49 protein-coding genes, 1 pseudogene and 1 riboswitch (1 of these 51 running past the window's edge) are annotated in these 57,671 nt (G+C 63.1%); of the genes and pseudogenes, 26 read left to right on the top strand and 24 right to left on the bottom strand.

The genetic code is table 11. The annotated features are described in order from the left end of the window. Window positions 1-872 carry the 5' portion of a gamma-aminobutyraldehyde dehydrogenase gene (locus tag B4394_RS11795; RefSeq protein ID WP_078307636.1) on the bottom strand. 565 nt of this gene lie to the left of the window's left edge, so 872 of the gene's 1,437 nt are visible here — the first part of the coding sequence; it begins with the start codon at window positions 870-872; its stop codon lies off the left edge, out of view. Between the two features lie 158 nt (window positions 873-1,030). On the opposite strand from B4394_RS11795, the gene B4394_RS11790 reads away from it, so the two are divergent. Next, window positions 1,031-2,548, top strand: coding sequence for a PucR family transcriptional regulator (locus B4394_RS11790; RefSeq protein WP_078315187.1), 1,518 nt, complete (start codon window positions 1,031-1,033; stop codon window positions 2,546-2,548). 106 nt (window positions 2,549-2,654) lie between these two features. Then, complete coding sequence (locus tag B4394_RS11785; RefSeq protein WP_078315143.1) at window positions 2,655-3,272, top strand: TetR/AcrR family transcriptional regulator; 618 nt, start codon at window positions 2,655-2,657, stop codon at window positions 3,270-3,272. Here B4394_RS11785 and B4394_RS11780 read toward each other — a convergent pair. The 3 genes from B4394_RS11780 to thiC all read right to left on the bottom strand — a co-directional run bounded on the left by B4394_RS11780 (window position 3,269) and on the right by thiC (window position 6,400). Then, the gene (locus B4394_RS11780; protein WP_078315142.1) at window positions 3,269-3,904 is read right to left on the bottom strand and encodes an alpha/beta hydrolase family protein; all 636 of its coding nucleotides are present in this window, start codon (window positions 3,902-3,904) and stop codon (window positions 3,269-3,271) included. The two genes, B4394_RS11785 and B4394_RS11780, sit on opposite strands and share 4 nt — an antisense overlap. Before the next feature lie 31 nt (window positions 3,905-3,935). Continuing rightward, entirely contained in the window at window positions 3,936-4,766 is an 831-nt protein-coding gene (gene thiD, locus B4394_RS11775) for a bifunctional hydroxymethylpyrimidine kinase/phosphomethylpyrimidine kinase (protein ID WP_139360133.1), read from the bottom strand. 2 nt (window positions 4,767-4,768) lie between these two features. Then, window positions 4,769-6,400, bottom strand: coding sequence for a phosphomethylpyrimidine synthase ThiC (thiC, locus tag B4394_RS11770; RefSeq protein WP_078315141.1), 1,632 nt, complete (start codon window positions 6,398-6,400; stop codon window positions 4,769-4,771). Next, window positions 6,393-6,501: riboswitch (TPP riboswitch) on the bottom strand. It overlaps the preceding gene by 8 nt. Before the next feature lie 279 nt (window positions 6,502-6,780). Here thiC and B4394_RS11765 point away from each other — a divergent pair. After that, complete coding sequence (locus B4394_RS11765) at window positions 6,781-8,517, top strand: MFS transporter (RefSeq protein ID WP_078315186.1); 1,737 nt, start codon at window positions 6,781-6,783, stop codon at window positions 8,515-8,517. Between the two features lie 45 nt (window positions 8,518-8,562). Next, entirely contained in the window at window positions 8,563-9,861 is a 1,299-nt protein-coding gene (locus B4394_RS11760) for a hypothetical protein (RefSeq protein WP_286142046.1), read from the top strand. Here the strand turns inward: B4394_RS11760 and B4394_RS11755 are convergent. The 3 genes from B4394_RS11755 to B4394_RS11745 are packed head-to-tail and all read right to left on the bottom strand — an operon-like array spanning window position 9,824 to window position 11,630. Beyond that, window positions 9,824-10,372 carry a hypothetical protein gene (locus tag B4394_RS11755; RefSeq protein ID WP_078315139.1) on the bottom strand — a complete coding sequence of 183 codons (549 nt, stop codon included), beginning with the start codon at window positions 10,370-10,372 and terminating at the stop codon, window positions 9,824-9,826. The genes B4394_RS11760 and B4394_RS11755 overlap by 38 nt on opposite strands. After that, window positions 10,369-10,953, bottom strand: a complete 585-nt coding sequence (locus B4394_RS11750) for a hypothetical protein (RefSeq protein ID WP_078315138.1) — start codon at window positions 10,951-10,953, stop codon at window positions 10,369-10,371. Before B4394_RS11750 ends, B4394_RS11755 begins: the two co-directional genes overlap by 4 nt. Next, on the bottom strand, window positions 10,950-11,630 hold the full coding sequence (locus B4394_RS11745; RefSeq protein WP_078315137.1) for a hypothetical protein: 681 nt from the start codon (window positions 11,628-11,630) through the stop codon (window positions 10,950-10,952). The genes B4394_RS11750 and B4394_RS11745 overlap by 4 nt, the downstream gene beginning before the upstream one ends. A gap of 188 nt (window positions 11,631-11,818) precedes the next feature. Between B4394_RS11745 and B4394_RS11740 the strand changes: the two genes are divergently transcribed. Together B4394_RS11740 and B4394_RS11735 are read left to right on the top strand one after the other, a co-directional pair. Beyond that, window positions 11,819-12,562 (top strand): 2OG-Fe(II) oxygenase, encoded by a 744-nt coding sequence (locus B4394_RS11740; protein WP_078315136.1) that lies wholly within the window; start codon window positions 11,819-11,821, stop codon window positions 12,560-12,562. Beyond that, window positions 12,549-13,268, top strand: a complete 720-nt coding sequence (locus B4394_RS11735; RefSeq protein ID WP_286142045.1) for an SDR family NAD(P)-dependent oxidoreductase — start codon at window positions 12,549-12,551, stop codon at window positions 13,266-13,268. Before B4394_RS11740 ends, B4394_RS11735 begins: the two co-directional genes overlap by 14 nt. A gap of 166 nt (window positions 13,269-13,434) precedes the next feature. Here the strand turns inward: B4394_RS11735 and mycP are convergent, their stop codons facing one another. From mycP to eccCa, 3 genes are read right to left on the bottom strand one after another with little or no spacing between them, the layout of a single operon-like run. Further along, a complete protein-coding gene (mycP, locus tag B4394_RS11730) occupies window positions 13,435-14,880 on the bottom strand; it encodes a type VII secretion-associated serine protease mycosin (RefSeq protein WP_078315185.1) in 1,446 nt (481 codons plus the stop codon). Next, complete coding sequence (gene eccD / locus B4394_RS11725) at window positions 14,877-16,376, bottom strand: type VII secretion integral membrane protein EccD (protein WP_078315134.1); 1,500 nt, start codon at window positions 16,374-16,376, stop codon at window positions 14,877-14,879. Before eccD (B4394_RS11725) ends, mycP begins: the two co-directional genes overlap by 4 nt. Further along, the gene (gene eccCa / locus B4394_RS11720; protein ID WP_176138306.1) at window positions 16,373-20,407 is read right to left on the bottom strand and encodes a type VII secretion protein EccCa; all 4,035 of its coding nucleotides are present in this window, start codon (window positions 20,405-20,407) and stop codon (window positions 16,373-16,375) included. Before eccCa ends, eccD (B4394_RS11725) begins: the two co-directional genes overlap by 4 nt. Window positions 20,408-20,523: 116 nt before the next feature. Here eccCa and eccD (B4394_RS11715) point away from each other — a divergent pair, with 116 nt between their 5' ends. Further along, window positions 20,524-22,017, top strand: coding sequence for a type VII secretion integral membrane protein EccD (gene eccD, locus B4394_RS11715; RefSeq protein WP_078315132.1), 1,494 nt, complete (start codon window positions 20,524-20,526; stop codon window positions 22,015-22,017). A 3-nt stretch (window positions 22,018-22,020) separates the two neighbouring features. On the opposite strand, the gene eccB is transcribed toward eccD (B4394_RS11715), so the two are convergent. Beyond that, entirely contained in the window at window positions 22,021-23,526 is a 1,506-nt protein-coding gene (eccB, locus tag B4394_RS11710) for a type VII secretion protein EccB (protein WP_078315184.1), read from the bottom strand. A gap of 189 nt (window positions 23,527-23,715) precedes the next feature. Here eccB and eccE point away from each other — a divergent pair, with 189 nt between their 5' ends. Beyond that, window positions 23,716-25,365 carry a type VII secretion protein EccE gene (gene eccE / locus B4394_RS11705; protein ID WP_078315131.1) on the top strand — a complete coding sequence of 550 codons (1,650 nt, stop codon included), beginning with the start codon at window positions 23,716-23,718 and terminating at the stop codon, window positions 25,363-25,365. 5 nt (window positions 25,366-25,370) lie between these two features. Here eccE and B4394_RS11700 read toward each other — a convergent pair whose 3' ends face one another. Genes B4394_RS11700 through eccA form a run of 4 tightly spaced genes read right to left on the bottom strand, consistent with a single transcriptional unit; the run spans window position 25,371 to window position 29,259 of the window. Further along, window positions 25,371-25,610, bottom strand: coding sequence for a DUF7161 family protein (locus B4394_RS11700; protein ID WP_078315130.1), 240 nt, complete (start codon window positions 25,608-25,610; stop codon window positions 25,371-25,373). Window positions 25,611-25,662: 52 nt separating this feature from the next. After that, window positions 25,663-26,226 (bottom strand): hypothetical protein, encoded by a 564-nt coding sequence (locus B4394_RS11695; RefSeq protein WP_078315183.1) that lies wholly within the window; start codon window positions 26,224-26,226, stop codon window positions 25,663-25,665. Then, window positions 26,223-27,428, bottom strand: coding sequence for a MinD/ParA family ATP-binding protein (locus tag B4394_RS11690; RefSeq protein ID WP_286142044.1), 1,206 nt, complete (start codon window positions 27,426-27,428; stop codon window positions 26,223-26,225). The genes B4394_RS11695 and B4394_RS11690 overlap by 4 nt, the downstream gene beginning before the upstream one ends. A 16-nt stretch (window positions 27,429-27,444) precedes the next feature. Further along, on the bottom strand, window positions 27,445-29,259 hold the full coding sequence (gene eccA / locus B4394_RS11685) for a type VII secretion AAA-ATPase EccA (protein WP_078315129.1): 1,815 nt from the start codon (window positions 29,257-29,259) through the stop codon (window positions 27,445-27,447). Window positions 29,260-29,408: 149 nt separating this feature from the next. Between eccA and B4394_RS11680 the strand changes: the two genes are divergently transcribed. The 9 genes from B4394_RS11680 to B4394_RS11640 all read left to right on the top strand — a co-directional run bounded on the left by B4394_RS11680 (window position 29,409) and on the right by B4394_RS11640 (window position 36,531). After that, window positions 29,409-29,786, top strand: coding sequence for a hypothetical protein (locus B4394_RS11680; RefSeq protein ID WP_286142043.1), 378 nt, complete (start codon window positions 29,409-29,411; stop codon window positions 29,784-29,786). Beyond that, window positions 29,783-30,208: a YbaB/EbfC family nucleoid-associated protein gene (locus B4394_RS11675; RefSeq protein ID WP_286142042.1), complete on the top strand. Its 426-nt coding sequence runs from the start codon at window positions 29,783-29,785 to the stop codon at window positions 30,206-30,208. The genes B4394_RS11680 and B4394_RS11675 overlap by 4 nt, the downstream gene beginning before the upstream one ends. Before the next feature lie 131 nt (window positions 30,209-30,339). After that, the gene (locus tag B4394_RS11670) at window positions 30,340-30,621 is read left to right on the top strand and encodes a hypothetical protein (protein ID WP_286142041.1); all 282 of its coding nucleotides are present in this window, start codon (window positions 30,340-30,342) and stop codon (window positions 30,619-30,621) included. Window positions 30,622-30,704: 83 nt separating this feature from the next. Further along, complete coding sequence (locus B4394_RS11665) at window positions 30,705-32,045, top strand: hypothetical protein (RefSeq protein WP_078315180.1); 1,341 nt, start codon at window positions 30,705-30,707, stop codon at window positions 32,043-32,045. 39 nt (window positions 32,046-32,084) lie between these two features. Next, window positions 32,085-32,372, top strand: a complete 288-nt coding sequence (locus B4394_RS11660; protein ID WP_078315126.1) for a PE family protein — start codon at window positions 32,085-32,087, stop codon at window positions 32,370-32,372. A 42-nt stretch (window positions 32,373-32,414) separates the two neighbouring features. Continuing rightward, entirely contained in the window at window positions 32,415-33,500 is a 1,086-nt protein-coding gene (locus B4394_RS11655; RefSeq protein WP_078315125.1) for a PPE domain-containing protein, read from the top strand. Next, complete coding sequence (locus B4394_RS11650) at window positions 33,497-34,309, top strand: ESX secretion-associated protein EspG (RefSeq protein WP_078315124.1); 813 nt, start codon at window positions 33,497-33,499, stop codon at window positions 34,307-34,309. The genes B4394_RS11655 and B4394_RS11650 overlap by 4 nt, the downstream gene beginning before the upstream one ends. Window positions 34,310-34,398: 89 nt before the next feature. Further along, window positions 34,399-35,013: a hypothetical protein gene (locus tag B4394_RS11645; RefSeq protein WP_078315123.1), complete on the top strand. Its 615-nt coding sequence runs from the start codon at window positions 34,399-34,401 to the stop codon at window positions 35,011-35,013. A 357-nt stretch (window positions 35,014-35,370) separates the two neighbouring features. Beyond that, window positions 35,371-36,531: a hypothetical protein gene (locus tag B4394_RS11640; RefSeq protein WP_078315122.1), complete on the top strand. Its 1,161-nt coding sequence runs from the start codon at window positions 35,371-35,373 to the stop codon at window positions 36,529-36,531. 22 nt (window positions 36,532-36,553) lie between these two features. Here the strand turns inward: B4394_RS11640 and B4394_RS11635 are convergent, their stop codons facing one another. Then, window positions 36,554-37,078 carry a YbaB/EbfC family nucleoid-associated protein gene (locus B4394_RS11635; protein WP_078315121.1) on the bottom strand — a complete coding sequence of 175 codons (525 nt, stop codon included), beginning with the start codon at window positions 37,076-37,078 and terminating at the stop codon, window positions 36,554-36,556. 61 nt (window positions 37,079-37,139) lie between these two features. On the opposite strand from B4394_RS11635, the gene B4394_RS11630 reads away from it, so the two are divergent. Next, the gene (locus B4394_RS11630) at window positions 37,140-37,958 is read left to right on the top strand and encodes a hypothetical protein (RefSeq protein WP_139360131.1); all 819 of its coding nucleotides are present in this window, start codon (window positions 37,140-37,142) and stop codon (window positions 37,956-37,958) included. Beyond that, the gene (locus tag B4394_RS11625) at window positions 37,955-38,431 is read left to right on the top strand and encodes a hypothetical protein (RefSeq protein ID WP_139360130.1); all 477 of its coding nucleotides are present in this window, start codon (window positions 37,955-37,957) and stop codon (window positions 38,429-38,431) included. Before B4394_RS11630 ends, B4394_RS11625 begins: the two co-directional genes overlap by 4 nt. A 15-nt stretch (window positions 38,432-38,446) precedes the next feature. Here the strand turns inward: B4394_RS11625 and B4394_RS11620 are convergent, their stop codons facing one another. The 3 genes from B4394_RS11620 to B4394_RS11610 form a co-directional block, all read right to left on the bottom strand. Continuing rightward, on the bottom strand, window positions 38,447-39,250 hold the full coding sequence (locus tag B4394_RS11620) for a hypothetical protein (RefSeq protein WP_078315118.1): 804 nt from the start codon (window positions 39,248-39,250) through the stop codon (window positions 38,447-38,449). A gap of 6 nt (window positions 39,251-39,256) precedes the next feature. Then, the gene (locus B4394_RS11615; protein WP_139360129.1) at window positions 39,257-40,141 is read right to left on the bottom strand and encodes a hypothetical protein; all 885 of its coding nucleotides are present in this window, start codon (window positions 40,139-40,141) and stop codon (window positions 39,257-39,259) included. A 500-nt stretch (window positions 40,142-40,641) separates the two neighbouring features. Next, on the bottom strand, window positions 40,642-41,007 hold the full coding sequence (locus B4394_RS11610; protein ID WP_078315116.1) for a hypothetical protein: 366 nt from the start codon (window positions 41,005-41,007) through the stop codon (window positions 40,642-40,644). A 305-nt stretch (window positions 41,008-41,312) separates the two neighbouring features. Here B4394_RS11610 and B4394_RS11605 point away from each other — a divergent pair, with 305 nt between their 5' ends. Next, window positions 41,313-42,725, top strand: a complete 1,413-nt coding sequence (locus B4394_RS11605) for a 9-bladed beta-propeller domain-containing protein (protein WP_078315115.1) — start codon at window positions 41,313-41,315, stop codon at window positions 42,723-42,725. Between the two features lie 49 nt (window positions 42,726-42,774). After that, window positions 42,775-43,518: a hypothetical protein gene (locus tag B4394_RS11600; RefSeq protein ID WP_078315114.1), complete on the top strand. Its 744-nt coding sequence runs from the start codon at window positions 42,775-42,777 to the stop codon at window positions 43,516-43,518. Window positions 43,519-43,542: 24 nt separating this feature from the next. Here the strand turns inward: B4394_RS11600 and B4394_RS11595 are convergent, their stop codons facing one another. Further along, window positions 43,543-44,499, bottom strand: a complete 957-nt coding sequence (locus B4394_RS11595; protein ID WP_139360127.1) for a reticulon family protein — start codon at window positions 44,497-44,499, stop codon at window positions 43,543-43,545. Between the two features lie 730 nt (window positions 44,500-45,229). Here B4394_RS11595 and B4394_RS11585 point away from each other — a divergent pair. From B4394_RS11585 to B4394_RS11570, 4 genes are read left to right on the top strand one after another with little or no spacing between them, the layout of a single operon-like run. Further along, window positions 45,230-45,541, top strand: coding sequence for a hypothetical protein (locus B4394_RS11585; protein WP_074252729.1), 312 nt, complete (start codon window positions 45,230-45,232; stop codon window positions 45,539-45,541). 54 nt (window positions 45,542-45,595) lie between these two features. Further along, window positions 45,596-52,117, top strand: a complete 6,522-nt coding sequence (locus B4394_RS11580) for a putative adhesin (protein ID WP_078315112.1) — start codon at window positions 45,596-45,598, stop codon at window positions 52,115-52,117. Further along, entirely contained in the window at window positions 52,104-53,309 is a 1,206-nt protein-coding gene (locus B4394_RS11575) for an Imm61 family immunity protein (RefSeq protein WP_078315111.1), read from the top strand. The genes B4394_RS11580 and B4394_RS11575 overlap by 14 nt, the downstream gene beginning before the upstream one ends. Continuing rightward, window positions 53,306-53,656 carry a hypothetical protein gene (locus tag B4394_RS11570; RefSeq protein WP_078315110.1) on the top strand — a complete coding sequence of 117 codons (351 nt, stop codon included), beginning with the start codon at window positions 53,306-53,308 and terminating at the stop codon, window positions 53,654-53,656. Before B4394_RS11575 ends, B4394_RS11570 begins: the two co-directional genes overlap by 4 nt. Before the next feature lie 63 nt (window positions 53,657-53,719). Here B4394_RS11570 and B4394_RS11565 read toward each other — a convergent pair whose 3' ends face one another. The 4 genes from B4394_RS11565 to B4394_RS11550 form a co-directional block, all read right to left on the bottom strand. Continuing rightward, window positions 53,720-55,114, bottom strand: coding sequence for a hypothetical protein (locus tag B4394_RS11565; RefSeq protein ID WP_078315109.1), 1,395 nt, complete (start codon window positions 55,112-55,114; stop codon window positions 53,720-53,722). Window positions 55,115-55,307: 193 nt separating this feature from the next. Then, window positions 55,308-55,622 carry a hypothetical protein gene (locus tag B4394_RS11560; protein ID WP_078315108.1) on the bottom strand — a complete coding sequence of 105 codons (315 nt, stop codon included), beginning with the start codon at window positions 55,620-55,622 and terminating at the stop codon, window positions 55,308-55,310. Between the two features lie 38 nt (window positions 55,623-55,660). Then, complete coding sequence (locus tag B4394_RS11555; RefSeq protein WP_078307817.1) at window positions 55,661-55,960, bottom strand: hypothetical protein; 300 nt, start codon at window positions 55,958-55,960, stop codon at window positions 55,661-55,663. Window positions 55,961-56,126: 166 nt separating this feature from the next. After that, complete coding sequence (locus B4394_RS11550; protein WP_078315107.1) at window positions 56,127-56,888, bottom strand: DUF5336 domain-containing protein; 762 nt, start codon at window positions 56,886-56,888, stop codon at window positions 56,127-56,129. Between the two features lie 166 nt (window positions 56,889-57,054). Between B4394_RS11550 and B4394_RS11545 the strand changes: the two are divergent. Further along, window positions 57,055-57,671: pseudogene (locus tag B4394_RS11545) on the top strand (AAA family ATPase); the annotation flags it as partial.

The following is a 57,671-nucleotide window of genomic DNA, read 5'->3' as shown; positions in this document are numbered from 1 at the left end:
CGGGTAGCAGCCGTGCAGTCCTGGCCGGCGTTGAAGAAGGCGGCTTGCGCGATCCCGGTGGCGGCCTTGTCGATATCAACGTCGCCGAACACCACAACCGGTGCCTTACCGCCGAGTTCGAGGTGGCTGCGTTTGAGCTGTTCGGCCGCCGAGGCGGCGACTGCGATACCGGCCCGCACCGAGCCCGTGATCGACACCAGGCCAATGGCGGGGTGACTCACCAATTCGGAGCCGGTGGCAGCGGTGCCCAGCACGACGTTGAAGACGCCGTCGGGCAGGATGCCCTTCGTCAAACGGGCCAGCACCAGTGTGCTTTCCGGTGTGGTGTCGCTGGGCTTGAGGACGATGGTGTTTCCGGCCGCCAGCGCGGGGCCGATCTTCCAGATCGCCATCATGAACGGGTAGTTCCACGGTGTCACCTGCCCGACGACGCCAATGGGCTCGCGCCGAACGTAGGAGGTGAACCCCTCCATGTACTCGCCGGCCGATTTGCCCTCGACGAGTCGTGCCGCACCGGCGAAGAACCGGAGCTGGTCGGCGCTCACGGTCACCTCTTCGGCGGCGATGACGGCTTTCGGCTGCCCGGTGTTGCGGCACTGGGCGTCGACGATCTCGTCGATGTGTGCCTCAATGGCATCGGCGAGTTTGAGCAGCGCCTGCTGCCGGACGCTCGGCGTGGACTTACCCCAGGAGGCGAAGGCGCGTTCGGCGGCGGCCACCGCCGCATTCACGTCGTCGGCGTTGGACACCGGGGCGCGGCCCACCAACGATTCGTCGACTGGGCTGATCAGGTCGATGGGCTCGGAGGTTTTCAGGGACAAAGAATCGACAAACTGGCCGTCGATGTAGTTCTGGAGTACTGAGTCCGGCATATCGCACGTCCATCCGTCGAGGGAATCCGTCTAAGCACGTCAAGAAAGCACGCAGACAACCAGTGTGCGCTGAGACACATGCCTGATCATCCGACAATTCCGGGAATCTTCGCGGTGTTTTTCACCATTCTGTACAGTCCCGTGAGGTGAGTGTTCCGGTGCGGTGGGTGATGGATCAGCAGGACCTGAAACTCACCCTTAAGGGCGGCGCCGAGGGTCTGGGGCGCGAGATCAATCTGGCGCTCACCACAGAGCTCGCCGACCCCGCGCAGTGGCTATCCGGTGGAGAGTTGGTGCTCACCACAGGGATTGGTCTACCCGCGAGCACCCGCGAGCGGCTGCGCTACCTACGGGCGCTCGACGAGAATGGTGTCGCCGCATTGGGATTCGGTACCGGACTGACGTTCGATGAGGTGCCACCGGAATTGGTGACGGCCGCCGACGAGCTGGGTATGCCGCTGATCGAGGTGCCGCTGCGCACCCCGTTTGCCGCGGTGGTCAAGGCGGTGAGCACCCGCATCGCCGAACTGGAGTACGACGCGGTGCTGCGTGCGTCGCGGGCTCAGCCCCGGATTACCCGAGCGATTGTCAATGGTGGTGTGCAGGCGGTCACCGCGGAACTTGGACGGTCGCTGCGGGCCAGTGTTGTGGTGTTGGACTCGGGCGGCACGGTGATCGCGAGCCATCCGCGCAATCTGGATGTCGCGACGATCAATCTGGTCCGGGGTGCGGTGACGCCGGGCGCGTCGGCCGGTGCGCAACAACTGGATCCGGGAATCGCGGTCGCGCAACAGACGATCGGCGTGGGGGGTACGTCGTACGGGGTGTTGGCTGTTGTCAGCAAGACGCCGTTGAGCTTCGTGGACCAGGTGTTACTGGGGCATGCAAACTCCTTGTTGGCCCTGGATTTTGATAAGCCGTCGCGGCTGCAGGACGCACAGCGCCAGTTGAACGGGCAGGCCTTGGGGCTGCTGCTCGGCGATGCACGGAACCTGGACTCGGTGTGGGCGCAACTCGCACAAGCTGCCGACGGGCGTGGGCGGATCCGGGTGTTGGTGGTGGATGCGGAATCCCCGGTGGCGCTGCGGCGGGTGCAGCCCGTAGTCAACCGGGCCATGGAGTCCGCGGGCCACCCGGTCTTCGCGCATACCTCCGAGTCCCAGCTCACCGTCGTGATTCCGGGGTCGGAAACTGCTGAATTTGCCCGACAGTTGTTCGCGGAGGTGGACGGGCGCACCAGGAAGGGTCTGCGGGCGGGGTTGAGCGGGGCGCATCCGGTGGGGCGGCTCGGCGATGCGGCACAGAATGCGAAGCTCGCAGCGTCGGTGTCCGAACGCGGCGGGGCGCCGCTGGAGTTCACCTCGTTGGCGGGTAGCGCACTGTTGTCCTTCGGTGCGAGTCGTGAGGTACTGGTCGCCGTCGCGAACGCGACCCTGGCGCCCGTCGCCGAGCATGACGTCACCCACAGCACCGAACTGATGGCGTCCTTGCGGGCCTATCTGGAGGCGAACGGCCATTGGGAATCCGCGGCCGCCGCCGTCGGCGTCCACCGCCATACGCTGCGCAAACGCATCGAAACCGTGCAGTCACTGCTGGCCTGCGACCTCGATATCGCGAGGGTGCGCGCTGAACTGCTGCTGGCGATGCTGGCGGGAACGCCGAGCGCCGGGAACTAAACCAGGACCGCGAATTCGCAGTGCGCTGGCTTACGGTAGTGCTACCTTATTTAGAACAGGTTCCAGTTTCGGGGTTATTTATGCAGGTGAATAGATCGTGAGCGCCATGGTTGAAGCGTCACCGGTGCGGCCAGCCGCCGTGCCATCGACCAGGCGCCAACATGAGCAGTACAAGCGCATGCTCGATGCGGCCGAGGAACTCGCCATGACGCGCGAGCTCGATCACGTCCAGATGCACGATGTCGCCAAACACGCCAACGTCGCCATCGGCACGTTGTACCGATATTTCCCGACGAAGCGTCATCTGTTCGTCTCGGCTTTGGTGCGTGAGTCGGAGCGACTTGTGGGCCGCATCCCGTTGTCTCCCGATGGGGAGGAAACCGCGGCCGACCGGGTGGGCGAAGCGCTGGTACGGGCACTGCGCGGATTGACACGGCGCCGCATGCTGGCGATCGCCATGATCAGGTCCTCGAACTCGGCGTCACTGGCCGAGGTGCCCGATCTGATGCAGGTCGAGAAGCGGTTCCATGAGCTAATATCCGAGGTCGCCGGTCTTTCGGACCCGACCGATGAGGACGAGGCCGTGATCCGACTGCTGGTGCACCAGTGGTTTGGCTGTATTCAGGTGTGTCTCAACGGCGGTCTCACCGTGGCGCAGGCGGAGTCCGATCTGCGTCGGGCGGCCCAGTTGTTGATGCGGTGGACGAGCGTTAGGTCCTGTTAGTTCGCTTTCAGGGCCGCCAGCGCGGCGTCGATGGCGAGCTCGGGGACATTGATTGTCTTGGACCCCAGGTCATGACGCGCGCCGGTGATCTCCACGATTGTCGCGCCGCCCGGTATCAGAACCGATGCCTCCGTGAGTTCCGCGATGGTGCCGAACGCATCCGAGGTGCCGTGGGTGAACACCGTGGGAACCTGGATGCCGGGCAGATGCTCCGTGCGCAGCCGGTCGGGCTTGCCGGGTGGATGTAGCGGGTAGGAGAACACGGTGAGAACGTCGATGATCGGCCCCTTTTCCGCCACGAGCATCGAGGTTTGACGTCCGCCGTAGGAATGACCGCCGGCCAACAGCGGGCCATCCACCAGGGTGCGGGCCTTGTTGATCACCTCGGCAATGCCCGCGCGGTCCTTGTCGGCTGACGAGGCCGAGGGGGGACCGCTTGGCCGGTTGCGCCGGAACGGCATGTCGAAACGTATCGCCAGCCAACCGTGTTCGGCCCATGCCGTGCACAGCAGACGCAACATGGGCGAGTGGCAGCTGCCCCCGGTGCCGTGGGTCAGCACTACCGCACCGTGGGGGTGTCCGTCGGGGTGGTGGGCGATTCCGGCGATATCCGGAAGTTCCTCGGTGCTCACGCACTCAGCTTAAGGTTCTTCGCGCAGATGCTCATCGCAGCCTGAACAGGGCCGATACCGGGCCGTGGCCACGGCCAAGGGGGTAGGCCGCTCGCAGACACTCGGTGATCCACCGTTTTCCGAAGGCGACGGCTTCGATCACAGAAAGTCCGTGTGCCAGTGCACAACTGATAGATGCGGCGAGGGTGTCCCCGGCGCCGTGGTCGTGTCCGGTGTCTACCCGTTCGACGGGGAAGTAGTGAAACTCGGTGCCGTCGAAGAGCAGGTCCGTGCTGGTGTCGCTGGATCGAAGGTGCCCGCCCTTTACCAGAGCCCACCGCGGGCCGAGGGCATGGAGTTTTCGCGCGGCTTCCCTTTGGGACTCCTCGTCAACGACGTCGATGTCCACCAACAGCCGTACCTCGTCCAGATTGGGAGTGACGAGCGTTGCCAGCGGAAAGAGTTGTTCACGGATGGCATCCAGTGCGCTCGGGTGCAGCAGCGGGTCGCCGTGCATGGATGCGCACACGGGATCGACGACCAGGGGGACATTTGTCGCCAGCCGCGACCATGTCTCCGCGATGGCCTCGATGATTGGCGCGGAGGCCAGCATCCCGGTCTTGGCGGCCTGGATACCGATATCGGTGATCACCGCGTCCATCTGCGCGGCCACCACGTGTGGTGGGATTTCGTGAAAATCCCTGACACCCACCGAGTTCTGGACGGTTACCGCGGTGACGGCCACGCACCCGTGCACACCGAGCAGCGCCATGGTGCGCATATCGGCTTGGATACCTGCCCCGCCCCCGGAGTCGGACCCGGCGATGGTCATCACTCGCACCGGGGTAGCGCCCGGCTCCGGGATGGGGAGGAAGGCAGCCATGCTCACGCGATCGGCAGATAGACCCGGTTGCCGTGCTCGGCGAACTCCGCGGACTTCTCTTCCATGCCGCGTGCCAGCATCGCGTCGATGTCTTCCTGGGTCTCCAAACCGTTCTGGGCCGCGAACTCCCGGATATCGGCGGTGATGCGCATCGAGCAGAACTTCGGGCCGCACATGGAGCAGAAGTGTGCCGTCTTGGCCGGTTCGGCGGGCAGTGTCTCGTCGTGGAACTCCCGGGCGGTGTCCGGGTCCAGCGAGAGGTTGAACTGGTCATCCCAGCGGAACTCGAAGCGCGCCTTGGACAGTGCGTTGTCGCGCAGCTGGGCGCGCGGGTGCCCCTTGGCGAGGTCGGCGGCGTGCGCGGCGATCTTGTAGGCGATCACCCCGTCCTTGACGTCCTTGCGGTCCGGCAGCCCCAGGTGTTCCTTGGGGGTGACGTAGCAGAGCATCGCGGTGCCGGCCTGGGCGATGATCGCCGCCCCGATGGCCGAGGTGATGTGGTCGTAGGCCGGAGCGATATCGGTGGCGAGCGGGCCCAGCGTATAGAACGGGGCCTCTTCGCAGAGCTCCTCCTCGAGCTTCACGTTCTCGACGATCTTGTGCATCGGCACGTGGCCGGGGCCCTCGATCATCACCTGCACGCCATGGGATTTCGCGATCTTCGTCAGCTCGCCGAGGGTGCGCAGCTCGGCGAACTGGGCCTCGTCGTTGGCATCGGCGATGGACCCTGGACGCAGGCCGTCGCCAAGCGAGAAGGTCACGTCATATCGTGCCAGGATCTCGCACAGCTCCTCGAAGTGCGTGTACAGGAACGACTCCCGGTGATGGGCCAGGCACCATGCGGCCATGATCGAACCGCCGCGCGAGACGATGCCGGTGACGCGCTTGGCGGTCAGTGGCACGTAGCGCAGCAGCACGCCGGCGTGCACGGTCATGTAGTCCACGCCCTGCTCGGCCTGCTCAATCACGGTGTCGCGGTACAGCTCCCAGGTGAGCGCGGCCGGGTCGCCATTGGTCTTCTCCAGCGCTTGATAGATCGGCACCGTACCGACGGGCACGGGGGAGTTGCGCAGAATCCACTCGCGGGTCTGGTGGATGTCCTTACCGGTGGACAGGTCCATGATGTTGTCGGCGCCCCAGCGGATGGCCCACACCATCTTCTCCACTTCCTCGGCGATCGAGGAGGTGACGGCCGAATTGCCGATGTTGGCGTTGATCTTCACGCCAAAGGCCTTGCCGATGATCATCGGCTCGCTCTCGGGGTGTTTGTGGTTGGCGGGGATCACGGCGCGGCCCATCGCGACCTCACTGCGCACCAGTTCGGCGGGGACACCCTCGCGGACGGCGATGAACTCCATCTCGGCGGTGATCTCTCCGGCACGGGCGCGCTGCAGCTGCGTGCCGCGATCGGTGACGATGCCGGCGCGCGGTGGCAGGCCCTTCTGCAGATCGATGGTGGCGCCCGAGTCGGTGTACGGACCAGACGTGTCATACAGGTCCAGGTGCTCACCGTTAGTGAGGTTCACTCGGCGTTGCGGCACGCGCAGGCCACTGTCGAGGTCCTGGTAGATCTTCTCGCTGCCCTGGATGGGGCCCGTGGTGACGGTCTCCGGAGTACGTGACTGATCAGGCATTTTTCTTCCTCCCTACGCCGGCATTACCCGGTCAGGTTCATACGGTCGACGGCCCTAGCCGTCCTCTCAGCGCACTGGTGCGCGCTCCCGTGTTTGTGTATTTGGGGCTGTTCGTTGACGAACACTGGCCACGCTACTCGGTAGGTCACCGATTTCTCCGCTGAGTGCGAGCCTCACGCGGATTTCCGGCCAGATTTACGCGTGAGGCTCGCACTCGAACCGCGTGAGGCATGCAGCCAAGTCCGACCTGACAGACGGGGACCGAAGGTTTTGGGAATATAGTTTCCCTTGCTAAAGTTATGCGCGGTGGTATCCAGCGACGGCCGGGCTGGGGTGCCCTGCTGGCCGCGTCGGTGGAGAAGCGCGCAACAAGGGTGACGATGACTGATTTGATGACACAGACCGACGAAACACCTGCGGATGTCGAGACCGCACGACGTCGGCTGCGGGTGGATCGCGACCATCCGCACTACAAGTGGGTGGCGCTGTCGAACACCACGCTGGGTGTGCTGCTCGCGACCATCAACTCGTCGATCGTCTTAATCTCGCTGCCGGCCATCTTTCGCGGGATCGGTCTGAACCCCCTCGCCGCGGGCAACGTGAGCTATCTGCTGTGGATGCTCATGGGCTACCTGCTGGCTTCCGCGGTTCTCGTCGTGTTGTTCGGCCGCCTCGGCGATATGTATGGGCGGGTCCGCATTTACAACATGGGCTTCGTCGTCTTCACCGTCGCGGCGGTGGTGCTGTCCTTCGACCCGTTCCACTACGGCGGGGGTGCGGTGTGGCTTATCGCGTGGCGAGTGGTGCAGGGGGTGGGCGGTGCCATGCTGATGGCTAACTCGTCGGCCATCCTGACCGACGCCTTCCCGTCCACGCAGCGTGGGTTGGCGCTGGGGATCAACCAGGTGGCCGCGGTGGCAGGGTCCTTCCTTGGGCTGCTGATCGGAGGCGTGCTCTCCGAATGGGATTGGCGCGCCATCTTCTGGGTGGGTGTGCCACTGGGCCTGCTGGGCACCGTGTGGTCATATCGCTCCCTCGTCGAGATCGACCAACCCACACCCGGCAAGCTGGACTGGGCAGGCACCGTAACCGTTGCGCTGGGGCTGACGGTGCTGCTCACCGGAATCACATACGGCATTCAGCCATACGGCAATTCGAGCACCGGATGGGGTAACCCGCTGGTCTATGGATCGCTGATCGCCGGTGTCGCGCTGCTGCTGTTGTTCTGCGTGATCGAGTCCCGGGTGGCCGACCCGATGCTGGACATGCGGCTGTTCAAGAACCGTGCGTTTGGCCTGGGGAACCTGGCCAACCTGCTGGCGTCGGTGGGTCGGGGCGGTCTGCAATTCATGCTCATCATCTGGCTGCAGGGCATCTGGTTGCCGTTGCGCGGATACAGCTATGAGTCGACGCCGTTGTGGGCGGGAATCTTCCTGCTGCCCATGACACTTGGCTTCCTGCTGGCCGGGCCTATCGCCGGTGTGCTGTCGGACCGCTACGGCGCCCGGCCCTTCGCCACGGGCGGCATGGTGCTGTCGGCGGTGACGTTCCTGGCGCTCATCGCCATTCCGGTGAACTTCAATTACTGGGCCTTCGCGGCCCTCATCTTCCTCAACGGACTGGGATCGGCCATCTTCACCGCGCCGAATACCGCGGCGATCATGTCGAGCGTGCCCGCGCATCAGCGCGGCGCGGCCTCGGGAGTGCGTGGCACCTTCTTCAACGCGGGCAGCTCGCTGTCCATCGGAATCTTCTTCTCGCTCATGATCGTCGGGCTCTCCTCCACGATGCCCGCCGCGATGCAATCAGGGCTGACCGCCCAGGGAGTGCCCGCCTCGACCGCAGCCGAGGTGTCCAGCCTGCCGCCGGTGGGCAGCCTGTTCGCGGCGTTCCTCGGTTACAACCCGGTCAGCGAATTGCTTGCTCCGTCAGGTGTTCTGGACCACCCGGGAGTCAACGCGGCCGAGTTGACCGGGCAGTCGTTCTTTCCGAATCTCATCACCGAGCCGTTCCATGCCGGACTAGTGGTGGTGTTCGTGGCCGCCGCACTGATGATGGCGGTCGCCGCTCTGGCCTCGCTGGGTGCCGGTGGCAAGTACGCCCACGCAGACGACTGAGCTAGCTACTATCTGCCCATGGCAACGTGGGGGATATCCGGTCCGGTGGATCTGCTGCGCCGTACGGGGATCTTGTGGTGGCGCTGCTGGCCGTGGCTGGTGGCGATCTATCTGGTCGGCTGGCTGACCCGTTATGGTGCATTGAAGCTAGCCATCTTTGTGTCCGTACATGTCGGAGGCCTGTGGGGTGATCTGGTATTCCCACTGGTTCCGCTGGCCCGGCTGCTTACCTACGTCGCGATGTTCTGGGTGGTGCGTGGCGCAGTGACAAACGCCAGGGCAAGTTGGACAGAAGCGACCACCACCGTTCTCCGGGCCATACTTCCGGTGTTTGTGCTGTTTACGGCATGGAAGCTTCATCTGGAGGACCGTGCCGGGTATCTCAACGTGCGATATCTCGAGTACTACGGCTCGACTATGGACGGTCTTTCATCGGCTAAGACAAGCGAACAGATCGGCCAGTACTTGAGTCCGACGGACTGGCGTATCTACGCCGTCATTGCTATCGCATTCACGATGAGGATGCTGCTGACCCGATTCAGGGACAAATTGCCCACCTGGACACAACTGCTCGCTCTGTACTTGGAGGCGACATGGGTGCTCCTTCTGGTAACGGCTGCGGCCGACAAGCTGTTTGGCACTCCGGAGTGGATCAAAGAGCGCCGTGTTGTCGTGTGGTATTTGGACCACAAGGAGAGTCTGCTCGCGAATCTTGGCCCATTCAGACACCTTTGGGAGTCAGCGACGCAATTCGCCGCTGCCGCGATACCCGCGGTCCTCATACCTTTGACATGGATTGCCATTGCGGCAGCGATTTACGGGATTCAGGCGATGGGTACCTGGTCGACGAGTGGACATGCATTCCTCGGCGAGAAACACGCGACCCGAGTCGCCAACGCAGGTCAGTCGGTGATGGGGCGAGTCCGGCCGCGGTGGTCGCGCGTTCCGTCGGGAATTCAGGCACGAACTACAGAATTCGCACGCGGCTTTCTTGGGATATTGGAGAAGCTGGCGGACTCTATTCGCGTGACCTTGCACGGTGGTCCGCTGATAGTGGCGACTTATGTGTTCGCGTTCATGTTCCTGGTGTTTCTCTACCCGTCAGGTTCCTACTACGAACCGCAGGTCGGGGAGGGTTTCGTCTGGCGCGCAGCGGTCAATCTTCTTGGCCCGCATGAACTCTCATGGTGGTCCGTGTATGGCCAAGTGTTCATCGTCGCGATTGGTTCGTTCATCGAGCCGGTGAAGGTCTGCTTGGTAGCGGCAACATACGGATATTGCCTCGAGCGGTACAGCCTGGCGCACGCTAGCCAGGCGGAGACTCGAAACGCACTACCTCGTTGATATCCGACTTCGACTTACGGATGGTGACTTCCAGGCTCAGATCCGTCGCGTCGGGCGGGACCAGCCCGACCACCATGAACGGACCGGGTTCGGCGCAGAACGTCCGATAGCCCGTCCGCTTCAGGGAATCCTGAATCGAGAACATTGAGACATGGTTCTGTTTAGTCCAGCGACGACCGCGCCGGTCCACGATTGCGACGTCGCAGGAGACCTTCTCGACATCCTCGGAAGACAGCTGGTGGCCGGCTTTAGACCGGTCAAGCACGAGTACCACGGCTTTGGTGCCCTCGGGAATCGGACTGTCGTACTTTCCAGGCTGTGGCGGATCGACCCGCCGGAGCTGCCAGTCGATGCCATCGACCGTTGCGGATTCGCCCGGCCGCACGACGAGAGCAGGCCGCTGGCTGTCGATGTCTCGCTCCCGGCGGGGTTGAACAATGAGGAACCAATACGTGGTGAGGGCTAGTGCGATCACCAGGAACGCCACGCCGTTACGCCTTAGCCAAGTCATTCCGGGAACTTTCCCTCGTAGAGGTCGATGACGTCCCGATGGACAAGCGTGGAGATCGGGATGCCGATGTCCAACTGCGTGTCGATACCCCATCCGCGGGTGGCTCCGATATCGGCGTTTTTGACCCCGGGCAGGCTCCTGACGACAAGAGACATGGACTGCGGAGATTCGGGCACATCGAACACCAGCGCCGTACGCTCAGGAATCCCAGGCTGATTGAAGAGCTTCGCCCTGGACCTGGTGGCCTCGATTCTCAGGTCGTCGGCGTCGAGATACATGATGTGGTTTTGCACTGTCGTCAGGGTTTCGTAGACGACGTCCAGCACGATCCACCGCCCCTGGGTGCGCTGTGTGAAGTTGTCGCGGCGGTCCTTGAATGTGTACCTCACCGCCGATGCCGAGTATGCGCCCCGAACAGAGATCGCATCGTTTCTTCCGCGGGCCTCATCAGACGAGCTGCCATGGACGGTAATGGGGCTGTAAGACTCTTGGAGGGTAGAAACGTTGGTGTACAACGTGATTGCGCCAGCGAGCAGCAGTGCACTCAGAGCGGCCGGTGCGGTCTTACTCGGCATGTTCATGAGTCGCACTCGCGAAGAGTGGTGTGGAGAACGCCGTAAGACGAATTTTTAGGAGTCTTCCAAGACTCGGAGCCCGCTGCGTCAGGTTTCCATTCGAGGTCGTTCAACCGGATGGTGATGTTGTCCCCAGGGCGGATTCCCGGTCGGACGAAGGGGATTCCCCAAATGGCAAGTAGCTCAACTGTTTTTCCTGGAGGAAGTGAATACATTCTTCCGGAACCGGAATCCGAAGCGTATTCACCGTAATATTTGAACTCTGACGGCATGGTGAGAGTGAATACCTCGCGGTACACCGTCGAACTGTTCTTTCGTTCGTCATCCAGGGTGACGTTGATCTTGTCGGTGTTCTTGACCGTCGCGGCCAGTGCGATGATCTGGTAGGTGCTCGCCTCGTACGTGAAGCGCCTCATTATCGTGGGGTCGAGCCTCGAGGCCGGGCAGATCGCAAATACGGCGCGTGGGGTGATCTGCAGCGGCCCGTTGTCGTAGACATTCCCGAGCTCGATCGGGGTCGCAGGATCAGCCTGATCCAGTCCTCCGAATCCTGCGGTCAGGCCCAGCACGCCGACAACGGCCACGCGCCATAGGTTGTTGAGCGAAAAGCGGTCGAGAAAAGACCGCTTCTGCGGTTCATCGGGCTCGTTGTTCAGCCCGGCCGCTGGTCCGTCCCCCGCCATGCGCAAATCATAAAGGGCGCATGCGGCGAGAAGATGGGAAAGTTCAGTCCAGCGCCGCCTGTGGGTCTGGATCGTCAGCCAGCTAACTGGCCCCAGCTTGACTGCAAGTAGGTCAGGCAGACTGCGCTTGGGTAGCGTGTTGCGATGTGACCACTGAGGGGGGATCTGCGCCGACCCAGAGTTGGCCAATGGATGAATTGATCGCGCACCGATACTGGGTACGACGCCTCAAACCGTTCCCGCATGTCACCGTTCAGAATGTATTCAACCAAGCGTTTTACGACACTCTCGAAGACCACTATCGGCACATCGCAGCCGACGGGACCAAGTTCAACACCAACACGCCCGGATACGACGCGTCGATGGCGCTCGTTCGCGACAATCTCGATGGCCCACTCGCGGTGTTCACTTCCCGCGCGTGGCACGACATGATCGCTGGCGTTGCTGGTGTCGCATGCACCGGCGATGTCTCGGCGAGCCTGCATCAGCACCAGCCCGGCGGTAACGCTGGTTGGCCGCACAACGACCTAAATCCTGGTTGGTTCGCCGGGCGCACGCCGAATGACACTGAGACCAGGTGCGAAGGTACCGACGGTGTCGATTACCGCACAGGCAAGCGACCCGGTGGTGTCGAGGCGCGTGAAACTGTTCGCGCGGTAGCGGTGCTGTTCTACCTGGCGAACCCGCGTTGGGAGCCCGAAGACGGCGGCGAGACTGGACTTTTCGCCAGCCTCGCGGCCGCCCAGCGTCGTGACGGTCTGCGGGTTCCACCGCTCAACAATTCGATGGTGATGTTCGAATGCACACCTTTCTCGTGGCACGGCTATGCGGGGGCATCGCGCAACGAGCGCAACTGTGTGGCGATGTGGCTGCACCGACCGAAACAAGACGTCATCGAGACGTTCGGAGAGGCAAGCATTGTCTACTGGTGATCGCCGAGTGTGCCTGCTCACCGGAGCCGGCGGGCTGCTGGGCAACGCATTCTGTAGCGCGTACGCCGGCGAGTACGACATTCTCGCGGTGTGCAAGACGCGCGTTCCCGGGGTTCCGTCTCAATACGAGTCCTACGTCGACCCGCTCGAACCAGATGTGCCGTACGCCGCCGCATCCGTCTATGTCGTCTACGCGGACCTCTGCGACGTCCACGACGTCGAGCGGGTGGTTGATGTCGCACTGGCTCGTTATGGACGAGTCGACCTCTTGGTGAACAACGCGGCATACATGGGCAGATACACAAACACGATGATCGATGGCGATACGGCCCTGCTCGATTTGGTGCAGCACATGCAAACCAATGTCATTGCGCCACTGCGGTTGTCGGTCCTACTGGCGCAGCAGTTCTGGGCCGGCCGGGCATCAGAGAACCGTGCAGCTAACCGCAACATCGTCAACGTCTCAAGCACCGCCGGATCGAAGATGTACCCGTTTCAAGGGCAGGCCGGTTACGCCGCGTCGAAGGCAGCGCTCGACGCATTGAGCGGACACATGGCTGCCGAATTCGACTCTTTCGGGGTGCGTGTGAATGTCATAGCGCCAAACTCTTTCCCCGCCCTCGTGAGCACTGAGAGTGTCGTCGAGGCCGTTGTCGAGCTTGATCGCGGCACTGCGACCGGATCCACCGTGCCGGTCGACATATAGATGTCCACGCTGTGGAGATCGGCCAGTCAGTGGTTCCGCGACGGCGTCATCCGCGTCGAGTACCACCGCCGGCCGCCGTCAACACAATTCGAGCCTGCGACGCCAACCTCGCAGCACTCGGGCTCTCACGAACCCACTCACGTAGCTCGGCGCGTTGCTTACAGCACTAGCCGTCCATCTCCGGATTGTCCGTTTGCTTCCGAGCTCCACCTTCCGCCGGCGACTGTCGGCGCCGAGCACTCCCGAGTGCCCACGCGATTGCCATCAGCACGATGCTGGCGGTAGTCACCGAGTAGACGATCATCCGGGCGTTCCGCCCGCTATCCACATGGGCGGTGCGGCCGGGAATCTGGATGCCGACCTGGCTGTTGGGGAGCTGATCTGGCGGCGGCAGCTCGTAGGTAAGTGCGGCGACAGGATCGATTACGCCCCAACCCGTGGCCAGGTTGGGGCCCGAACCGGGGGTGCGGGCGGTCCGCTTGATCACGTCCATCACCTGGCTGGCGTTCAGATCCGGTCGATACGCGCGGATCAAGGCGGCCAGCCCGGATACAAAGGGTGCGGCGAAACTCGTGCCGTTGATGGGGGACAGGGCTCCTTGTTGGTCCGGCTCCGCGTTGATCAGTCCCGGACCGTTGGCATCGAGTGAGGTAATTCGCTCACCCGGTGCGGCGACGGCAACCCACGGGCCGCGCAGGCTAAAGTCCGCAGGTAGTGCCTCGGTCGTAACTGCGGCGACGGTGAGAACGTAGCTGTCGAACCAGGCCGGGCTGGCGACAGTGTGCACCGTGTCCCAGGCATTGGCCACTGGCCGGTTCGGATCAGTCATGCTGTTCTGAACCGAACAGAGCCCACCCTGTCCGCCTTGTTTGCTGAGGTTACCTGCGGCCGCGACCACCACCACGTTCCTTTCGAACGCGTAGCGCACCGCCCGACCTAGCGCTGCGTCGTCGGGTTTTGCGCTCGCGGGAGTACATGCCGCCATGGATAGGTTGATGACCGTGGCGCCCAGATCGACAGCCCGGGTGATCGCATACGCCAGCGTCGTAGTGTTGCCGTATCCGGTCGACACCGCGTTCACATCGTTGCGTTGACCACCGCCGGAACCGGCGACCGAAAAGACAGCACTATTTTGTCGAATTGACAGGATGGTCGCCTCGGGGGCCACACCGGCGAACAAGTCATATGGGCTGGGTGAGCCCGCGATGATCCCGGCGACCAGCGTGCCGTGGGAGTCGCAGTCCTGAAGTCCGTCGGTGTGCGCGACGTAGTCGCCACCGCCGTCGAGGAATGGCAGGCGCGGATGTCGGTTTACCCCCGTGTCGATGACGGCCACCTTCTGGCCCGCACCCCGCGTGTACTGCCAGGCTCGTCTGTAGTCGAGCATGGCCTCAGCGGCCATCTGGACAGAGAAATCGGTGTGCGCAAGTACCCCGGTCGGAATCCCGCAGATGGCTTTCTGCTCAGTGGGCTCTAATGGCCCCACCTGGCCGCTGGGGGGTGGCCCCGGCTCGACCACTGGGGGCGGAATGGCCGCCGCCAGTGGGCTGGTGTTCCCCGCGAGGATCACGAGCACGGACACGACGGCTCCCAACTGCCGCAGCCCCTTCACCACCAGGGACCTAGATATTCGTAGACGCCGAGTTCCCACAGCCCTACCGGGATCAGTGCCCCGACGGCCAGGTAATCCAAATACCCCAACAGCGTCGTCCGCGCAGAGGGCAGCGTCGGTCCTGGCTGGGCAGTGAGACCAAGGACGACGGCACCGACGGCAATGGCAAGCAGCACTCCCATGGAGGCCAGCGGCATCGGAAGGACGCCATGTTGCGAAATGACACACGTGATGACAGCAAGGGCGGTGGCCGGCAACGCTAGAGCGATCCGTTCGGCCGAGGTACGCGGATGACGGCTGCGCAGACCCAGCGCTACGGCGCATGTCAGTGCAAAGGCGAAGACCTGCCACGCTACGACGCCACTGTCGCGTAGTAGCACCGTGGCCGCAGCAACCGCGGTACCGGCGAAACCCAACAGCAGCGCGGACCGGGTTAGCGCCGCTTGGTGGACGCGTGCCCAAACCTGTTCCGCGGTCGGCATGTTTGTTCCAGAGTTGGTGGTATCGGCAACCTGGGGCGTCTCCGTCGGGAACGGATTCTCCAGGGCCCATTCGTCGTCGGAGCGTTCCGCGTCGACTGCAGCGGTTGGTGCTTCAAAATGATCGATACCGACGGTCAATCGGGGCACTGCCGCGCACATCAGGATGGTGACGATTGCCGACACCACGCACACTATGTCGGTGCGCACGCCGATCGAATGGATCAACACCGCGACCCCGCACAGGCCAGCGGCTAACGAACTGGCCAGGAATATCCAATGGCCGGTGCCGATCGCTCGGTAACACACGTAATTGGTCAGCAATAGCGCCGCGCACGCTCCAGCGAACCCATAATCCCCAAAATCGGTGAGCGGTGCTCCGACTAGGGTTGCGCTGATGGGGATAGTGGCCGCACCGAGCGCTACAGCGACATTGTCGAGGGCAAAACTACGGTGTGCGACCGCGGCGAAGGTCGTTAAACCCACCAACGCGATCACGCCCAACCCGCTCATGGTCGCGCGCTGCACCTGCGACAACGGCTGAATCAACAACAGCGCCAGTGTAATTGCGCCGAGGTTTGCGCCCACCAGGCCCATCCACCGGGCTGAACGCGAATTCCATTCGGCGTAGGCGGCCTTGTTCAACTGGGCGGCAGCGTCGACGACGTCGTCATACAGCGTCGGCGGGGACAGCGCCCGCTGCGACGACAGTCGGAGCAATTCGCCATTGACAACCCCGGCCTCACGCAGCGTCTTGTCCGGGCGGATCTCGACGCCGGTGTCGAACCGGCTGAGTACCCCAAATGTTCGGCGTTCTTCTTTGCCGCGCGAATCGTCGCTGGGCGCTGCGTCACGGGAACGGACCAACTTGGTCAGGTCCGGAATGAAGCTGGACACCGGGAGGTCCAGCGGTAGGCCGATATCGAGCTGCGTGCTGCCGCCGAAGACCGACACCCTGATTTGCTCAGGTTCGGCCGAAATCACCCGGAGGCTATTCGATTCATCGAGGTCGTTCATAGGTCCTGCATCGTCGATAGTTGGATCACGCCGCTCTTCATGCTGCGAGAGACCAGCATTCCTCGGCCGGGAGGCATTTGAGACGGCTTGTGCCCAAACAGGGCACCCTCCTCTCGAGAACCGCTCATCACCAGAGCATTACAGGACAGGTCGCGCAGCCGCCCGATGAACGCGTCCATCATGGCGCGCCCGGCACCACCACTGCGTCGGGTGACGATGACTCGCAGCCCGATGTCCCGTGCCTGCGGTAGATATTCGATCAGCGGGCCCAGTGGATGGTTGAGGCCGCCACCTCCGATGAGGTCGTAGTCGTCGATCATCACGAAGAGGTCCGGCCCCGACCACCAGGATCGGTCTTTCAACTGCTGCTGGGTTATGTCACTCGGGGGCAGCCGGTCCTTGAGCGAAGCAGCTAATCCTGTCAGCAGCTCCGAACAGGACTGCGACGCCGTCGCATAGCCACCCAAGTAGTCGTTGTCGACCACTCCAAGCAGCGAGCGCCGATAGTCGATGAGGATGATCTTGGCCTCCTCCGGCGTGGCGTTCTCCATCACCCCGGCCGCGATGTTCCGCAGTAGGCCGGACTTGCCGCACTCGATGTCGGCGAGGGCCACCAGGTGCGGTTGCGTATCGAAATCGATAACGACGGGCTGCAGCTCTTCCTCGTTGATGCCAATTGCGATGCGAGACTTGCTCAGCATCCCTGCCGACCGCGCGGCCTGGACGACCATGTTGCGGTCCACGCGGTGCGGCAGCATGCGCACCCTGGGCGCCTGTCGGTTGCCGTAGTGGGCGCGTATCGCCTCCACTGACGCCGACACCCCGGCGGGAAGGCTCTCCACATCGGAGTCCGAATCCAGCCGCGGCAGCGCGACCAACAGGTGCAGCCGCTCAGGTGTCATACCGCGGCCGGGCCGACCCACCGGAACCAGCTCGGCGAACTTGCGGCCCACGTCACTGTCGAGCGGATCACCGAGCCGCAACTCGATGCGGGTACCGAGCATGTCCTTGACGGCCGCACGGATCTCGAACCAGCGGGTCGCTGAGATCACCAGGTGCACACCGTAGGACAGACCCTGGATGGCCAGCGCCTGCAACGTCGGCTCCAGCAATTCGAAGTCGCTGCGGATCGATGCCCAGCCGTCAACGACCAGGAACAGGTCGCCGAACTTGTCCTGGCTCAGCGGATCCTGTGCGGCAACCTCCGGCGGCAGCGTGGCCAGGCGTGCCTTGCGCTGGCGGAAGTCACGCATCGACTCGATGCCGAGGTCGCGGAACAGCAATTCTCGGGAGCGCAGTACCCCGGAAACCTCGGCGACGGTACGCCGGATTCCGTCGGCATCCATGCGGCCTGCCACGCCGCCCACATGCGGCAGATTGGCCAGGCTGATCAGGGTGCCGCCACCGAAGTCCAGGCAGAAGAATTGGATCTGCTCGGGGGTGTGGGTCGCGGCGGCTGACATGATCAGCGTCCGCAATGCCGTCGATTTTCCAGACTGGGGGCCGCCGACGATGGCCATGTTGCCCTGGGCGCCGGCGAGATCTACCGCCAGCACATCGCGCCGCTGGTCGTAGGGGCGATCGACCAGGCCCATCGGCATCCACAGGCGCCCGTTCAAGTTCTCCGGGGCATCCCAGTTGGGCACGGGGAGCAGCTCGTTGACCGCTGGGCTCTCGTCCAGCGGCGGCAGCCAGACCTCGTGGGCGGGGCGTCCGTGTCCGCGCAAACGTGACACGACCATATCCAGCAGGGTGACCTTGGTGGGCGATGATGACGGCGCGGGGCTCTCCGGGGCGTCGATCTCCGCAGGCGCCATTGGGGCTGGAGCCTCGTCCTTTTTCACTGGGCTCGCGGTGAACAGTTTCGGCGCCAGCTCGCCAAGCTTGGTGGCGCGGCCAGTCTGGACCGACCGCCGTGGCCGAATGTATTCCCCGGAGACGTAGCTGGCATTGAACCGAAGCGGTTCGGAGGCATCGCATTTGAGGAACGCGGAGCCCGGGACGCTGGGCAGGTGGTAGGCGTCGGGCACGCCCAATACGCTGCGCGACTCGCTGGCAGAGAACGTCTTGAGACCGATGCGGTACGACAGGTGGGAGTCGAGCCCGCGGAGCTTACCTTCCTCCAGGCGCTGCGAAGCCAGTAGCAGATGGACGTGCAGGGACCGGCCGAGGCGGCCAATCATCACGAAAAGCTCGGCGAAGTCCGGCTTCTGGGAAAGCAACTCAGAGAACTCGTCGACGATGACGAATAGCGCCGGCAGCGGCTCAAGCTCTGCACCGTTGGCGCGAGCGCGCTCGTATTCGGTGACGTTCGGGAAGTTGCCGCTCTTGCGAAGCAGTTCTTGGCGGCGGTTGAGCTCGCCGGCCAGGGCGTCGCGCATGCGGTCGACGAGGATCAGTTCATCTTCGAGGTTGGTGATGATCGCGGCGATGTGTGGAACCCCCTCAAGCCCCAGGAATGTGGCACCGCCCTTGAAGTCGACCAGCACAAGATTGAGTGCATCTGGGGAGTGGGAGGTGATCATCGACAGAACCAGCGTTCGCAAGAACTCCGATTTACCCGAACCCGTCGCACCGATGCACAGGCCGTGTGGCCCCATGCCGGCCTCGGCGGACTCTTTGATGTCGATCTCCAGTGCCAGGCCGTTGGGTGTGTAGCCGATCGGTACCCGCAGTCGTTCGCGCGGTGTGCGCCGACGCCAAACCTCCTCGGGCACGATCTCGGCGGCGTCGGGAATCTTCAGCAGACTCATCAGGCCGGGGTCCTCGGCGTTGCGGCTGTCGGACTCCAGGTTGACGATGTGCGCTGCGCTGGCCAGCCGGTAGCGGCCGATGCGTCGGGCGGTGGCCTCAGCTTCGGCGACGGTGATGGTGTCCGGGGTGGCGAACCGCTCGACCCCGACTGCGGTCCGGGCGCCGACGTCGTCGCCCTCCACTACCAGTTGCAGAGCTCGTCGGGCCGCCGCCCCCTCCGCGGGGCCGTTGAGCTGCAGCACGGTAACGCCGTCGAGGCCCGCATCAGCAGACAACCGATCGTTGCCAGTGATGTAGCCGTCGTCGAGCACGACGACCAAGCGTTTGAGCCCCTGCGGCAGCTCGGAGTTGCGGGAGAACCGTCCACGCTGGGCGAGGTCGTCGGCTAGCGAGCGCTCCAGCAACTCCAGCGTGGGGTACAGCATTCGCATCGGCCCCAAACCGTCACGAGTAGTCGGGTGCTGTGCATGTGGCAACCACTTGACCCAACTCCAATTGTTGCCATCCGGGTTGGCTGTCACCACCGCTACCTGGACATGGTCAGGCCCATGGAAACTACACAGCTCCAGCAACATCGAACGCACCAGTTGCTGAGCGAGCTTGCGGTCGCCTTCGAAGGAAATGACCGGAAACGACCGCAGGGACACTGCGGTGGGTAGTGCGTGCACCACCGAATGGGTTTTGACATAGCGGCGCAGCGCCACCGTGGACACCGGCTCGAGGTCCTCGGGCGGGCCGGTCTCGGGCGCCAGCAAGCGAGTGGCAAGTCGATGCGTGCCGATCCCGACGCGGACGTGGCAGAAATCGGTATCTCCTGGGCGGCGTTCCCACATCCGGATGGTCCCGACGACGTCGGCGAGTGCCCTCGGGTCTGGGTGGCTCCATTCCAGGGCCGTACGCTGTTCGTCGCCGGTGGTGTCCGCGTCGTCGCGCAGGTTCGCGAGGTAGCTGAAGTAGTCCTTGCGCTCCTCGTTGAGTTCTGCCGCGGCCTTGCCTTGCCGCTGACCGCCACCCATGAACATGCCGGCCATCGACATGATCATCATCATCGGAAATATCATGAACATCGGGTTTTTGGTCATATCGCGGCCACCGACGGTCACCATTAATGCGATCATCCCGACGACCGCAACGATCATCACGAACGGCATCAGCTTCATCAGCAGATTGCCGGGAATCACCCGTGGCACTTCAGGGGGAGGCTGGAGGTTCACCTCGCCCCCGGGCATTCGGGGCGGCTGCATCCGTGTGCGACGCACGAAACCCTGGGTGCTCACCTCTTACTAGCTCCTCCCCCCCGGCAGGTCCGCGACGGTCGTCTACGGCGCCCTTCGGTATTGTCAGCAGCTTAAGTGTCGCAGGCGCGACAATATAGCCAGAGGGGGCCACCGCGTTGACTCTACCGCCTTCGCTGTCGGAGCTTGATGCGGAATCTGAACCCGAACTCGAGCTGAGCCGGATCACTTTGGTGGTTGGTGGCCTGCGCATCGACGTGGGCTTGCCGTCGAACGTCAGCATTGCCAATTTCATCGACGACGTCATCGACATCGCCAATGACCAGATAGCCACGCGGCCCGAGTTGGCGGGCACCCAGTTCGACGCCTCTGAGGACAAGTGGACGCTGGCGCGCCTGGGTGCTGATCCGATCGATCCGAGCCGGTCGTTGTCGGAGGCAAACATCTACGCCGGGGAGCTGATGGCGATCCGGGAGATCGGTCAGCCTGCGAGCCCGCTTCTCTTCGATGACGTCGAAGAGATCGGGGAAGCTGGACCGCTGACCGACCTGCCCTGGACCAGGTGGTTCGTCGACAACCGGCAGATGCTCGGCTACTTGGCGGCCGGATTGGCCACCAGTACAACCGTCGCACTGCTGTTGCCAAGGCACGCGGGCGACCGGTACCTCGCCGGGACCGTGCTCGGCCTGGGCGTGCTGGGTGTGGTTGTCGCGTGTGTGCTCGCGCACCGATCCGGCGGGGCAGTGCGTTCGCAGTGGGCGGCGGTCGTTGCGACACCGCTGCTTTTCGCGGGGTCCCTGTACCTGGTGCCGGAGGCATTCGGGGTGAAGGCATTGCCTATGGCGTTCGGGCTGACGGCGCTGGCCTCGCTGGCGATGGTTCTGATCACCGGGAGCGGCCGCGCGCTGCACACCACCGTCATGACCCTATCTGCGCTGGGTGGGGCCAGCGCGACGGCCGCGCTGTTGTGGGACCCGCCGCAGCGTGCGGTCGGCGCCGCGGTCGCGACGTTGGCGGTTGTGGTGGTTTACATCTCGCCGCGGATCACCATCATGCTTTCGAAGCTGCCGATACCGCGGGTGCCCACCGCCGGTGAGCCGCTCGACGACATCGAAACCCAGGGTGGGACCACGGTCGAAGGCGTGAATGCCGTTGGCAAGCAAATCATCCCCACCGAGGAGGGCATGGTCGGGCAGCTGCGACGCGCCAACGCGTACCTAACCGGCATGCTGGTGGCCGCCGCGATTGCCGCCGTAGCCGGTTGCTACCTGAGTGTCGATGTCAGCGACGGATTTTATTGGCAGGGTTCGGCTTTCTGCGCCGCGGTGGCAACCGTGCTTTGCCTTCGTGGGCGCAGTCATCACGATCTGATCCAGTCGGCGACGTTGGTTGGCGGGGGCCTGATGATCGCGCTCGTGGCGATCGCCAAGAACGGCCTGTACGTACGGGATGGCCAGGTGGTCGCAGCGGCGGCCATGATTGGTTTCATCGCGCTGATCGTGCTGTGTGGAATCGTCGCACCCCGGCTGGTGTTTTCGCCAGTGATGCGCCGTCAGGTCGAGATTCTCGAGTACGTCGCCATCGCGATGGTGTTCCCACTGTCTTTCTGGATCGCGCGTGTCTACGAGTTCTTTCGCGAACTGCGGATCTGATCGTCACTGTTTGGGCGGATTAACCTTTGTCCCGGCCGGGTCGGCCGCGAGCGAGTCGTGGGCGACCAACGCAGCCTCCTGGGATAACTCCGGCCCAGCGGGCAGTAGGGAGAGCACCGACCACGGCGCCAGCTGTGGGTACATGGCATCGCTGTTAGGCTCGGTCACCCCGCTCACCCCGAGCGCGGCAGCTGTGGGCAAGTCCTTGATGTGGTAGCGCAGACCGGTGTCGGCGACGTAGAACAGTGCGCCGGCGGCCCTGCTTTCCGGTGCGTTGCCGGTCGCCTCGACGAACTCGCCGGTGCCGGGCTTCAGATACACCCAGTCGACGCCCGGACCCGTTCCGTCAGCGCTGGCTAACGGGACGGGTTTCGCACCGGATGGCAACGGCAGCTGATGTCCAACCAGCAGTCGTATCGTGGCTTGGGCGGCGTTCTTGGGTCGCTGCCAGGACATGCAGGCCACCCGGTCCGGCTCTAGATCGACGATCCGAGGTGACACTGTTGGATAGTGATCCACCGGCAGCGTGTGCACGATGGGTGCGCTGCTGACCAGCGAGGGTGAGACCTCGTGGGTGCCCTGCGGGTCGTTAGCGGGGCCGCCGTACCGGATGATGTCGGCGGTCGCGTCCGAGATCCGCTGTAGTCCGTCGCGCAGCACCACGTATAGCTGATTGCCGGTGGAATCGGAGGCCTTGATCATCGACCCCACCGGATACTGGGCCGGCAGGTACGGTGCTGGCTCACCGATCCCCTCGATGAGGACCGGGCGGATCGGTGGTGCCAGCGGGAACGAATTGAGCAGCCCGGGCGAGACAGGCCGAGGATAGACGTCCTGCAAGTGCAGAGCGTTGACGACACCTTTGTCACGCGGGTCGACCACGGCGCGCACCCCGTCGTAGACGAGGTAGACGGTGTCCCCGGACATAACGAGCAGCATCTCGGCCGGTGAGGCGGCCCGGATGCCGTCGCCCAGCGCCGGATCATTGGCAAGGACCGCTGTCTCCAATCCGCCGGGTCCCGGGCCCGAGCGGATATCCGGCGTCGTCACCGAGTCGCATACGGTCCAGGACGACATATCCAGGTTATCGGCGCCGTGAATCGCCGCCGGCGCTCCGACTATGCCCACCATCGGGCCACGTGGTAGCTGGTTGAGGAAACGGTCATCGACCTGCTTGGGCGCGTCAGCCGAACCGGTGATCATCCGAGCCGAACTGATATTGAGTACGGGGTGTACTCGGTCGCCGATCTGCACGAACATCCCGCCGCTGGATTTACTGATCAGGATCTGCGCGTTCCCGATGTTCGGCGTCGGCTTGAAGAAGGCAAGGACGGCGGCGGCTCCCGTGATCAAGATGGCGACAACGAAGCCCACCATCAGTGACCGGATCTGGCCACGCATCGGGTCGTGGATCATCCGGGAATCGGCGCGAATCAGCGCATGCTCGAGGCGCCGCAGCAGGAAGCGGTAGCCGTTGACTTGCGCGCGTGTGGTAACTTGCGCTGGCATTGCCGCTCCCCTCAGCATCGGTTCCGTATCGAAGCCGTCGGTAGCGTACAACATGGTCACGGGGGTTTACTGCACTCGCGAGGTGCCGCCCCATCAGCTGCTGAGGAAGCCGAGTTGCCTGGTCGCGGTGCGGGGACTTCTCGTCGTCAACGACGGAGGCCGCCGGAGTCGAGCCGTTTGCGTTCAACCGTGGAGATTGGCGCGCAGCGCGTGCTACCGCTGTGGGACTTGGTGTTGCTGCAGGTCTTGATCGCGGCCGGGCTGACCATCGCGCTGCTGGCTGGGTTCCCAGGGTGGCAGGGTGCTGCCGTGGGTCTAGTCGTGGCACTGGTACTGGTGGTGCGCGGACGCGGTACGACACTGCCGCGGCTGGTTGGATTGCGGTTGAGGTTCTTGCTGGAACGCCGCAAACGTGGTCGGAAGCACGCAGGTCCGGCAGAACCGTTCGATGTGCCCGCCTCGGATGGGACCCTGATCGGATTTCGCTGGGACGGACGCACGCTGCTGTCGCTGTTGAAAATCGACGAGAACCCGCAGGCGATGACGGTGATGGAGCCCGGCGTCACTGTCTCAGGCGCCATCGTCCCTGTCGACGCGTTGGTCGAGTGTTTGCGGCAATTCGACATCACCCTCGACTCCATCGATGTGCTGAGTCAGGGCGCTCGCTCGCATGGCCACACCGAGATGGCCGCCGTGTACGACGCGGTACTGGGCCCGCTGCCAGCCATCGCGCAGCGCACCGTGTGGGTCGCGATCCGCTTCGATCCGTCACGATGTGCTGAGGCGGTGCGCCGCCGCGGCGGCGGCCGCGAGGGCATCTTGCGCGCCGCCACCACGGCGACACGGCGGGTGGCCAATCGGCTGACCGAGGCCGGGCTGGGTTCGCGAGTGCAGACCGCCAGCGAGATCGGCCAGGCGGTCAACCAGCTGTCCGATGGTGTCAACCTGGCCAGCGTCGAGGAAACCTGGCGGACCTGCCAGGAAGGCCGCTTCAAGCTTCGCAGCTTCGCGATCAAGCCTGCGATGCTGACGACTGCGGGATTGGGGCTGGTCTGGACCATTCCGAGCTACTCCACCACGGTCTGTCTGTCGCTGCGGCGAGACGCCGATGAGGTCACCCAGGTGCGAGGGTTGGCCCGCTTCGACACTCACGACCGTGCCCGCATCCACCTGCGGGGCCTGAACCACTTGCGCGGCTTCCAGTACTCGGCGCTGGCCTCGAGCCTGCCTGTGCCCCAGCCGCCTCGCCAGATCAACAGTTGGGCGTATGCGGCCGCAGATGGCGCCGTGGACAACATCGCAGTTCCGGCGTCCGGTTGCGGGCAGGTGATCGGTGCCGACGAGCATGGCCGAGCGGTCGCGCTGCCTCTTTTCGGGTCGCAGATCAATCGCGTGGAGATCGTCGGCACTTTGCACCTGGCGCAGCTGGCGGTACTGCGGTCGTTGGCGCTCGGTGCCCGGGTGCGCGTGCACAGCCATCGGCCGCGGTTGTGGCACGGCATGATCAAGGAGGTCGACGACCACGACCTGCTCTGGGTCGCCGACACTAACCGTCGCACCATGCAGGCAGGTTCGGACCGCAATTACACGGTCGAGGTGTTCGACGGAGTGGTCGAGCAGTCGGTCCGAATCGGTGTCACCGCGATGGTTATCACGCCGCCGAACTCGGCCGTGAGTCCGAACGCGGATGTGGCACTGGAACTGCTCGACGCCGAGGCCGACGTCGTCAAGGTGTCCACTCGGGCCGGCTCATCGGTGGTCACGATGGTCGCCACCGATGAGGAAGTGCGCTACATCAGGGATTCATTTGCCGCCGAGCGAAGCGGCGCGAAAGCCTGACAGGATCACGGAGTCTTGACAGCTAGGCAGCTGTAATGGATTGCCGACTTTTCTTCCGGGGCGCCGGGCAGATACACGTATAGCTCCGAGTAGATGTTGGGCTCGTCGTCGGCGATCACAACGTCCTTCTGGTCCTCCGGCAAGTCGTAGTAAACGCCGGGGTCGGAGACGATGCGAGCATTCTTGCCCCGCAACCCCTTCGCGTCGTACGCCAATGCGTGATAACCCGGGGGGATCTCGGTCATACAGCTGATTGTCGCTTACGGCTTCGCCCGTGTGCAATCAGAGAGGGTTGTGTCAACTGACGAGGCGTTTACACAGCGCACTCATGCTGTGTGCGGCGGTGCGGGCAGTGGTAATGGAATCCCCGCTGGACTCGTCGAAACTTCGGTAGGCGCTGGCTAACGCGGCCAGGGAACCTACGGTTGTCTGAGAAGTCAGCGTGAGGATTTCGGTGGCACCGGGCGTGATGCGCTGTTTCAACGCATCGGCGGCCTGCTGGAACAGGTCACCGGCGTGCGTGACAGCGCTCACACGCTCCGGGGTGTTGCGCACCGCGGGATCAAGGATGCTGGTTCCCTCCGGGATTACTGTGAGCGCGTCAGCCGCCTCGTTGATCAGTTTGCCGGCGGCGTCCCAGCCTTCACATGTCTGACGATTGGCCCGTTCAGGGGATATTGCGGCGGGCAGCACGGATGGCTCCGGGGTCGCGGTGACCGTAACCGCCGCGGCTGTTGCGCGCTCACGCGTCAACATGGTGGCGCCCACCCCGATCGCTGCGCCCACTAGCACGCCCGCACTCGCAGCCGCCACGATCGCCGGCCAGCGGCGCGGCGCCCGGTACAGTTTGCCCACATTCATCGACGCCGCCTTTCGGTTGACCAGCCCGATGTGTTCCACCCGTCACGTGTGTGGGGATGAGTGAAGCCGTCAGCCACCGAGGCTGCCAGTTCGAGGAAGGCCTGTCGCCCCTTCCATCCCACCAGGTCGAGGGTTACTTCGGAGCCCTGCGCGAGATGGTCATCGTAGGGGATGACGTGCACGGCGCGGGCCCGCGTCAGGAACTGGCGGGCCAGCAGATCGATGTCGACCGACACCGCGCCCGGTCGGGCGGCGCTGACGGCCACGACTGAACCCGGTACCAGGTGCGCGTAACCGTTCTTGGACAGCCAGTCCAGGGTCGCCAGGCCGCTGCGTGCGGCATCGATCGCCGGAGAAACCACTAACACCAGCGAGTCTGCCTCGGCGAGCACCCCGGCCATCGCCGAGTGCACCAGCCCGGTGCCGCAGTCGGTCAGGATGATGTTGTAGAACCGTTTCAACATCTGCATGACGGACCGATAGTCGGCCTCGGAGAAGGACTCGGACGTAGCTGGGTCTCGCTCGGAGGCCAGGATTTCCAGTCGGCTGGAGTTCTGCGACGTGTGCCGACGGATGTCGGAATAGCGAGAAAGCCGCTCATCGAGCAATAAGTCCCGCACGGTGGAGTTGCTCTGTTTCGGTGCGCGCTGGGCAAGGGTGCCAAAGTCGGGGTTCGCATCAATGGCGATGACCCGGTCGCCGCGGACGGCCGCGAATGTCGAACCCAGCCCTACCGTCGTGGTCGTCTTACCTACGCCACCCTTCAACGAGAGGACGGCGATGCTGTAGTCGCCGCGCACAGGCTGGTTGACCCGCGCGGTCAGCCGCTTGAAACTATTGGCCTTGTCTGATTCCCCGGGGTTGATGCCGGTCATCCGGTGAATGGCCCTGCGCCAGCCGCGTTCTGGGGCGGCCTGAACACGCCGGATCAGGCCAAGCTCGCCAGGGGTAGGCAGCCGTGGCTGCCGACTGTCCGGCGATCCGGATGGGTTTCCGCGGTCGGCGGTGGTGAACGGTGTTGCCACCGGCTCAAACGTGGGCGGCGCCTGCGGCGGTGCTGTCAGTGGGGGAAGCGGTGGCTGGCGCTGCGTCGGGACTGTCGACGAGCTAAACCGTGGTATGCGCAGCGGCGCAGTATCGGCCTCATCAGGCTGCGCGCTGTGCCCTGACGGTGGCCGCCGGGAACCGTCGAAATTACTCATTATCGGCTCCGATGGCTCAGCCGCGCTTCAGCATAGCCAGCGCGTTCGTGAGGGCAGCCCGCATGTCAGCTGCGTCGATACGCATCAGTTCGGCCTCGTCAAGGTCCTCGAGGGCGGCCTCGTGCTCTTCGGCGAGGCGGTGCTCCCGTTCTTCCTCTGCGGCTTCGATCACATTTCGGACGAAGCGCCCGTTACCGGCCAAATCGATGCCCCGCCGGATCTGGCCGGAGTCGTCGGCAGAGGTGGTTTCGTACAGGGTCTCGCACGCCTTGACCAGCTCGTCACAGGCGGGTTCGGAGAGCTCGGAATCACGTCGCTGCGCGGTGAGCCGGCCGATGTCGCCCAGTTCGGCGGGGGTATAGGAGACGAAGCGAATGCGTTTGGTGAACCGCGATGCCAGGCCCTCGTTAGAGGCTAGGAATCGGTCGATCTCTGCGTCGTAGCCCGCAATGATAACGACCAGGCGGTCGCGGTCATTCTCCATCCGGGCCAGCAGGGTGTCCACCGCCTCCTGGCCGAAGGCATCGCCGCCAGACAGCCCTGTCTGGATGAGCGTGTATGCCTCATCGATGAACAGCACGCCGTCCATCGCGGAGTCGATCAACGTAGACGTCTTGATCGCGGTGCTGCCCAGGTGTTCGCCGACGAAATCGCTGCGCTTGGCCTCGACGACGTTGGGCGTCTTGAGCAGCCCCAACCCGCAGTAGGTCTGTGCGACTACCCGGGCGATGGTGGTCTTGCCGGTCCCCGGCGGTCCGGTGAAGATCAGGTGCAAGCTACGCGATGCGGAACTGAGCCCCTTGTCGCCCCGGATCTTGGCGAGCTTGGCTGCCGACCTCAGCTTGGCCACCTGGAGCTTGACGTCGTTCAGACCGATCTGGCGGTTCAGTTCCTCCTCAGCCTCGCGCAGGTATTTGTTACCACGCTCGGCGGCCTCGCCCGCGTCTTCGGTGTTCTCGCGTGCGGTGCTCGGGTCCCACTTGTCGGTGCGGGAGTCGATCGCTTCTTTGGTGCTGATGATCAGCCGGTATTTTGGGTCGTGTAGGGCGGCCGCGTTCGCCTCGAACCCGGGATCCTCGCTGTAGATCCGCTCGAAGATGATCCGGGCTTCCGATTCTTTGCCCATCTCACGCAGGGTCAGGCCCTTGCAGAATTCCGCTGCCTGCCGCGCTGCGGGGATCGGCCCTTCAATCGCCTGGTCCAGGCGCCGGATGCCTTCGGCGAACAGGCCCATCTGGGAGCATGCCGAGCCAACCATCAAATGCGCTCCGGCGGCTAGGTATTCGTCGGTGAACGCCGCGGAGTGGGCTAGCGCGGACAGCACATCTGGCCAGCGCTGGGTGGTGAAATGCAGCACCGCGCGGATGTAGGCGCAGATCTCACTAGCCTCTGCGTCGCCACCGGGCATTGCTTTCCGGGTGACCTCGAGCTCGTCAAGCACCTTCTCGGCCTCGCCGTAGTCCGCACCCTGGATCAGTCCCGCTGCGTAGGCCAACCCCACCTCGGTGAGTGTGCTCAGGCCGTAGTCGAGATACAGCCCAGTCTGGAAGCGCCCGGCAAGCGTGTTGCGAGGCAGACCCAGGCGACGTTGGTCACGTCCGAGATTGGCCTTGCTGGTCCGGTAGAGGTGGTAGAGCACCTCCGGGGTGTTCTCACCGGCGGCCGCACGGCCCAACCACGCGTCGCTCATCTCGGGGTCGTATTCTGTCGCCCGCTTAAACGCCATGCCTGCGTACTGCACGTCGCGGTCGGTTTGCAGGCCATCGATCGGGATCCCCAGCGATAGCACGCCAGCATCGAATACCCGTTGTGCGTCCCTAGACCCACTCATCGGCTGGTTTTCCTTACTTCGTCAGCGACGTTCTGTGACAACGGAATTCCCGGCACAGCCAAGGAGATCGGTTGGCCGCGGCGCCCACCCATTCTGCACTCCCCTTGTATTGCTAGCACGGCTTGGAACATTGTACTAACTTTGGCCGTATGCCAGCCCATAACGTCGCACCGCCGCCGGGCGCAGGAGCGGCTGCCCGCACCAGCCAGGGCCGTCAGGGCGCCGCGCGGTCTCCCAGTGGCAGCATTTCAGTGGTCACGACCGAGCAGGGCCTACCAGTGGCTCTCAAGATCGATCCGCGCGAACTGAAAAAGTCGCCGCAGCACCTAGCGAACGAGATTCTGGCTCTCTGCCAGCTATCCGGCATGCGTGCCCAGTTGGCCCATCGCCGTGAGATGCAGGCGCAGGGGGTTGACTCCCCGACGATCGAGATCATGGGCTTGGCCACCGAGTCCGACGTAGTGAACGCGGAGGAGCGCATATTCGGTGACGGGGACTTGCCTGACAGTTGGATGAGGTCAGTATGAGCGCCCCAGGCACAAGCCTTGCTGCGTCTCTGCTCGCTCGGGTGCGTAAGCAGCGCGACCTCATGCAGGCCCTCGCCGAACACACCGCCGCGGTGAGTGTGCGGGTGACCAGTCGCGATCAATCGGTGAGTGCAGAGGTCGATGCGCACGGCGCCCCGTCCGGGCTGTGGCTGGGGCCTTCCGCGGCCCGGTTGGGGGCCGAGGTGTTGGCAAAGCTGATCGTTGACACCGCTCAGGAAGCCGCGCGGCACGCTTTGGAGCGGCAAGCTTTTCTTTTTAAGGAGTTCAATACCCGGATGGCAGAGCTGGAGAAAATGCCTTTGACCTGCTGGGATGGCAGCACCTTCGTGCCAGGCGAGGATCCGGAGATGCAAAAAGATGCCCAAGAAGTTGCCGGGTCCCCGCAGGATCCGGCAAAATAGTAGCCAGAACAAGAGCTTGAACAGTTATCGTTGCTGTAAAGGGGGCGGGGCATCGCCCTAGTAGCTGAACATCAGGAGGGAACATGGCGGCTAAGGGTTCTGGCGAAGATTTTGAAGCACAGCCTGCATATATGACTGCGATACAGACGGCGCAGACGGGCGTTTCCACGGCGATCACCAGCGCATTATCGGTCATCACACCGGGTGTGTTGTCCGGGTTCGCCAGCACTATTGGGCCGCTCGGCGTGGCCAATGTGATTCCGGCATTCTTCGCATCGACGAGCAGCAATGTCACTGGCGGATTGGGGACAGCCGTCAACCATGCGCTGCTGGGAACGTCGACCGAGGTCGCCCAGGCCGGCTACGTCAAGGTTGACGAGGGCCTTGGTTCCGGTCCGACGACTGCCGTCTGACCGGCGAGATCATGGCTGCCAACAACCCAGAGGGGCAGGTGCCCCCGGGTCCTGTAGGGCCCCTTTCGCCCATGCAGGGTCCTGTGGGCGTTGCGCCCGCTGCGGGCGGCGTCGTTTTTGACCCGACGCCCCACATCAACGCTGTTGAGCATGGGCTCAAGGACTGGCTGAACAAGCCAACCCGGGACATTCTGGATGAACTGAACCTGAATCCGAGCGACCGGAGCGCCCGTGATCAGGCCACCGCTGAGGACGCGGCGGCGCAGGCTGGTGCCGGGGGCGGTGACATGGTTTCCGGGCTGATGTCTCCGATGCTCCAGATGCTTGGCACGCTGGGTACCGGGATCTTCCAGGGCCTCAACCCGCAACAGATGTTCCAGCCGCTGACCCAGGCGTTTCAGCAGGGTGCGCAGAGCCTGCAGGGCTTGATGGGGCAGATGGGGCAGGGCGGCAGCGGATGGGCAGGTTCCGGTGCCGCCGGGACCATGGCCAAGACAGCGGAGACCCTGGGTAACGGGGCGGCCGTGTCGGCACAAGGCGCAGCGCTTGGCGGACAGGGGATGACAGCCGGTGCCGACACTTCCCAGGGCTACACACGGCTGCTTGAGCTCATCCAAGAGACCCAGCACCGGCTTGAGGGGCTCTCCGGGGGAATTCCTTTTACTGCCCCGGAGATGGGCGAAACAGCGAGCTCCGCGACGGCGCGCGCCGTCGAGATTGTCACGGAGTTGGAAGCCGCGCTCACCGCCCAAGCGGCCAACATGACCGCCACGGGTGCGCCGGTGGCGCTCGCTCAAGGTCCCACGTCGATGATGAGCATGATGGGCCCCATGATGCAAATGGCGATGAGCATGATGGGACCCGCTGTACAGATGGCCACGATGCCGTTGACCATGGGTACCCAGATGCTTTCGCAGGGGGTCCAGGCCGGTGTTCAAGCCGCTACCAGCATGGCGCAGGCGGCAGGAAAGGGAGGAGCCGGTAGCGGCGTGGGTGCGGCCGCCAAGGGGCTGTCATCGGCGGGGCTGGGGTCTGCGGGCGCCGCCAAGATCGGTGGTGGCGGAGCAGGCCTGGGGGGTGGCGGCGGTTCGGCAGGAACGGTCGCGGCGCGTGCGTTGCCGTCTGCGGTATCGGCCAACCTGGCAAGTGTGAGTGAGGGGAGCGGGGCGCAGTCCGCGGTACGCGGAGCGGCCGTCGGCGCGGTGGGTTCCAGCGGCGCCGGCATGATGGGCGGCGCTCCGATGGGCGGTGCGGGTGCGGGTGCGCGCGGTGCCGGGGCAGGCAGCGGTGATCACTCTGCGGCGACCTTCCTGCACACAAGTGATCAGGGTGATGAAATTGTCGGCGATCTGGGCACTGTCACACCGGCGGTGATCGGCGAGAACGATCCCGGTGCCGAAGGGGACGTAGAGCTGCGCATTTAGCAAATCGCATCAGCAGACATCTATCAGAGGAGTAACGAAATGGCCGATATTAGCGATATCAAGATCCAGCCCGGCGAGGTGGGCGATGTCATCAAACAGCTTGATGACCTTGCTGGCCGGGTTGACGCCGTCCTGAAAACCGAGTCGTCACATCTGACGACCGTGGCACCGGGTAGCGATGAAGTGTCCCAGCGTGTCGCACGGACGTCCAACGCCGTGCACGAGTCTTTCGGCAAGGCTGCGGCCTTGGGCTCCACTGAGATTCGGGAGGTAGCTGCGACGCTGCGGGCGCACTCGGGCAAGATCCAGGAAACCGATCTGGCTTGATTAGCCGTGAATTCGAGCTAGGGACGGGAAGGGGGTAACGGCGTGGGGTTCACCAATGTGGTGTGGGAGTCGCGAAGCGCTGAACGACTGGCTGGTGACCTCACGGACGGACCTGGCCCAGGCTCTGTCGGTGAGGCGGGTGCCGCGTGGATCCGGGTTGCCAACGAATTGGCTCGTGTATCAACCGATTTCGACGCGATCGTTGAACGGTTCAAGGCATCGTGGGATAGCGGTGGGTCGGACGCGGTTTCGCAGAAGCTCGTCGAATTTGGTCGCTGGATCCAGTCGCTTGCACTGAACGCAGCCGGCAACGGACAGAAGATCGAGGAAGCGGCGGTGGCTAACACCGTCGCCATTCTGTCAATGCCAAGCGTGTCCGATGTCGTTGAAGCCAAGGCCTCCGCGGACATGATGGCCTCACTAGGCGCGTACAACGGCGCGATTCTCGACGGTAAGTTTGCCGAACTCGAGGAGGCGGCTACCGCTCAGCAGGCTGATGCCGCTGCGGTCATGATGCGTTACGAGGACGCTGTCGCCGAGTTTGCCGAGCCGTGGGAGCAGCTGCCGCCGCCGCAGGTTGTCAAGGGTGATGCGCTCAAGGCCGAAAAAGAAGGCAAGTCGGGGGGCAAGGGCGGCGGCCACGGTGGCGGTGGCGGCGGAGGTACTGCAAGGCCATTGAGCCCCATGGCTGCGTCGCCGACCAAGACCAGCGAAGCGCCGAAGGACTTGAAGAAAACGCCGTTCGGCAGCGGTGCGGGGAGTAGTAGCGGCGGCATGGGCCGAGGTGCCATGGGTCCCATGGGCATGATGGGCAGGGGTGGCAGCCACGATCGCGAGCACGAGTCAATCCGTCCGGCCGAGGCACTGGAAGGTGGCGGTGAGCCGGGTGCGCGACTTTCGGAAGTGGGCGGCCCGTCGTGGTTGCCGGCTGCGCAGCAGAGCGATGCGCCGTTCACTGTGGCGAACGTAAGTTGGGGCCCCAACACCGCCATCTTTGATGAGCTGGCAACACCGGAACCCACCGTTGAGAGCTACGCCGACGAGCCCGCCCGGACGCTGCAGCAGGTTTCGGATCGATGGGTGGCGCCACCGGTTATCGGGGCTGACGATAAGGACCCGGTTCGGTGACAGCCGCACTCGGTTCCCGGTTCAACGTCAGTGAAGACGAGCTGCGAGTTGTCGCGCAGCGGGTGGGAATCCAGAGTTTGCCGGCGGTGTTGGCCATCCGGCTGCGGCACGGCACCGACGACGCGCTGGACGCGGCGATCGACCGTGCGACTGGGATGCTGGTATCCCGTGGTCTGATCATCGACGGTGTGGTCGCCGACGAGCTGCTCGAGCTGCTGCAGGTGTTGCATCGGCCGGACCGGGAGCTGGCCATGCGGTTGGTGACGCCCGACGGTATTTCCCGGGTTTCGTTGGCGCGCCGTGGTACCCGACTGGTGACGGCGCGGCGGATCAGCGACGACATCGAGTTGCGGGGGATTGCGGGCGAGGCGCGGCTCGACGCCGCGGTAGCGGCGTTGGTCACCGAGCTGCCGCGCTCGGAGGCGGCGCAGATCACCCCGGTGGGTGCGCCACAGCAGGAGATGCGCGAGCGGCTTAACGGCACACACGATTCGGCGGAGCTGGCCGACCGCGTTCGAGCGCTCGGCGCGGATCCTCAGACCGCGATGCTACTTGGATCGGCGCTTGGGTCTCGCGCGGCGTTTGCCGAGATCGTTTACTACGCGCTGTCGGCCGAGGACGATCGCATTACGCGGGCGCCGGCTGCGATAGGGGTTTTTTACACCAAGCGTGGCCGGATTGTCGGCGCCCCGAGCGTCTCACCCAATGGACAGATCTGGTCTACGCTCAAGCCAGGTTCAGATCACACGATCGGGCAAGCAGTCCGTCAGTTGGTGGAACTGTCCGATGAAGGATGGGGGGCAACGTAAATCGCAACGGGTGCATCATTTTGCACGTAATCGACTGACCACTAATCAATTACCGACAGTATTCAGATCACAGAAGTTAGGGGAAATACATGGCTCCCGTGAATATCGACCTAGGCGCGCTACCGAAAGCGATGGGCGAGGTCAATGACTGCCTCGCGAAGACGTGCAGTCAGTTCTCGCAGATGCACGATGCTCTCGCCAGCCTGGCGGGGAATCTGCACAACAGCCCGAACGCGGCGGAGATACACTCCACCGCCAAGAAGATTGACGATGAGCTCCACGTGATCTATCGCGCAATGGGGGACGCTCACGACAAGGTCTATGAGTCTGGGAATGCGCTGCTAGCCGCGGCAGGCAAGGATCCCATGCCAAAGCACGACGCTCCCGCGCCGTGGCCAGAGATGGAGCCGCACCGTGGGAATGACGATGTCATCACCTATGACCCGGCGGCCTTGGACCACTACGCTGATGCTGCCCGCGCCGCCCAGGGAGCCGGAACAGTCGCCCAAGACATCAAGCAATTGTTCGAGGTAACTATTCCCAGCGCTTTTGGCGCCCAAGCCTCGCAGGCGATTTCGGCGGAGTACAACACGATCAACGCTAACTTCGAAGAAGCTAACGCTGACCTCGAAAAGTTGGTGGGCCAGACGGCTGGGGATGACATGAACGATCTGTTCGCGCTCGATGCGCGGTTGGGCGGCTAGTCGCGACACCTCTACTCGTTTTGGGCGGAGCGGTCCAGGTGCAGCACCGTCAGTCAGCCGCCTCGGCGATTGCAGCGATGTCTCCGGCGGTGAGGGATCGATGCCGTTTGGCAGAAGGCGGCGGAGATGAAGGACGCTGGAATAGTGGCCAGGCCAAATGCGTCTTCGATTGACTGCCCACGCCGCGTGGGCAGTCAATCGAACAACGGGTTCTAATGCGTTTTCGGTGCAATCGGTCGGCAGTCCGGGTTTGCGCGAAGGCACAGTGCTGCCCGATTCCCGGGGTGAATGTGATGGCTTCGCCGGAGTGAAGGGAGCGGTGCTGTTTGGCTGCCAGGTGGAATATCGGGGCGGGGCATGAGTGACCCGGGCCAGGATCCACAAGTGTTGGTGGCGCAGGCCGTCCAAACGTTGCGCCAGAACGTGCATGTGGGAGATGCGAAACTGCAGGGCATCTTCAGCATGGCCGGTGACGACGTAGTCGCGCAGGTCGTCGCTCTGACAGGGGAGCGCGCAGACGCGATCCCGGTCGTGTCAGCTGCCGTCGAGACAATCCGTCGGCACCGCACGCTTACTGTCGGGTCCGACGGCCCATGGCTGCGGCTGCTTTTCGAAAGCGATGACAGCGGTGATCTGCGGATCAGACTCGACTATGGGGCCACCGAGATCCCCGCCGAGCAACTGTTATCGGCTGATGCCTACCGCCGCGATATCGATCGGCATCCCCGACAGAACATCCCGCTCTGGCTGTTGGCGTATGTTGGCAACACCGGCCAGCAGCTGCGTACTGCGGCCGAGGCGCGCGCGGGTGCCACGGCCGCAGTCGATGTCCTGGTCGCCGACAACGACCTTCCGCCACTGCCGCTGCTGTGGGCGCGGATGGCCGCGTACGCTGCGGTGTGTCGAGGGTCGGGTGTGTCGGTGGGTTCTCGCACCGACCCGTCGTTCCAGCAGTACATCGGTGACGCCGGCGGTTGTATCCTGGCGCGCCTGCCCAGTGACCGCGCCATCTTGTCCGGCGGGCGTGACGATTCGTGGTTATTGACTGCCGCCTATCGTGGCTCGATTGCATGGCCAGACCTCTATCGGGGCGCCCCGGAGTGGTTGCACAACTTGTACCTGGACCCGCGTGCGGCGGCCGGCCGGTTATCGTTTTGCTACTGGTGGGAGGACGGGCACTGGTACCGTGCCGAGCTGCCAGATGCGGCAGTACCGTCAGGGGACGATCACTCCTGGTCTCGTGCGGATGAGGTCGCCGGCGGCGTGCCTGCGGTGTGGACCAGAGCAGATGCTGCCGAACTCATTGCGAAGACCCTGGCAGGTATCGGCTTCGAGCCGACCGGCGATCACACCGAGACGGCGCTCGGCCTCGTCGCGGCCGCCGAGGCGCAGACCGCCTCGGAACAGCACCTGGCTGAGTTGTTCGCTGGCGGTGTGCCGCAGTCCTTCGACATGGCCGAGGCGATTGCGCAGCTGGATGCTGCTGACGTGTTGACGCGGGCGTGGCTGCGTCCGTGAGCCGCCTTGCCGGGCGCGCGGCTCAGCGGTCGGAAATCCGCAACTGCCATTCCCCGGCGGCGTGGTCATCAGCAGTGACCGGAGATGTGATGGGAGCGATGGCATCGCGCCGTTCCGGGGCGTTCGGCGGTGAGAGGGGCACCTTGGGCTGTAGTTCGCTGAACATCTCGTCCAACGGTTCCGTGGATTCATCGATGAACTTCGGGTCGGGAGCGAGCTTCTTCGCCTCTTCGGCTTGGAACGCCTTGGTACGTTCCGCCATGATGGCAGCTGCAGCCTGGGCGGCCTCAAGCATCGAAGCCGCCGCCTCGGTGTTAGTCGTCTCGGCGAACAACCGCTCGTCGATCTCCACCTGCACGACCACACCTTGGGCGTTCACCCAGACGCGGACAAGCTTGTCACGCGAGCGGGCGTCGGCGGTCTGCAGCGCGAACTGCTGGGCGGATACGGCCATCTCTTTGACGACGGCGTCCAGGGCAGCCAAGGCTTGATCGTTATCGATCTCAGAGCCGTCGAAAAACTCGTCCATCGCTCCCACGGTCACCATTGTGGCAGAGAAGTCCGCATGTGCACCGTGGCGTGGTCGGATGCCGGATAGTCTGGCCCGCGTGGAGGGAATTGACCTGGGTGACCGGGAGCTGCTCGAGCAGGCGGTGGCCCTTTTGGTGTCGGGGTTGCCTATGGGGTGGCAACGTTTGCATGCGGAGTGTGCGCCACCCGCAGTCGAGGTGATGGCGACCACGGCTGATGGGCGACCGCAGTCGATTCCGGCTCCTGCGAAGGCGGTCATGCTGTTGGCCGAGCACCAGCGGCGGTCAGCGGAAAGTGGGAAGCCGTGGCGGCGGCTGGTGATCGATTGCGACGCTGCTGGGGAGTTGTCGGCATACGCTGACCCCGGTCCGTCGGTGGCTTCGCCCCGGCGGGTGAGGCAGCGGGTGCAGTGGACGTTGATGGCGTTGACGGCGTCATTGCTGATGGCCGCCGGGGTGGTGTTTGGCGTGGGCTGGCGCTGGGAGGCACCGCCGCGGGTGGAGTCAGCCTCGTTGCCTGACCCGCCGCCGCGGCAGCGGGAAGCCGTCGAGGTGATCAACGCTTGGTCGGACGCGGAGAACCGGGCTGATGTGTCGGCGCTGCGTGCCCTCATGTGCAGCGATCCGTCGCCGGCACTGCTGCACTGGGTCGAGACGATGCGCCTCGTCGGGCAGAGCGAGCGGCTCGTCTTCCCGGATGCGGTGAGAGGGTTCCGAGACAGCGGGGCGCGAGTGTGGGTGCAGATCGCGGTTCGTCTGCGGCCAATCAGTGAGAGCCAGAAGCAGGCTGTTGATCGGGCGCAGACTACCGGTGGCGGATTCTTCAACGACGCGTTCACGCTGGCGGATGAGGCCGGACAGCTGAAGGTGTGCGATGTCTCCGGGGTTGTCGAATGAGTGGCGGACAGGATTGCCAGCCCCGTCGGGTGACGGTGTGGTTGTGGGCGTTCGCGGTTGTCGCCGCCGCTGCGCTGCTGGCGGTGGCGGTGGTCGGCCGGGACCGCGGTGACGGGCCCACAGTGCGGCCTCTGACCGCCAGCGAATCGATGTCGGACGAGCAGGCCCGCGCGGCCGCCGTGAGCACCGTGCTGGCGTGGATACGGGAACGCGACGCAGGGCATCTGGCGAATGTGAAAGCGTTGAGCTGGCTGGACGTGCCCGGTGGTGCGGTGGCCTTGGATGTCCAGGCTTTGCAAGATCACCGCCCGCTCGACCCGCATAGAGTGATCGCGTTTGGGCGGTTCGAGCGGGAGGGGTCGCTATGGGGCATCTACACGCATTTCGCCGACAACGGAGGTGTGGTGTTTCTGCTGAAGGTACGCGAGGGCGAGTTGCGGGTCGATGGGATTGGGCGGGCGCCGGTGCCGTGAGCCGGAGGCGCTCTCCTAGCGTGCGCCCCGCGCCTCTCGAATGGCCGCCACGTCTTCGGAGATGAGCTGGTCGATTCGTTGCGCAAGGTCGCGAGTCGTCACTGGTGTCAGATATTTGTACCCGGACGAATAGACATATTCGCCGTCCCCGTCGATCCGCACCCACACGACCGCTTTTTTCTGTCGGTCAAATCCCCAGTCGCGAGCGGGCTGCCAGCGGCTCTGTACCCGGGCAAAGCTGGTGATCTCGGTGGAGGAGAGCGCCACCGCACCGGTAGCGTTGGCCGATTGGACGTGGATGCTGACCTGGCCTGTGTTCTCACGGCGGGGCGGCGATGTTCCGTCGATATCGGGGATGGTGATCATGGCGCGTTTGCCGGGGGCGATCAGGTTGGCTGATCCGGCGATCGCTGCTCCCAGTTGGTTCGGCGCCAGGCTGTACACGTCGACCATGTCTTCGTCGGGTTGTTGTATCGCTAGATAACCCGCATCGCCGCAGCGGTGCGCCATTAGCCGTCGGCTGGGCTCGCCGTTGGTATCGATCACGCACTCCACGCGCAGATCGGCGGTGACGTAGTCGGAGAACCAATGTTTGAGCTCGCTCAGGTCCCCGTGGTTGACCCGGTCCAGCAGTTCACGGGTGTACCGCTCGTATCCGTCCCAGCCGTTGAATCGTGACGACTGTGTATGACCGAACGGGTGGGGCATGAAGTCGCGACCGGAGGCGTCGCTGATCGCTTCCACCCCGACGACTTCGACCTGCGCGAGTCGTTTCAGCGTGACCCGGACGTGCTGGCCGGGCTTTCGGTGATCGGTCACAGGGGGTTAGGTTGAGGTGGTGGGGGCAGGTGGTTGTTCTTTGGGCTCATCGCCGACGACGGCCACGACGGCGTCGCCCTCACTGATGACGCCATGGTCTGTGCGCAGCGCCTTGGACGCCTTGTGCACCTTGGCGGCTGCACCGCCGTGATTACCCGAGGCGGGGGCACCAGAGCCGCCGGACGAGCCGTTGTTGCTCAATCCCGCTCGCGAGGCGGATGCGGCCGGACTTGTCGCCTTGGTGGACGCGACTGGCTGTGCGGCGGGCTTGGCGATCGGCGCCTCACGGCCGCCGATCCCGAGTCCGCTACCTGTGCCGGCGCCGCGGGCAGCGCCTCGCAACGGTCCGGTACCCATAGCGGTGGCGGCGTCGAAGCGGCTGGGGTCAGTGCCCGGGACGGAACCGTTCTTGTCGCCGAGTAGCTTGTTGAGTGCATCGGTGGCAGCTTTCTGCGCCTCGCCGGCAGCTTTCCCCGCCCCTTCCGTTGCTTTGCCGGCAGCATCGCTAGCACTCTTTGCCGCATCACCGAGCCCGTCGGACCCTCCGGACGGATTCCCGTTGTCTTGCCGCTGGTCGCTAGCATCCTTAACCTTGCCGAGAAAACCGTCAGGCAGCCCGAGACCGTCTTTAAGAAGCCCCGGGGGCAGTGCCGGTACTCCGGGCCCGGGCCCTCCGGGCCCTCCGGGCCCGGAGGGTACCTCCGCTGGGGTGGGCAACGAGGGGTGGTTCTGCGCGATTGTCGAGATCGGCGGGTTGTATTGGTCCCGGACGACGATGACCGTCTGCTGATTAGCCCAATCCGCGATGTCACCGGCTTTGGGGTCTTTTTCGGCTTGCCGCACTGCGTCGGCAAGTCCCTCTTGCATGAAGAAGCTTCGGGTGTCCTTCACATCCTGGGAGAATATGTCGAAGTTTATCCTCATGCGATCCGTTGCACCTTGAGCGAAAACGATGCTCGCCCTCAAGATATCGGCCTGTTTCCTGATGGCATCCGCCGTCTGACCCTTAGGGCCGTCAGGTTTCATGATTTCCTCGAGTTTAAGTTTTGCATTCTGCAACCCGGCTTGGACGTCTGACCAATGTTTCTGGTGGTCGCCGAAATTATCGCCTATGGGCTTTATCGCCTCATGGCCGTCCATGAACTTAAGGATGTGTGCTAGGACTGAGCCTTTGGCAGACTTGCGCGTAGCCCAAGGATCACCGCTCTTGGTCAAGTCGTCGAGCTTCGTGTGCGAATCGTTTAGAGTACCCGATATTCCGGTTGCGCCCCGGTAATCTTCCCCTTTGGGGGTCTTCGCTCCGGCGGGGAGTTGCACAGATGGGGGACGCTCAGGACCGTAACCCGCTACATCTTGGCCGGGTTTCGATGGGTCTTGCGGGGTGTCCCAGGTCATTTCGTCTGGGCGCCCGCTTGATTCATAATTGCAGTGAGAGAATCATTCAGAAGTTTTTGCAAGTTCAGGACAGCGGTATGGGTACTTTGGGCGTAGTTGCGTAATTGTTCCGTCGATTCGTCCAGTTGTGCCGCGGTGGCGTTAATCGATTCGAACGGCTGTCCCGCACCGGGGTTCCCGATATTGCAGCTATTTGTGGCGGATACGGCGGCGGAGAGTTGCTCGAGAGCAACCGTGGCGATACCCGACCATTTATTGATGTCGCTCTGGGACATCTCGACGACTATCTGCTCAGGCTTGTGTGCCTTGATTTGAGACCCAGTTGTCTCCAGCTGCTCAACCGATGGTGGTTCCTCCGCCATCACACACTCCTCCCTTATGTGTCCACCGCGCCTACTTGGACCCGGCGATCCGCTCAGCGGACTGGCTATGGTGAACAGTTCCCACCAGCATAGTGCACCTCAGCCCAGGGGCGCAGCCGGAACACAGGTCACGACATATTTGCAGCTTGACTCTGGGGGCGCTCCGCTCACTATTCTGGCTGGACTTTGTTAGGGCCGAGACGAGCGGGAGCGGAATGTCGGATGCAGGGGTGCCTCCGGGAGGGTTTCGATGGGTGTCGCCGGTCGGTGGGCCTACCGGCCCGCGACCCAGGGGGCGGCTGTGGGTGGTGCTTGTGTGCGCGGTGGTTGTCGCTGTGGTGGCTGGTGGCGTGGCCGTGGTGCACTGGTGGCCCCGCAGCAGTCCGGGTGAGCCGAGCAACGCGCAGGAGGCGCCGATCGGAACACCAAAAGACCGGTTGATTGGTTTCGCACTGGATCGCCAACCGGTACCTGCCTGGCAGGTCTCGGTGACCGATGTCGGGCTCACGCCGGAGACTCGAGTGGGCGACCTTTTCGCCGCCGTCTCGGACAGGGCCTACTTTTCGACGCTGCGCAGCGATCCCGACAAAACGGTCACCGGATTGGTGTACGGCCTGGACACCAAGACCGGCAAGCCGCTGTTCCCGCCGATCGAGATGCCCGGATGGGCGGGGGTCACGTGTTCCACCAACGGCCCGTCGGTGGCCGTATGCGTCACCGACAGTTGCCCGGATTCGATAATTTCCTGCACGGGCCAGCACGAGCAGCTGTGGGTGATCGATCTGGACGAGGGCAAGGTGACTTACACCGGTGACCCCAAGGTCCAGGGCGCGGGCAACCTCGAGTCCCGTAGTCACCGAGGGCGCCCGGTTCTGGTCCCGCTCGGGCCCTCCCACGGAGCGAGCTGGCTGGTCGCCTCGGCGGAAGGCAAGGGTGTCTACGGCGTGGGCTCCCAAGGAGAACCGACGTGGTTTCTTCCCGGCAACGGGGATCTGGTCAGTGTTGAGATCAATGACCCGCGAGTGGACGACATCGCGCCGCTGACAGTGGGGATACAGAAGTCCAGCTCCGGGAACGACTTTCGCGTGTTTTCCGTCGACGGGCGTGATCTGACACCCACCCCACCGCAGGGGCAGCGGGTAGCCGAGGTGCGCGTCTATGTCGGTGGTTTCGCCGTCGAGTTCGATGAGGGTCCGTACCACCGGGGCGTGGGGTTGTATGACAGCGACGGCAAACAGGTGGCCATGCTGACCGGGGCCTACGAGGCACTGGCCAACACGGCGATGCCGATCATTGTGCAGAACCGGCCGGACAAGAACTATGACACCGGCGGGCTGCAGGTTTACACCGCGGCCGGCAAGCCCCAGGTCAACGTACCTGCATCGATACTCGACCACTTCCGCATGATCGGCACCAAGCTCTACGCCGGCGAACCGCCAGGAACGTGGCGGTCATGGGACCTGTTCACCGGCCAACAGGGCCCAGCCTGCGACATCCAGCTTGACAACGGCGAGTACGTGGGATCTGACGGCAGCACCATCATCTGGCAGGACCTCAGCAATCAAGAGTTCATCGCCGTCGACCCGGCAACCTGCCAAACGTTATGGAAGGCGCCCGTCAAGACCGGCGATGGGGGCTACCAAGTGCTACAAAAGTCCGGAAACAGCCTGCTGCGGTTGAGCGAACACACCATCGCCGGGCTGCGCCCTCCTGCCTAGGTACAGCAGGTCATGAGGATTGGTGTCAGGCGAGGGTAGTATCGAGCAGATGTCCGCGTCGGCGCGCACCGCAGCTGAGATCGAAGACCTCGTTACCCGGGCCGCTGGGCAGCAGGACGATGCGTTGGTCAGCGATCTCATGATTGCCCTCAACGACCGTGAAGTCTTCTACTCCTTGGATGTCGAAGAGGTCAACGGACAACCGCACATCAAGACGCCGTTGCTTGAGCTGGCCGACGGCACCCATGCCCTGGAAGCCTTTACCTCTCGAGCAAATCCTGAGCTGTGGAAAGAATATGCTGGAGCACCATGGCGGCAGGTGTTGGAACTTGCCGCGGAAATTCCGCCGGTGCAGTGGGTGATCATCAAGAATGACGCCGGTAGCCGGGTGCCGATCCGTAAGAGTCAGATCGCGGTCATCCTGAATGTCTTGCCGCACACGCCGCCCGCGACACTCGACGCGCGGATCACCAAAATTGTGAACGATCCGTACGCGCAACCGTTCACCTCACTGGATTCCCAGCTCAGCGCAGCACATCTTTTTGTACGCCTGACCTCCGAATCGGCGACGTCCGGACCGCTGACGCTGGTTACCTCCTCGGCTGGTGGCGTGGACAACCTGGTGCAGGCCTATACCAGCCGGAGCCGGCCCGGTTACGTGTACGGCGAGATGGATTGGCAGGCCATCGTCGACATGGTCGCGAAAACCCCGGCCCTGGCGGGTATTCATGTCGTTAATGACAATGACGACTGGGTGATCATCAGCCGTTCCGATCTCGGCCTGGCCAACTAGCGAACCAAGCCAGATAGACGGTTTTCAGGCAGTCGTGCGCTGATCGCTGATCTGTAGCTGGGGCGCAATAGTGTGCAGTGCGAGCACCAGTTGTTCTAGCGGCGGTTGGAAGTCGCCCGGGTAGTCGGCGCGCACCGTCAGCGGGCGGCCCTTCCGGTCGTGTTTCGTAGTCACGATGACCAGCCGGTCCGTGTAGCTGGTGCCGGCTTTGACGCCGTGCACAGAGGTTGTGTATTTGTCGGTGACTGCCACCAGGCGTGCCACGTCGGCCCACCGTACTAGGTGCCGTCCGGCGCGGAAGCCGGTGGTGTCAACAGTCAGCTTTTTCGCCCCGCGACGGTTGACGACTACCATCTGACCGGTCGTGGACCACTGCTGTATCAATGCCGCTTGTTGTTGCGGATTGGGGATGAAATCCGCCGTAGACCGGCCGGTTCGCAAATCTGCCTCCGGCGCGTACTGTCGCACCACGGCCATGAACTCGTCCAAGTTCGGACTGTGATGCTCGTAGAGTGTGTATCCGAGTTGAATCTGTCGCCCGTTCGCATCGGCTTCGTGTTTGGTTACCACCAGCGATACCTGAATGTCGTCGTCGTCCACTTTGCGAGACGGGTCCAACATCCCGTACCGGAATTTCCCTTCCACGAAGCCGCACGAGCGCACCTCATCCCACCGCACAGTGAATCCGGGGGCCCAGATCCCGTCCGGGCCAGCCTTGATCTCCGGATCATCGATGATGCTAAAGATCGCCCACGTTCCAACTGCGTAGAGAGCCGTGGCGATCGTCAAGACAACGCTCAGCACGATGGCCAGCCAGGTTGGCCCGGCAAGCGCACAGAATAGAATCCCGATCCACAGAACCGCCAGCACGCCGCCCGTCACTTGGCGATCCCGCCAACTCGGCGGCGCGGTGCCGACCACGGTTACCTCGCGCGGTGCAGGAGGGATTCCATGCGGCGGTACTCCATCCGGCACGCTCATGACAGACACCATAACTGGGTCCGAACATGCGTCCGACTACACCTACTTGGCATCGCGTCAGTCCCGTGGAAGTCTCAATGAATAAACCGGAGTTCCGTAATTATATCCAGGTTATTGAATCAACAGATCGTCATGTTCGTGTCGACGGAAGGGCTCCACAAAATGGAGCGTGGTCGCGGTGTCAACGAGAAATCTGGAATACCGGTCATCGGTTGCAGAATAGTATTCTAAATTTGTCAATGATTCCGTTGCTAACCGGAAAATATGCGTGATGATGTCTGGTTGGATCTCCTTCCGCTCCGACACCTGTCTTCTTTGCAAAGTATATGTTTTCGAATGTCGCACATGTATCTCATTCTCGAAATATCGAAAAATGGGATACGCGGGCCGCGTATCCGCGCTGCGGAACGAACTCGGCCGTTCCGGGGCGTGAAGCCGTAACTATGCGCCGGATACGTGGCGAACGAACATGCCGCATCTTGCGGTGGACACGTACCACGGCTGCGGTCTTGCGCGCAATCGTGATTGCCGCGGTCCGAGGGGTGGACATCTTTGGGGTGGTTTGGGGTGGTGTCCCCGGCAGCCGAACGTGCCGGCAACGCTTAACGCCTGGTGGGATGGCCTGAGTCTTGTCGCCCGGCCACTCGACCTGCTCCGCACGCGGGATCCTGAACACCACACCCGACCGTGCCGTACCATGGGTATCCGTTGATGACCGCGAGGGGATGCTATGGGTATCTACACTGTAGAGTTCAATGAAGACAAGGCTCGCCAAGGCGCCCGTTTATGGGCCGACGTTGCTACCAAGTTTGATGCAATAGCGCAGAAGGCCGATGGTATCAAGGATCAGCCCTGGGGGCCGGCGGGAGATAAGATCGCCGACGAATTCGCGAACGGCGAGGACGGTTTCATCAAGGTTCGCGATACAATTGTCGGAATTGCGAAAAACGATTTGAAGCCTGCCCTCGACGATGTCGGGTCGGAACTCACCAAATCTGCGGATTCCTACGTAAGGCAGACGAACTCGATACGCGAACACTGACCTCGAAACATCGTTACTATGCGGCTACGTGCGCGGCTTAAGGGGTAGCTGAGTATGTGGGGCTGGCTCGAAGATCTTATCGGCGAAGAACTGCCAAAGGGCGACGGGGAGGCGTGTAAAAATCAGGCGAAGGAATGGAAATCCCTCGCCGACGAGTTGAAGAAGCTGAAGACCGACGCGGAGACCGCGCAGTCCACGACATTACTTGGGTTTATCGACGGCCAATACCGTGAGGGCCTGGATCCCTGGTTCAATGGCCTCATCGATAATATCGACGGGTTAATCAGTAATTTCGAATTGCTGGCGGAGAGACTGGAGCACGTCGGCGAAGAGATTCGAACTACCAAGATTAGGTTCTGGGTAGACTTCGCGTTACTTGCCTCAAACTTATTGGTCTTCGGTGGACCCGGGCTGATACTGCTGAAAACGGCAGCAAAAGCCCTAGCCAAACGCCTGGTCGCGAGAGCCGTGGAAAAAGTGGCCTTTAAGAAGATCACCACCTCCGCGATCACAGTGGCGGTCAAGCGTAGGGCAGCCACGGTACTCAGCAAGAACTTCGTAAAGAAAGTGGGGGTGCCGGCCGTAGTCGGCGCCGGCTTGGGGTTGGGCCAGGATGCCGCCCGCCAGGGGATATTGCTCGCGAATCACGCTGCGGTCGATTCGAACGGCAGGCCGACGTCACAATTCAGCCTAGGCTCGACGCTCAAGGCGGGTGCCTCAGGGCTGATTATGGGTGGAATCGGCGGGGGGGTCATCTCAAAATTCGCGCCCAAGATGAATGGGAATGTATTCAAAGAGTTCGGCGTCCATTTCGCGGGCAATTTCGCTGGCACGATAGCCGGGGAAGGGATTGTCTACCAACACTTCGACCCAACGAAGGCCGCGATCATGTCTGCGGCATTCGGGGCGCAAGGCGTAGCGGGCGACCATATGCCTCCTCTCGGGGAGAGGGCCGCCCCATCACACGACCCCCCTGACGGTCCTGGACCCGCGACCAAGGTGTATCCAGAGGCACAGGCACCGGCCCACGTTGAGCAACCCGCGCATGCGCCGGAGACTGCGCAACCGCATGAAACGCCGGCCCATCGCCCTGCCGCAACAGTAGAGACACCTGTCCAGGATTCGATCAGCAATGGCCCTCTCCATACGACCGGCCAACCCAGTCAGTCCGCGGCGGCTGCAGGGGTCAAAACGCCGACACCGGCAGCGGCACCAGAGGCGGCGGCACAACGACCGGCCGAGTCGGCCGCCCGCGGTCCGGTGGTGGAGGGGCCGCGTTCGGGTTCGGATGGGGGCCCGTCGGGCCCGCCATTGAAGGCGGCTCCCGCGGCGGAGGCATCGTTGTCGGCGGCCACTTCGGAGGTGAAAGCCGATGCGCGTTCCATGGCCTCGCTGCCCGAAGCGGCGAGCGCAGGGTCGCCAGAGGGCGCCGTGAGGGTTGCCGATGGGGCCGTCCCTGAGGCGAACGCGGAGGCGCCCGCGGGCGCGGTGAAGGTTCCCGAGGGGCCTGCCCCCGCGGCGGGAATCGCTGCAGCAGATCTGGCTGGTTCGCCGGAGATGCGCGGCCCGCAGCCTAGTTCGGTTGAGTTAACGCAAACGGGTGGGCCTCAGGTCTCCCACGGGCAGATCGATGGTTCACCGGTGCCGGTCGAGAGAGGATCGGCACCCGCCGGACAGAGCGTGACCGGGTCGGATTCGCGGTTGGCTCAATCAGGTGGGGGAGATCGCCCGGGACCAGGAGTCGAACGGCCGGCCGCCGCAGACGCCGCGAGGCCCGCGCCCGAGAAGCCCGCGGCCACCGGAAGATCTGCAGCGGGCCTCGGTGCGGACGCAGTGGGGACCCGTGGCGGTCGCCTCAGCTCCGAAACCGGTCAGGCTGCTTCTGCGGGCGTGCACGGGGACAAACTGCCGTCGGATCCGCCGATGCGGGGTCAGCATCCCGATGCCCCCGGACGACCGGATTCTCCCGCGGCCCCTGACGGACCTACTGACCCGTCTCCGGCTCATCGGGACGATTCCGCCGGTATCGGCGAGGAGGCCAGGGCTGGCGACGGGCGCGTCAAGATCAGCGGCCACGGCACCTATAACCCGGAGAACAGAACGTTCAAGGTCCCCGAAGGCACGTCGGTCACGGTGTACGGCGAGCACGGCGCGAGAATCACCAACGAGTTGGGTCACCGGATCGAGACCGGCCAGGACGTTTCCGGGGTGTATTCGAAGACTTATCACGCCGGCGAGGAGATGCCCGACTACACGCTGCATCCTCCCGGAGATCTGGGCATTCAAGGGACACCGCACACCGTCGAGAGTCCGACGCAACTCAGCAAGCTGCTCACCGAGAACATGGGGCCGGCCGACTGGGCCGCCTGCGTGGAGGCCGCCGTAACTCCCGAGTACGGCGATGCGCCGGGCAGGCATATGTCGTACGGCGTCGAGGGCATCAGAAACAAGGTGACCGGGGAAATGGCTCACTATAAGGAGCCCGATGCCCCGTCGCAGGGGCCCCGCGTATCTGGAGGCGACCACCAGGCTAATCGCGCACCGGATCACATCGATGATGCTGCGGCCGCGCGTGGGCCGCATCCCGACGAGATCAGCGGTGATAGTCCAGCCGCTCATCTGGATCTGCCCGAATACACTCCCGGCACCTTGTCCAATGCGGAGACTAGAACCGTCTACGCACACGGCGAATTACGCATGCAGGAACTGAACAAGCGCTGGATCGAAGAGGGTGTACCGGTCCAGGAACGCGCCCACCGCATGTTCGAAACTCGGAATGAGTTGCGGGAGTGGGCTCGGACTTTGATGGCCGATCGAGAAGCTGCGGCGCATCTGAGTGCCAACGAGAAGATGATGACGTGGGATCGACTGGTGGAGAAGACCGAGGCCAAGGGCTTCTCCGGCGACCGTGTGTTCCAAGAAATCATCGACAGCTCGACTCGCAGCCGGCCCGGTGTCAACGATGCGCTGGGCATCGACCCACACAACCCGCCACCACTGCCGCCGCATGATGGACCCGCTGCGCGCGGCGGTGCGATCCCAGATGCTGCAGGGAAACCTCCTCACGAACGGGCCGCGTTAACGGAGGACACCAGGAGCGGGGAACCTGAGCGCTCTGGGCCGAAGCACGACAATGAACCTGGCGAATCGTCTAGGAAATCCCAGCCGGATGACGTGAATCCGCAGCACGAGACCTCTCCTCGTGGCAACGAATCGCAGGCCGCGCATACGCGTGCCATTGCCGATGAGGCATTGTCTCGGCGCATCCCGCCAGTTGACCCTGAGGGCATAAGAACTCCACTTGGCAACGGGGAACGTGTGCCAGGTCATACACGCGACAACGCGGACTGGTGGAACAGCTTGCGAGCGGATGAGCAGCGTGCGCTCATCGAGTCCTACCCCGAGCACGTCGGAAATGCCGAGGGCATCCCATTAGAGGCTAAACACGAGGCGAATTCAAACTCACTGAATAATGCCCGCAACGAATTACATAACAAGCTGGATAATGGAGAGAAGCTGACCCGGCCGGAGCGTAAAGAGCTTGAGCGGTTGGATGAACTTCACAAAGATCTCGCGGATGCGAAAATTGCCGCAGAGGCCGCAGGCGTAGGCGGTCCGCATCTTCTCGCGTTTGATTCAAAGGCATTTGGCGGCGATGGTCGAGCGCTCGTTAGCTTCGGTGACAATCCTTACCGCGCGGATTCCGTTTCGTGGCATGTCCCCGGTTTGACCACCACAATCGACAAATTGGGCGTCAATATGTCTAACGCCCTTGAGCACCTGAAGTCGGTCGGGAAAGAGGATGGGAATCTTTCGGCATCGTCTATCGCTTGGATTGGCTATGACGCGCCGAGTGGGCGTGGCTTTCTCGGGGTTATCGGTCACGGTATGGCGCGTACGGGCGGCAATATTCTTCACGCCGATATCCGGGCATTCAACACTGCGCATGATGCACTCGCGGGCGACGGCAGTCATTTCTCTAACAATCATGTGTTCGGACATTCGTACGGGTCGACGACTACCTCGTACGCAGGCCATGACGGACGCCTAGCCGGTCAGATTCAAACGGTGACGCTGCTGGGTTCACCTGGTGCGGGCCCACATCACACGGCCGAGAGTTTTCGAATCGGACGCGAGAACGTCTTCGTCGCGTCGTCATCTCGGGACTGGGTTACCACACTCGGCGGGCGCGACTCCGACGGGCGATTCCTGCGGCACTTCGGTTTGGGACGCGACCCAGCCATGGAGAGTTGGGGCGGACGGCGGATCACTGCCGAGTTCCCGCCAAGTATGGACACCCTCAAGACCGCGGGAACCCACTCTGCTTACTACCACTCGGTGGAGGGCGTCGGCCAGCATCCAGTTCGCAGCGAATCTCTCGCGAATTTCGGCCGCATCGCATCGGGTCACCCCGAGCGTGTCGACTTCGAAATGCACCGAACGGTGGACGAACGTCCCGGCTGGCAGCTGGGGCTGCGCACTGACGAGCCCGCGGCAGGCCGCCCACTGCGTTTGGACGGTGATGCCGGGCATGGCCTGCCCACCGATAGGCGCGGGCTGGATCCAAGATGGCATTCGGACTACGGCGCGGTTGACGGCCAGCCACGGCATGCTGTCGATAGCGACAGCGCTGGGATTACCCATGATCGGCCTGCCCCGAATGAGGGCAGGCACGCGGCTACCGAGAACGTCGGGCGGGACTGTCTTCCGCGCACCGCGGACGCGTTTGGTGAACTGACCGGTCGACCGATTCGGATCGACGCCGAGCCGACGTCGAGTGGACTTCCGGCCCGGTTGATCTTCGAAGGAACGGGTTCGGCGGCGCATTTCTCGAGCTACGCGGAAGTGGCGGCTCGCCTGCGTGAAATGGGCGATGGTGCCAGCGCATTGGTTGCATCTAGGTGGACCGGCGGACACGACAGCGGGCATGTGGTTCTGGCGGTGAACCGTGGGGGAGAGATCCATCTGGTCGACCGGGCTGCGGGCATCGAGCGTGGTGGGTGGCCGCCATCGTGGGGTGACCGGGCAGTAGATCGTGTTGCCGTTGGATACTTTGATGCGCACGGGAATCCTGTTGCGCGGATGGGAGGGGAGCACTCGCTCACGGCAGCGGATGCGGTTGGCGATGTCGCGGGCAGGCGGCTGTACGACCACACCCCGGGCGAACCGACGGTGCGTCTGCGGCCTGATTTGTCGGCCCGAGAAGGCCTTGCCGTGACTGAACGGCGCTTCCCGGATTGGACCGCGCATATCCTTCCGGACGGGCTCAACAAACAGTTGGCCACCATGTCAGAATCCGCGGCCAGATCGTTCCTCGAAGGTCATCCCAAAGTGCAACACGTTGATCGGGCACGTGTCGAGTTCGACTATCCACCCGGCAGCCATCGGGAGTTTTCGGCTTCCCATGTCAAAGAGGTCGAAGTCACCGTCGGGAAAAACAGCGCAAAGTTCACAATCGTTGATGGTGTACCTGCGCGGGCGAAATTTACTCTGGAAGAGGTATTCACCGGGCTAGATCGCTCCTCTAACGAATCGGCGGCACAGCGGTCCCTTGACTTGCTGCTCAGTGATGATGCCGGGCACATGTCGGGGTTCCGTTTCACCCTGGATCAGGGTGGCGACAACCTGTTCCCTCAGGATTCCAACTTCAACCGTGGCGCATACAAGGTCATGGAGAACGAATGGGCCTCCTTTGCCGCGAATGGAGGGCGCGTAGAAGCGACTGTCAATCTCATTCGCGATCCCGCTGATCCGCTCGGTCGTCCCACCAAAGTCGTTGCGGCTTACAAGATATACGACACGGAAACTGGTCAACTGGCTCACGCCAAGGTGGAGAAATTCGATAATAGCTCTGGTCAGAGTCATCATCGACGGGCCACACCAGAGATTCAGAAATTGTTGGCAGGTATACGTGCTTCCGGTGACACCGATTTCAGTCGAAGTGATCCCATACATTCCGACGAAGCAGCCGGGGCTGGCTGGCAGCGGGACGCAGATAATTTCAGAGGGCAGGGTGCGCCTACCACTCCTTGGCGATTTATCGATGATCCGGCGAACTCTGCACAGATGACGCCGGATGTAGCCAAGCTGATGGGCGATCCTGCACACCCGCTTGGATTAGATCCGCGGGGCGTTCCTTACAACGCCCGGACGTATTCAGATGATTTCAACATGCTTGGGCCTGCAGGTGAGCACTGGATGAAATACCCTGACAATGATGGAGCCGTAGCTGGTACGCGAGTATCGTTTGACAGCTTTCAAAGCTTTCGTGAGGAATACGGTGTGCGGGTTGATCGGATTGGCCCGGACGATGGCGGCTATCTAGGTCTGATGGAAAACGGACGGGCTGCGAGTTGGGAAGAACGGGCCCTGCACGTGAATAGTTTGCGTGAGCCGTACAGCACTTTTGCTTTAGATAACTTGCCGCCCGGATGGAAGCTTGAAGTTTCTGAGATAGCTCCAGGTATGGGCCAGCGCGGAGGTGGCATACAAGTCCGGGTTCTCAATGGAGACAATAAGGTTCAGTCAGTTAGTGAATTGCGGAAGCTGAGGGTGTTGATTCGTGTCGAGCGTTGATCTTTCACGTGGCCTATGCGAATGGGCGAGGCGTGCGGGCTATCAGGTGTCTCAAGGCTCGGTGTGTCCGGACGGACGAACGGTTGTGTGGTCTGGCGGAGGCGAGATACGCATTTTCATAGGGCAACGACCGGATGGTTGGTTCCAGATGACTGATTCTGAGCGGATGCAGGCTGAAGGATTTCTACTGTGCGCAGTTTCGATGGACGTTGTTGAGAGGTTCCTCTACGCCAGGTTTGGTTCGTATATCAGGGCTACTGACTTTCCGCTGCTGAACTATCCTGCGGCACCGCTTCGCGACGGTTGGACAACCATATCGGTTACGCTCGATGGTGTCAGGCGACTTGCGCTCATCGACCCGTCGGAGCATTCCGTGGCTGCGGTGAGCGCGGATCCGATCACTGGTAATGCCCAGCTTGCTGAATTATCCGTCTGTCTATCGGCGGACCTGCAGGAGTTGGAAGAATCTTTTCTCAATCCGAATGGGCGCCCTCTATTTACGACCCAAGAAGACGTTGACGAGATCCCCAATTTTACAGCCGGTATTGATCTAGACGTAGCTTTGGACTCTTATCTACAAGATCTTCGCAAGTACGGCATCGATAGGGCGCGCGAAGGCCTTATCGATACGTATGGTCCAGCGATGGCGCTATTGATTAGGTCGAAAATCGACAACATGCTGGATGATGCGGCGGGGCAGGTTGCTGGTTCCCTCCCGCCAGCGGCATCAGAATCGAGTGGAGCGCGGCCTGGGTTTTCGCGCAAGGACGTGACAGGTTCCTCCAGAGACGTGCCAGACGGCGAGATGGCTATACCAATTGAAGCAGATGATCTGGCTGAGCTGATTCTCACCGACGATGAGGCTAATGATGAGCCATGGGACAGTTTTGTATTCTTCACGTATTTTGGAGATCGGCGTACCGGCGAGTCTGGGTTTCAGTATTTCGAGACCAAGTGGCGTCCGGCTCTTGTGGGTAACATGGAACTGGGGGAGCGATTGCAGAATCTACGAGACGCTACAGCCCAGCGCGATGGCAGAACGTGGAATGCGGCAGCTATCGCAGTGAATCGAACATCGAGGCGTGGCCGCTTGTTTGTGTTCTACGGCGAAGATGCGGAGTTCTGGGACATAACTCCTGCGACTCAGAAAGCGATTGCAGAGCGTGGCCTTCAACTGACTGAACCGTTGTGAGCCAGGCTGCGGACACGGTTATCACGACCCTTCTCTTTGTCTTTCTCGCCCCGGCGGTCGGCCTTGCTTGTTGGATGGGTTTCGTAGAGGCGATGCGGGGGTTCAAAGGGAAGTCGACGTCACGTGCCTATCTGTATAGCTTTGCATCTGGAGCGATTGGAGTGCCGCTATCCGCAGTCATGTGCTACGTGACTGCGGTTGTTGTGGCCTGCGTTTCCGGTGGCTACACGTTTTATTATCCGTTTATCGCTCTTGTCGCCGGTGTCATGGCAAATAGACTCTTGTTCCTTATTGCGGATATCTTCCGTAAGAAATATGAGGACTCTGCGGATATTTGGAGTATCTGAGGTTGTTGTGGTCGACAACAGTGTTACCTAGCTATTAGCTAGTGCTCCGGACGCGGTCATTGCCTATTCCGTGGTTAGGCCTGCGATGGATAACTGTGTGAACGCGCCGTCTATGTCGGCGTCCTCGCCGAGTATCAGCCGTAACTGTGCCTTGGAAGCGGACCTTTCGGCAGCCGAGACTAATAATGCTCGACAAGCATCCCTCCGCGACTCGCCGGTTACCGCAATCATGCCATCCAACGTCTCGTCTTCGGTCCAGATCGGCGGCACCGGATAGTCAAGTTCGTGAAATGTGTCCGCCGCGCCGCGATACCATTGGCCATCCCGCCACCAGTAGCAGAACGATAGTAGGCCGACATCTCGGCGCGAGTTCAACACCGAATCGTTCACCCAATCCGGCGCACCCGCATAGAGATTCGGCAGACCCGTGTTTTCGGCATAAGCCTTGGTGAGCAACGGCGAGTTCCACATTCCGCCGGAGAGCACTGCCCGATCACCCGGCAAGACGAAAAGTGTTGACCCGTTCCGCTGTCCGTCTTCGAACAAGGCAATAGAAGGTCGAACCAGCGGTCCGAACTCGGTTCGAATGCCGGCACAGAGGGCGGCCAAAACAGCCCAGCGGGACCAGGCCTCTGGGAGCGGAACGATGTCGTCCGTCTCGATGGCGACCGTTCCCTCAGCAGCATCGCGGCGCGCCGCGTAGCTGGCATCCTGTGGTCGCCTGCCCTGAGCTTCGGGGCCGGCGATGTAGCCCGCAAGCCAGACCGGGAGATCCCTGCGGGGATACCGGTCAACGTCTCTGCGGTAGTCAGCGGGGCGAAAGAGCTGATCGTCAGGGAAGGGCTCGTCACCGTAGTCGTACTTTTCAGTCACCTGGCCTCTGTCGGTGACCTCGAGCAGCATGCGCCACCAGGGGCCTGCGGGCAATCTGGCAGCGATGTCTCGGTGTTCGGCGGCAAGCTCTGCGATGCGCGCAGGCACGGGCACCACGGTGGATCCGCTGTTGGATAGAAACCTCAGCTGAGCAACGTGAGCATCGCCTGCCATTGCGAACAGCGCAGAAAAATGCTCCCAGCCGGGCGGGCCTAGCAGTGCGAGCTGCTGCACAATCGGTTCGATCAGTCGGCTGGCTTCCCGGGAGATTGCCTCGGCCGCCTCCGGCTGCGTACCCGATTGAGTGGCAGTCACCGATTCACGCTCAGTGAACCGTTGACGTGCAACCTCGGGGGGTATGGAAGAGCCGACTTCTTCGATGCGGCCTGAGCTGCCAATGAGAAACACGGAGCGGCCGACCGGCATCTCAAGAAAGGCCATCGGATCATCCATGTCGATCTCGACAGGCGCGTATACCGACCAGCCACCAGCGAATGGATCGGCGCTTAACCCGGCGGTGGGATAGTCGATATTGCGGCTTCGAATGTAATCCGCCACCCGGGCAATCGCGTCTACGGCTTCCACATCATCAGATTAACTGCATGGTGCGGGGTCTGTCTGCGTGTGGCAGTGGATCTGCCTGGCCGGATGGGCACGAGTGCTCGGCCACTCCAACCGTGGGCAGAGGCCACCGTGTTGAAATGACTTCTCCCGCCGCGGAAAGACAAAACTGCCCGCCTCCGTAGAACGAGGCGGGCAGTTCCCTTGTGCTTGACCGTCAGAGGCCGCGGCCGCCGCCGTAGCTTCCGGATACCGCGTCGCGCACGGCGTTGTCCTGAGAGTGCATTGCGTCGTGCTGATCCACGGCATTCTGGGTCTGCTGGCTGTGGCGAGCGATCCAGTCCTGCAGGTTCAGCTGCACCGCGGCCTCGACCTCGGCGACGGCAGCTGCACCCTGGCCGGCGAAGACCGGGTACAGGGAGCGGAATGCGTCGCGCAACTCCTGGGTCGCAGCGTCGAGCTTGGTGCCATGGCTGGCGAGCTCATCGAGGTTGCCATAAGCGGCCTTGCCGTACTGAATTGAGTCAGACATGTTCGTCTCCTTGCTTAATCCGTTGTGGTCCGGGTGGGTTAAACGTCGTCGGAGGACTGGAGCTGCTTGACGCCCTCTTCGCTGACCGTGATGAAGTTGAACAGGCCCTTGGTGATCTCAGAGGCCTCATCGTTGTATGACGCCGACGCGTTCATGTACGTGCCGTGGCTGTTGCCGCCCCAGTTGGCGGCCATCGCGCGCTGCTCATCCTCGATGCCCTGGAAAATGCGGTGTGCATTCTCGCCGTGCTGGCGGGCCGTCTGGAAAGCGGCCATCGCTTCGGCCGGGCTTACTGCCAGGCCACTGTCATTGTCGAGCTCGTTACCGGTGGTTTCCATGGTGTCCTTCCTTTGCTTCCAATGTGTACTGCTGAACTCCGACCGCACTGATGAGCGTTCGCCGGATGAGGAGCATTCACGTTGTCCTCCCCCTTGAAGGCCCTAACTAGCACGAGAGTAGCAGGTAACTCAAAACTCGGCGCGCAAACCCGTGCATCCTGCAGATTTACTGCGCGGCAGAGGGGCGCGGGCCAGGTTGACCTTGTGTTCCGTACTGTTGGCCCGGAGCCTGTCCCGGTGCTCGGGCGAAGCTTGGCAGCCCCGCCTGCCCTGGCTGGGCGGCCTGGGGTGCATAGCGATCGACAGTCGCGCCTCGCGGATTCTGATTGTCGACGTAGTCGGCGTAGCTGGCCGACTGGTCGGTGGCATGCTGCACGGCACGCGCAGCCGCCTGCCCGTGTGCTCCTCGCTGCAACGGCTCTGCTGTCTCGGCGGGCTGGGAGTACTGGTCCGGGTATTGGTTGTAGTACTGCGCCATCTGTGCCCAGTATTCGGAGTAGTTGTCGTGCGAGCCCTGCTCCGACTCGGCTGGGTGCGCCTGCAGCAGCGCGGCGATCGCCGTTACTGACTGCAACCCGTTAATCACGACTATGACGGTCAGCGCCCAGCCGCTGCTTGACGCGCCGATCAGCGCGGCCAGTGCGTCCAGGAACCCTGCCACCGCCAGCGCGGCGATCACTTTGTGGTTCGAGTCTTGCCGCGGGATCAGTCCGAAACCTGACAGCAGGGCCGCGAATACTGCAAACCGCACGCCCCAGACGCCGGCATGTCCAGCGGGCAGGGGCCCGAAACTCAGTAGATAGGACGCTGCCCCCAGTACGAAGACTGCCAGTGCCATGTAGCGAGCCAACGGCCTCTTTTCGTCCGTGTCGTAACTGTCGCTATACGCGGCGGTGTAGTACCCCTGACTTCCCGATGGATAGGACATGCCCCTCCTACATCGCTCGGCCCGGCCTTTGGGGCCTCTTTGTTTAGGCTAACTCAGACATGGTCTTGCCTGACCTAGGACGGGCGTAGCAATCTCGAATTGGGAGTGTCCGTCGGCCACCATTACCATGGTTTAGGAGTGGTATCACTACCTGGAAGGGGGGGCGTTGGCTAAGAAGAAGCCCACGGCCGAGCCGGATGAGGGATCCATCGCGCGTCCTCCCTGGCTGCCGCCACCGGAGAAAGAACGGCGTTGGTCGCTGTCGGGGCTCGGAAATAAGAAGAAGGATCAACGCGAGGCTGCCCAAGATCGCGAAACTCCCCAAGTCGTCGACCTTGACGACGACGAGTATCAGACCGACGAGCCGTCGGCGGCCGCTGTTCCCGAACCGACGACCGTGGAGGAGGTTGAGGCGGATAGGGCGGTTGCGCCCGCTGATGTTGATGAGCCGGTGAGTCCACCCGTGCCCGCGCAGACCGCCGACGCGATCGTGGATTCGCCGACTGAGCCTGAGCCCGGGGTGTCGGAGCCGGTGGGTGCGCCTTGGGAGATGGTTGTTCCGGCTTGGGGTGAGGTGTCGGAGTCGTCGGCGCTTGACCGCGTTGAGGTACCCGGCAGTGGGGACGACGCAGTCGCTGTTTCTCCGCCAGCTGAGCCTGAGTTTGTGGTGTCGGAGCCGGTGGGTGCGCCTTGGGAGATGGTTGTTCCGGCTTGGGGTGAGGTGTCGGAGTCGTCGGCGCTTGACCGCGTTGAGGTACCCGGCAGTGGGGACGACGTGGTCGA

The organism is Mycobacterium sp. D16Q16 (genome assembly GCF_002013745.1).
Lineage (GTDB): Bacteria > Actinomycetota > Actinomycetes > Mycobacteriales > Mycobacteriaceae > Mycobacterium.
Note: the sequence above shows the minus strand (reverse complement) of the source record. Positions and strands in the feature narration are given on the sequence as shown.

Bases quoted from the DNA above. Each gene is read 5' to 3' on its own strand.
- B4394_RS11745 (WP_078315137.1), bottom strand. From the start codon at position 11,630: ATGGCGGGGGACGGACCAGCGGCCGGGCTGAACAACGAGCCCGATGAA.
- eccB (WP_078315184.1), bottom strand. From the start codon at position 23,526: ATGCCAGCGCAAGTTACCACACGCGCGCAAGTCAACGGCTACCGCTTC.
- B4394_RS11550 (WP_078315107.1), bottom strand. From the start codon at position 56,888: ATGTCCTATCCATCGGGAAGTCAGGGGTACTACACCGCCGCGTATAGC.
- B4394_RS11660 (WP_078315126.1), top strand. From the start codon at position 32,085: ATGGCCGATATTAGCGATATCAAGATCCAGCCCGGCGAGGTGGGCGAT.
- thiC (WP_078315141.1), bottom strand. From the start codon at position 6,400: ATGCCTGATCAGTCACGTACTCCGGAGACCGTCACCACGGGCCCCATC.
- B4394_RS11700 (WP_078315130.1), bottom strand. From the start codon at position 25,610: ATGACCGAGATCCCCCCGGGTTATCACGCATTGGCGTACGACGCGAAG.
- B4394_RS11785 (WP_078315143.1), top strand. From the start codon at position 2,655: ATGGTTGAAGCGTCACCGGTGCGGCCAGCCGCCGTGCCATCGACCAGG.
- eccD (WP_078315134.1), bottom strand. From the start codon at position 16,376: ATGAACGACCTCGATGAATCGAATAGCCTCCGGGTGATTTCGGCCGAA.
- B4394_RS11670 (WP_286142041.1), top strand. From the start codon at position 30,340: ATGACTGCGATACAGACGGCGCAGACGGGCGTTTCCACGGCGATCACC.
- B4394_RS11635 (WP_078315121.1), bottom strand. From the start codon at position 37,078: ATGGTGACCGTGGGAGCGATGGACGAGTTTTTCGACGGCTCTGAGATC.
- B4394_RS11695 (WP_078315183.1), bottom strand. From the start codon at position 26,226: ATGAATGTGGGCAAACTGTACCGGGCGCCGCGCCGCTGGCCGGCGATC.
- B4394_RS11600 (WP_078315114.1), top strand. From the start codon at position 42,775: ATGTCCGCGTCGGCGCGCACCGCAGCTGAGATCGAAGACCTCGTTACC.
- B4394_RS11645 (WP_078315123.1), top strand. From the start codon at position 34,399: ATGGCTCCCGTGAATATCGACCTAGGCGCGCTACCGAAAGCGATGGGC.
- B4394_RS11765 (WP_078315186.1), top strand. From the start codon at position 6,781: ATGACTGATTTGATGACACAGACCGACGAAACACCTGCGGATGTCGAG.
- B4394_RS11595 (WP_139360127.1), bottom strand. From the start codon at position 44,499: ATGAGCGTGCCGGATGGAGTACCGCCGCATGGAATCCCTCCTGCACCG.
- B4394_RS11555 (WP_078307817.1), bottom strand. From the start codon at position 55,960: ATGGAAACCACCGGTAACGAGCTCGACAATGACAGTGGCCTGGCAGTA.
- B4394_RS11755 (WP_078315139.1), bottom strand. From the start codon at position 10,372: ATGACTTGGCTAAGGCGTAACGGCGTGGCGTTCCTGGTGATCGCACTA.
- thiD (WP_139360133.1), bottom strand. From the start codon at position 4,766: ATGGCTGCCTTCCTCCCCATCCCGGAGCCGGGCGCTACCCCGGTGCGA.
- eccA (WP_078315129.1), bottom strand. From the start codon at position 29,259: ATGAGTGGGTCTAGGGACGCACAACGGGTATTCGATGCTGGCGTGCTA.
- B4394_RS11610 (WP_078315116.1), bottom strand. From the start codon at position 41,007: ATGGCGGAGGAACCACCATCGGTTGAGCAGCTGGAGACAACTGGGTCT.
- B4394_RS11585 (WP_074252729.1), top strand. From the start codon at position 45,230: ATGGGTATCTACACTGTAGAGTTCAATGAAGACAAGGCTCGCCAAGGC.
- B4394_RS11680 (WP_286142043.1), top strand. From the start codon at position 29,409: ATGCCAGCCCATAACGTCGCACCGCCGCCGGGCGCAGGAGCGGCTGCC.
- B4394_RS11690 (WP_286142044.1), bottom strand. From the start codon at position 27,428: ATGAGTAATTTCGACGGTTCCCGGCGGCCACCGTCAGGGCACAGCGCG.
- B4394_RS11625 (WP_139360130.1), top strand. From the start codon at position 37,955: ATGAGTGGCGGACAGGATTGCCAGCCCCGTCGGGTGACGGTGTGGTTG.
- B4394_RS11740 (WP_078315136.1), top strand. From the start codon at position 11,819: ATGGATGAATTGATCGCGCACCGATACTGGGTACGACGCCTCAAACCG.
- B4394_RS11640 (WP_078315122.1), top strand. From the start codon at position 35,371: ATGAGTGACCCGGGCCAGGATCCACAAGTGTTGGTGGCGCAGGCCGTC.
- B4394_RS11750 (WP_078315138.1), bottom strand. From the start codon at position 10,953: ATGAACATGCCGAGTAAGACCGCACCGGCCGCTCTGAGTGCACTGCTG.
- B4394_RS11560 (WP_078315108.1), bottom strand. From the start codon at position 55,622: ATGTCTGACTCAATTCAGTACGGCAAGGCCGCTTATGGCAACCTCGAT.
- B4394_RS11580 (WP_078315112.1), top strand. From the start codon at position 45,596: ATGTGGGGCTGGCTCGAAGATCTTATCGGCGAAGAACTGCCAAAGGGC.
- B4394_RS11675 (WP_286142042.1), top strand. From the start codon at position 29,783: ATGAGCGCCCCAGGCACAAGCCTTGCTGCGTCTCTGCTCGCTCGGGTG.